This is a genomic window from Citrobacter sp. MGH110 (assembly GCF_001037515.1).
Classification (GTDB): Bacteria; Pseudomonadota; Gammaproteobacteria; order Enterobacterales; family Enterobacteriaceae; genus Citrobacter; species Citrobacter portucalensis.
The window spans coordinates 2,348,456-2,406,126 of record NZ_KQ089830.1 but is presented as its reverse complement, the minus strand read 5'-3'; the positions used below and the strand labels follow the sequence as shown (position 1 = coordinate 2,406,126).

The following is a 57,671-nucleotide window of genomic DNA, read 5'->3' as shown; positions in this document are numbered from 1 at the left end:
CCTGTCTATTAGCAATAGTGATACCAAAGAACGTTACCTGGTCAATTCATGGATCGAGAATAGCGCAGGCGTTAAAGAAAAATCGTTTGTGGTTACGCCTCCGTTGTTTGTCAGCGAACCCAAAAGCGAAAACACGCTGCGTATCATCTATGCAGGTGTTCCGCTGCCCAAAGATCGTGAGTCGCTGTTCTGGATGAACGTGAAAGCCATTCCGTCAGTCAATAAAAACAGCCTCGAGGGTAAAAACGTTCTGCAACTGGCGATTCTGTCCCGCATCAAGCTTTTTGTCCGTCCGAATAATCTGCCGCAAATTCCGGAAGATGCGCCTGGGATGCTGAAATTCTCCCGAACCGGCAACCACCTGAAAATCAATAATCCGTCAGCGTATTATGTCACCCTGGTCAATCTCAACGTGGGGAACTCGAAGATCGACAACGTGATGGTTGCGCCGAAAAGTGATGCGCAGGTCCTGTTACCAACGGGCGTTCAGGGCAATGTCACGTTCCAGACGGTCAATGATTATGGCGCCGTGACCCCGGCCAAAACGGTTAGCGTGCGTTGAGATAACGATGAATAAGACAACGTATTTTCCTGGCCTGTTACCGGGGGTTACGCCACCGTTGGCGGGGGTGGCGTTGTCCACGCTGGCGGCGCTCTTTCCCTCTTTAAGCCATGGGGAAAGCTATTTTAATCCGGCCTTTTTATCTGCGGATACGGCAACCGTGGCAGATTTGTCACGTTTTGAAAAAGGTAATCATCAGCCTGAAGGCGTTTATCGTGTGGATATCTGGCGCAACGATGAGTTTGTTGCCACTCAGGATATACGTTTTACGACCAGCGCGGGAAAAGCCGGGGAGAAGTCCGGTGGGCTGATGCCGTGTTTTGGACTCGATTGGGTGAAGCGCCTTGGCGTTAATATTGCCGCGTTTCCGGCCCTCAGTAAGGAGCCGAACGATACCTGTATCAATCTACCTGAGGCGATTCCAGGCAGCGAGATTGCATTTGATTTTTCTACCCTGCGCTTAAACGTCAACCTGCCGCAGGCGTCAATGTTAAACAGCGCGCGTGGCTATATTCCGCCAGAGGAGTGGGATGAAGGGATCCCGGCTGCTCTGGTCAACTACAGCTTTACCGGCAGCCGCGGCAGTGACACTGACAGCTATTTCTTAAGTATGCTCAGTGGCCTGAACTATGGCCCCTGGCGCTTGAGAAATAACGGCGCATGGAGCTATTCCAAAGGTGACGGATACCACTCGCAAAGCTGGAAAAACATCGGTACATGGCTTCAGCGCGCGATTATCCCGCTGAAGGGTGAACTGGTGATGGGCGACAGCAACACCGGTAACGACGTTTTTGACAGCGTCGGATTTCGCGGGGCGCGGCTCTATTCCTCAGACAGTATGTATCCCGACAGCTTACAGGGCTACGCGCCTACCGTTCGCGGTATTGCGCGCACCGCAGCGAAACTCACCATCCGTCAGAATGGCTATGTGATTTATCAAAGTTATGTTTCACCGGGTGCTTTCTCGATAACCGATCTCAACCCGACGTCATCCAGCGGTGACCTTGAGGTGACGGTGGACGAAAAGGACGGCAGCCAACAGCGCTATACGGTGCCGTACTCCACGGTTCCCCTGTTACAACGAGAAGGGCGTTTCAAATACGACGTGGTTGCCGGGGATTTTCGCAGCGGCAATAGCCAGCAATCTTCACCGTTCTTTTTCCAGGGAACATTAATTGCCGGGTTACCTGAGGGCTACACCGCATACGGTGGTACACAGTTGGCCTCACGTTACACGGCGGTAGTTTTAGGTACAGGCCGAAACCTGGGAGACTGGGGGGCGGTTTCTGTGGATTTAACCCATGCGCGCAGCCAACTGGCGGATGACAGTACGCATCAGGGGCAGTCTCTGCGTTTTCTGTATGCAAAATCGCTGAACAACTTTGGCACTAACTTCCAACTGTTGGGATATCGCTACTCAACGCGTGGCTTCTATACCCTCGACGATGTCGCGTATCGCAGCATGGAAGGCTATGAGTATGAATACGACAGCGAAGGCAATCGCCACGACGTGCCCGATGTGAAGAGTTATCACAATCTGAGTTACAGCAAAAAGGGCCGCTTCCAGATTAACATTTCGCAGAACCTGGGAGACTACGGATCGCTGTATGTCTCGGGCAGTCAGCAAACGTACTGGAACACCTCAGACACCAATACCTGGTATCAGGTGGGCTATGCCAGCGGCTGGCAGGGGATTAGCTATTCACTCTCCTGGTCGTGGAATGAATCGGTAGGCATCTCCGACACCGACCGTATTCTGGCATTCAATATGTCAGTGCCGTTCAGCCTGCTGAGCGGACGGCGCTACTCGCGTGATAACGCGCTCGATCGCACCTATGCCACCTTTAATGCCAACCGCAACAGCAACGGACAAAACAGCTGGCAGAGCGGGATCGGCGGCACGTTACTGGATGGACGTAACCTGAGCTACAGCGTGAATCAGGGCCACAGCAGCACCAACGGCTACAGCGGAAACGCCAGCGCCAACTGGCAGGCGGCTTATGGCACGCTGGGCGTGGGATACAACTACGATCGCGATCAGCATGACTACAACTGGCAGCTCTCCGGCGGCGTGGTGGGGCATGCGGACGGTATTACGCTCAGTCAGCCGCTGGGGGATACTAACGTGCTGGTTAAAGCGCCTGGCGCGCAGGGTGTACGAATAGAAAACCAGACCGGCGTGCAAACCGACTGGCGTGGATACGCGGTGATGCCGTATGCCACCGTTTATCGCTATAACCGCGTCGCGTTAGATACCAATTCAATGAACAACAATACCGATGTGGAAAATAACGTTAGCAGCGTCGTGCCAACGCAAGGGGCATTGGTGCGAGCGGCGTTTGATACGCGTATCGGTGTGCGGGCGCTGATAACCGCGAAATATGCAGGTAAACCTGTGCCATTTGGCTCCGTTGTGCGTGAAAACAACAGCGGCGTGACCAGTATGGTGGGCGAAGACGGGCAAATCTACCTGAGCGGCTTGCCGCTAAAAGGCGAATTACTGATCCAATGGGGGGAAAGCGCTAACGCTCGCTGCGTGGCGCACTATGCCTTGCCTGAGGAGAGTCTGAAACAGGCGGTGACGCTCACGAATGTGACGTGCGAATCTCCAACGGCACGACAGGAATAATACGATGAAACGACAAACGGGTTTGTTACTGGGATGCGCTTTACTGCTGATGGCCCATTCGTCCTGGGCGACGGTCTGCCAAAACTCGAATGGTACACCAACGGATGTTTTTTACGATCTGTCTAACGTCTTTAACAGCAGCAACAACCAGCCAGGACAGGTGGTGACATTACCGGAAAAATCAGGATGGATTGGCGTTAATGCTACCTGTCCGGCCGGGACGACGGTGAATTACACCTATCGAAGCTACGTTACGGAACTCCCTGTGCAAAGTACAGAAAATGGTTTTCAGTACCTGAAACTCAATGACTACCTGCTGGGAGCCATGAGCATCACCGACAGCTACGCCGGGTTGTTTTATCCTCCGCGCAATTATATCCGTATGGGCGTTGACTCGAACGTTTCGCAGCAGAAGCCTTTTGGCGTACAGGATTCAAACCTGGTGTTTAAACTCAAAGTGATCCGCTCGTTTATTAACATGGTGCCGATCCCTCGGCAGACGATGTTCAGAGTCTACGTTACCACCAGTACCGGAGATGCGTTAAGCACACCGGTTTACACCATCAGTTACAGCGGCAAGGTGGAGGTTCCACAAAACTGCGAGGTGAATGCCGGGCAGATTGTCGAGTTTGATTTTGGTGATATTGGTGCATCGTTGTTTAGCAAGGCGGGGGCAGGAAACCGGCCCGAAGGCATTAATCCGCAGACCAAAACGGTGGCGATAAAATGCACCAACGTCGCTGCACAGGCATACTTAACCATGCGTGTAGAGGCCGAGAAAGCCAGCGGGCAAATGATGGTATCGGACAATCCTGACTTAGGATTTATTGTCGCCGACAAAACCGGTAGACCGCTGACGCCCAATAATCTGTCCAGCACTATCCCGTTTCAATTGGATGATAACGCCGCTGCAAGCGTGGGTATTCGGTCATGGCCGGTCAGCGTGACGGGGAATAAACCTACCGAAGGGCCTTTTACTGCCCGTGGCTATCTGCGAGTAGATTATGACTAACAAGCAAACGCCAACTGTATGGGCACTTCTGGTGATGCTGCCCATACTGACATTCAGCTCGTTGTGCCATGCGTCCTCGTCGCTGGGTGAAATCAATATTGAACTGCGCGGAAACGTGGTGGACTTTACCTGTGCGGTGATTGCCAGTGACAGCAATAAGTCGGTTGAATTGGGCACCTGGCCGACAAAACAGTTACAGACCAGCGGGGATACTACCCAACCAGTCGCGTTTACGCTGAAGCTGGAAGGCTGCCCGCCGGGCTCCGCATCGATAACGTTTTCTGGTACTCCGGCCCCCGGCACGACGTTGCTGGCGCTCGACGATGTGGTGATGGCGCAAAAGGTGGCGATCGAACTGCATGACAGCGACCGTACGCGATTACCGCTCGAGCAGGCCAGCCAAACCGTAGGGATTGATGAAAGCGGCAATGCCACGCTGACCTTTTTCGCCAACTATATCGCGTTAGCAGGTGGGGTTCAGCCTGGCCTCGCCAGGGCCGATGCCACATTTATGATTAACTATAACTAATCAATGCGCGGATAAAACGCTCCCGAACGAAGTCTCGCCGGGAGTGCAATTACATTAATTCATGCATTTTTGCGTAATCGATCAGCTCAACGATAGTATGTAAGCCGAGTTTGGCGTAGATGTTAGCTTTGTGAGCACTAATCGTTTTATTGCTGAGTAACAGCTGCTCAGCAATTTCCTTATTAGAGAGCCCATTTGCCAGATAACGCAAAACCGTAACTTCGCGATTAGAGAGCGGCATGTCATTCAATACACCTTTTTTCATATTTATATTGTTAATGAAGTTAAGGGTGTCTGAAGGGAAAAAAGAATATCCCGATAAAATCATTTTTACCGCATTGTAGATATCATTTAAATCCTTTCGTTTACTGACGAAACCATTTGCGCCGGCCCGGATAGCACGCCCGGCATAAAAAGACTCCGATTTGGAGGAGAGAAACAGCACCCGAGTATTCTCCTGCAGAGACTTTATTCTCTTGAGTAATGTAAATCCATCTGAACCAGGTAGTTCAATATCCAGAATGACAAGATCGACAGGGTAAGTGCGCAGGTGCTCTATTGCCGTACGGCTGTCATCGGTCTTCAACACAACCTGGATATTACTGTTTTTTTCAAGTAGTACTTCTATCGACATTCTGACAATAGGGTGTTCGTCCATAATGATAACGGATGCTGGTTTCATTGTTGTATGCCTCAAACTGTATGCGTATCTTGATAATTTTATAAAACATCAGGCGTTATAATATTGTCAAATAGCCAAGGGTTGTTCTGAGGGAGAGTCGAATAAATATTATTTCATCCTTGTTTATTCGGTTGCTCTTCTACAGAACAATGAATTTGTGGAAAATCCATTTCACACTGGGAAAACTAACAATTAATCAGAAAACTATGGGGATTATACCTGCTCTGTTCTTTCGGAAAAGGCTTACAACATTCAGGTTGTTAATGTCAGTTAGGATGTTCTAAAAGATCCAGATGTGTTAATGACTATTGGCATTATTTTACTGCTGTTTGAATTATGGCAGACTGAAAAAAATTTTTAAATGGTAAAAACAATACAATAAACTAATTGTTTAGGATTTGTTAAGGTGGTAATGACGCTATTTGTGCTGATATGCACAGAACCAGTATGGTTTACTGGGGGGGTGGAAGTTAGCATAATACCAGGAATAGTTGTAAATATTAAATAGTTGTGAAATTTAGATCTTTTATCTCATATAAAAATAAGTAATTTCCTAAAAAATCTTATGGCACATAGGGTTAGGGTGTTAAATTAAATGAGCAGAGGTAACGCTGAGGCGATGTATCAGGTGCAAAAAACGCTGCCGGTTTGCTAAGCCCAGACGCGCAATCAGCTGGTTCAAGCGATAGATGATACGGTGGTAGGGGCGAGCTTGTAACAAAGCAATCTCTTTTAAGGAGTTACCTTGTAAGAGTAATTCCACCATCTCCCAATCGAGCTGGTTTATGTGCCTGGAGTGAATATAGTTAAGGACTGGCGACAATAAAGCGCGGCGCATCTCCGGGAGGCGCAGGCTACGTGACAAGATATAAAATGGACCGGACAGAGAAATAAAAGGGATTAGGTCTTCATCGTGGCGGGAAAGCAATATGAAGATTTGGATGTTATTCCGCGGTTTAATTAGCTGGCGCAGATACTCCAGAACATCAAAATAAGAGATTGTTAAACCTTCCATATCAACCACTAACTGACTAATTACCGACGATCGCAGGCTGACTTTGGCCGATTCAATGGTCTGGAAGATTGCGGTACGTGCTCCTGAAAATAAATGTCGACCCAGCGCATAGGCCAGATAGTAATCTGTCGTAATAATCGCCTGAGATATAGTGTCACTCGGTAATGTGTATTCGAGTTTTTGCGTCAGATACTCAAGTTGGTCAAATACCTGTGATGTGTAGTGAGGATATTGCCAGGTACAGTTAGTGTTTCGTATACGGCGATGTCGATCCCGGCGTTTTGCGCTGTGCATCCTTTTCCATTCCATTTCTGTTGCGGCAGGTCTGGATAAATTGCCGACTATAAACATCCCTGACCCAAATTTTCTCCAGCGTAAAGGCGAGTTTCCTTGTGCTGTTGGGTTTCAATGCTTCAGCAATCATCAGACTGGCAATTGCGTATCCCATCAGAATAATCTGCCGGAAGTTTTCTGATGTCTTACTCAATGCCCAAAAAGTCGTTTTATCCAGTTCAACCTCTCTATGGGATTAGATAAAATATTACCGGGTGTGTCTTTCTGTTACCCCGGAAATAGTAAGCCAGGATTATTCTGGCAGCATGGAGATAGGTACAGTAGGTGCCGATACTTAATTGGTGATGAGATTTTTCTCAATAAAAAATCAGGCAGAGAGATGCCACCTAATTTTGTAGAAAGTTCAGATGCGCCCGGATGTATCTTAAGAATTGCTGATCGTTTTTCACATGCAGCTTTTTCATAATGCTGCGACGGGTGGCTTTGGCCTGAATTTCGCTTACCGAGAGCAAGTGAGCTGTTTCGGCTAAGGTATAGCCGCTGGCGAGAAACATTAAGAACTGACGTTCTTCGATAGAAAAGTTACGAGTGGTGCAGTAATGACAGATAGTTGCGGGCACGTTGTTGCGCAGCGCACGTTTTTGCAGGATGAGGACTAATTTTTTAGTCATTTCCTCAACGTCATCTTCCCGATAGATCAGTGGCAACATGTACAGGCAGGGCCGGAACATCAGCTTATCTTTATCGTTTCTGTTACAGATGACAACCCGGTGTTGGCGGCGGGTATGGACCGGAATCTGATAGCAATCGGCGCTGAGCCAATCTTCATCCAGGGAAATAAACGCGATGTCAGCGCGATCGATATCCTCGACAGGCAAAAAGCAAATCTCCTGATGCCACTGGTTTGCCAAATGGGAGATGATAATTTTTAGTCCATGTTCGAAGTGACTGTTTTCTTCCTTGATGGCGATACTTAACATTAAAGAGTTCCTGAACCGCTGGAGGGGTAAGGGAATGTTAAGCAAAATCATAAATATTCTAAATACATGTATCCCTAAATCTGGCGTTTCGTGGGCTGAGTTGTTACCAGGCGATTTCCTGGATACCCTTGAACCAGCAGAAAAAATCAACATTCGTTCACTTCGCCAGCAACTGAAACAAAAGGCATTGACTCAGCAGGCGCTGACCGTATAATTCACGCGTTTCATCTGCATGAAGTAATCACTTCGCAATGCGCCCTTAGCTCAGTTGGATAGAGCAACGGCCTTCTAAGCCGTAGGTCGTAGGTTCGAATCCTACAGGGCGTACCATTCAAAATCAGTCCCTATGCTCAGCTTCAACGTACCGTTACGCGCGGGACGGTTTTTCTTTTTCCAGCCAACGTTCTACCTCATAAAGACTTTGTTGGATCTCCTCTCTGAGTGAAAAATCACCCAACGGCTGCTGTTCAAGTGCTGCACACATCGTGCTGGCTGAGCGCATTCCCATGCTGGCGCAGCTGCTTTTTAGCTGATGCGTCAGACGTTTTATTCGCTCGTCGTCATGTGCTGCGCGGGCAGCGTCAATCTCATCTAATACAGGAAGAGTGTGTTGCTTAAAGAGCGCTAACCATTCGCGCACCTTTTGCCATCCCATAACCTGGATATCTCCAGACAACTGATGAAAATCTAACCGTTTGTTGTCATTTTCTGATGCAAGCGGGAGAGTCGCACTACCGTGCAGATAATGCGTAATAAGTCGACTGAGTTCATCCCGGGGGACTGGTTTTTGAATAATGCCGAGGAACAGGGTGCTGGTTCTTTGGCTTAGCGTTTCGTCGATGACGTGCGCGCTAAAGCCGATCAGGTTAAGTGCCGGATAGTCGTGGGCTAACTGCTGTGCCAGCGTGATCCCGTCGATATCAGGAAGATCGAAATCAACCAGAGCAGCATTGTAGTGTGTATCTTCCTGCAATATTTTTAGCGCCTCAGCGGCGCTGCTGGCAGCAGTAACCTGTGCGCCATTGAGGATGAGCATTTCAGTACTGATACGTTGTGTAAGAGGATTATCCTCGATAAGCAATAAGCGTAAGCCCTGTAACGATATGGAGCGTTGTGCGGGTTTCATGATGGGCATCGTGGTTGCCCGCAATGGCAGACGCAGCTGGAAACAACTCCCGACGCCGGGTGTGCTGGTGACGCTCAGCTCTCCCTGCATTGCCTGAGCGAGACTGGCGCTGATGGTTAGTCCGAGTCCGGTTCCACCTCGTTTACTGCTTACCTGAACAAACGGCTGAAAAATATCGTGCTGGCGGGCAGGGTCAATACCACATCCCGTATCTTCAACCTCGATGTACCAGTTTTTGCCCTCACATCGGCTACGCAGGATGATGTGTCCCCGATCGGTAAAGCGTAGTGCGTTGTTTAATAAATTAGTAATGATTTGCCGGATGCGGCGCGGATCGCCACGCAGGGAAGCGGGAACGTCATCGGCAAAATCCGCAACCAGCACGACAGGGCGACCAGCAACACGGCTGTTCATGAGTTGAAGCGTACTTTCCAGCAAGGGTTTGGGTTCAAAAGGCTCATCGCCTATCGCCACATTTTTTCCACCGGCTTCGATGGCGGAATAGTCCAGGATATCGTTGAGGATGGTCAGCAAAGACTCGCCCGAGTCGGTGATTGCGCGTAGATTTTCCCGATGCTGTGCCAGGGCGGGATTATCTGAGAGCAACTGCGCAGTGCCGAGGATACCATACAGCGGGGTGCGTATTTCATGGCTCATGGCGGCAAGAAACGCCGATTTTGCCTGGTTAGCTTTTTCAGCTTCTGCACGGGCCTGTCGGTGTTCAGATACCATAGAACGCAGCTCGGCGGTGCGAGCTTTGACCTGTGCAGCCAGATGTTCGCGATGGCTATTGAGGGCGTGAACACTGCCGCGAAAGGCATCCATCAACCGCCCGATGGTATCCAGTTCACGAACGCCTGCGGTTTCCGGGAATGGGGAGTCAATATCCCCCTCAAGCAGACGCTGTAACGCCTGGGTTTGCTGTGCCAGTGGTCGAGTGACTGAGCGATAAACCACACGCCAAAGTATAAGAATCAGCAAACATAATGACACGCCACCTAACAGCAGCAGCAAGTGTTGCCCGCGCTGGCTGGTCTGTTTGAGATGCGCCAGTCCACTTTGATTACGCTGGCCGATGGTTTCCACCAACTGGCTGACTTCGCTACTGAAACGGGTAAATTGCTCGATATTATTCTGCGATAAGATCTGTAATTGGGTCGTGATGTCATTATCCTGGCGATACAGGGACAGCAGCTCAACATAACGGCTAATCGTATTGACGGTGTTGGCCACCTGAGTGCGTACCACGGGATCTTCAATACGTATTTGTCGGCGCTGAAGTACTCTGACGGCGGCATTCAACTGGTTTTCCAGCGCAGCGAGGTTATTCTGCGCCTGGTTATTCCCCAGGTTCATGACCATTTGCTGCACGCGTAGCGCACTCAGGCGCAGTTCATTCATCTGGTTATAATATTCCAGATCGATATCGATGAGCCTGTCCAGCGCGTGTTCAGCGGCCTGCCCCTGATGGCTCTCAATCAAATCGTAAATGCTGGCCTGTGTCGCACCCGCCGACGTGGCGGCATTACTGGCCTGACCGCGTGCCATTTCGGCAACGTCAGCAGTGGCCTCAATAATTTGCTGGCTGAGTTGTTGCTGTTGAGCGCGTAATTTCAGGCGTTCGCCAACCATCTCCCCCTGATGGCTTAACGACCGGGCGATTTCTTTCTCCTGCTGTTCAATGGCAGAAGTATCAAAGCCCTGCTCACGAAGGGTTTTGAGTAATGTGGTTATTTTCAGACTCTGGGCGGTTAACATTCTCCCCTGAGCCAGCCACATATTTTCATTGTCTGCGGTGGTCAGATTTTGTGCGGAAAACAGTTCCCAGGCGCTGGCTTCGCTGAGCTGGCGCGCCATATCCATGGTTGGAATTAGCGCCTGGGTATTGGCCTGCTCAACCTGGCTGACAAAACGCAGGTTATACCAGCCTGTCAGCGTACTGATGAGAGTCAGTGCCGCCATCAGCGCAAAGCCTATCCACAGTCGTTTGGTCAGAGATAAATTCACTGTCTGGTCGCCACAGATTAAAAAGGTTGAGTCCAAAAGAGGAAAGCAACTAGGATAAAGCCTTATCAATGTTGAGGCTATCATGCGCGTATTGGTTTTCCTGTTAATCACGCTTTTTCCCGGTTTGAGTCATGCGGCTGGGGCCGCATTGCTGCGATGGCAGGATACGCAGCAGGCAGTCCCGGAGGTGCAATCGGACGTTACTGCAAACAAAGTCTGGAAACTGTGCGCGCTGTATCCCAGCCTGAAAGACTCCTATTGGCTTTCCGTGAATTACGGCATGCTTGAGGCGGCGAGAAAATACGGAGTAAGTCTGAAGGTGTTAGAGGCGGGAGGGTATCGTCAGTTCTCCACGCAAAAAACACAAATCGCCCAGTGCCAGCAATGGGGAGCAGATGCCATATTGCTGGGTAGCAGCACGACGACCTTCCCGGATCTTTCCGCGCAGGTAGGCGCGTTGCCGGTCATTGAGGTAGTGAATGCGATAGACGATCCGACGGTGAAAGCACGGGTCGGTGTTCCGTGGTTCCAGATGGGGTATCAGCCGGGCCGCTATCTGGTCAAGTGGAGCGGCGGCAAACCGTTAAAGGTTCTGCTATTGCCAGGACCTGATGACGCCGGAGGCAGCCGCGAAATGGTGGCAGGATTCCGTCAGGCGATTGCCGGTAGTCAGGTGCACATCGTGGATGTGGCGTTGGGGGATAATGATATTGAAGTTCAGCGCAACCTGTTGCAGGAGATGCTTGAGCGTCACCCGGATGTCGATGTGGTTGCCGGTACGGCAATTGCTGCGGAAGCGGCGATGGGAGAGAAGCGGAATCCGGGGACGCCGCTAACCGTGGTCTCTTTTTACCTGTCGCATCAGGTGTATCGCGGACTTAAACGCGAAAGAATCATTATGGCTGCCAGCGATCAGATGGTCTGGCAAGGTGAACTGGCGATTCAACAGGCGATCAGGGTGCTACAAGGGCAACCGGTACCGGAAAATATCAGTCCGCCGATCCTGGTGCTCACCCCGAAAAATGCCGACAGCCAGCATGTTCAACGCTCGCTGTCTCCTGGCGGGTTCCGTCCGGTTTATCTGTATCAGTACACGTCGGCCGCTAAAAAATAACCTTCGCCGTGCTGTGTCACCAGTAAATCAGCCCGTAGCTTGTGGCGCAAACGGCGGATCAGTACATCTACGGTGCGTAAGTCTGGATTGTCTACCCGTCGTGCCGAAAGCATACGCAGTAAACGTTCGCGGCTGAGAATTTCCCCCGGATTGGTGACAAAGGCGACCAGCATTTCATACTCGGCGCGGGTGAGTTTGATCGTCTCATCGCCCAGCTCCAGGGTATGCCGGGAGACATTCAGGCAGTATCCGGCAAACTGATAGCAGTTATCTTTAGTCTCCGGCTGTGCCTGGCGGGCAAGATCGATACGCCAGAGCAAATTTTTAACCCGAACCACCAGTTCACGTAGCTCCAGTGGCTTGGTGACATAATCATCAGCGCCCATTTCCAGGCCAACGATCCGGTCAATTTGATCGCTACGACCTGTCACCAGAATGATCCCCACCGTTGAGCGTTCGCGCAGGGCGCGGGTCAGCATTAAGCCATTTTCGTCCGGGAGGTTGATATCCAACAGAATGAGATCGACAGGATATTGTGACATTATTTCACGCAGACCAGCTCCGCTGGCAGTGACAGAGACATGATAACCTTCCTGTTCAAAATATGCCTGTAACCTCGCCTGGGTAACGGGTTCATCTTCAACAATGACAATGTGATGCGGCATCCTGATGGTGTTCTCTTTCTGTTCATATCTGTTCACATTGTGCCGTAAGCCATTCATCCTGACCAGTGTTGCTGTTCACATTTGAGAAATAAGATCCTCTGTAACTAAACCATAAGATTACAGGGGCTATTATGCGGAAACTATGGAGGGCGCTGCTCAGACCGAGCGCACGTTGGTCAGTGTTGGCGCTGGTCGTTATCGGGATTGTGGTCGGTATTGCGCTGATCGTCTTGCCGCACGTTGGTATTAAATTAACGAGTTCTACCGAGTTTTGCGTGAGCTGCCACAGTATGCAGCCGGTTTACGAAGAATATAAACAGTCTGCGCATTTTCAGAATGCCTCCGGGGTGCGCGCAGAATGTCATGACTGCCACATTCCATCCGATATTCCAGGCATGGTGAAACGTAAGCTGGAGGCCAGCAACGATATTTACCAAACCTTTGTTGCCCACTCTATTGATACTCCAGAGAAATTCGAAGCCAAACGCGCAGAGCTGGCGGAGCGCGAATGGGCGCGAATGAAGGAGAACAACTCCGCGACCTGTCGTTCTTGTCATGACTATGATGCGATGGACCACGCGAAACAACATCCCGAAGCTGCGCGCCAGATGAAGATTGCGGCCAAGGACAACCAATCCTGTATCGACTGCCATAAAGGTATTGCGCACCAGCTTCCCGATATGAGCAGTGGTTTCCGCAAGCAGTTTGATGAGTTACGCGCCAGGGCGAACGACGATGGCGAGACGCTCTACTCTCTGGACATCAAACCTATTTATGCCGCCAAAGGTGATAAAGAACCTGCAGGTTCACTGCTGCCCGCTTCTGAAGTGAAAGTGTTAAAGCGTGACGGTGACTGGCTGCAAATTGAAATTGTGGGCTGGACCGAGAGTAATGGGCGTCAGCGCGTGTTGGCGCAACTGCCGGGCAAGCGCATTTTTGTGGCTTCCATTCGTGGCGACATCCAGCAGCACGTGAAGACGCTGGAGCAAACCACCGTTGCGGAAACGAATACGCCATGGAGTAAATTGCAGGCCACTGCCTGGATGCAGAAGGGCGATATGGTCAACGATATCAAACCTATCTGGGCTTATGCCGACTCGCTCTATAACGGAACCTGTAACCAATGCCACGGTGCACCAGAGAAAGAACACTTTGATGCTAACGGTTGGATTGGCACGTTGAACGGCATGATTGGATTTACCAGTCTGGATAAACGCGAAGAACGTACCTTGCTGAAATATTTGCAGATGAATGCCTCTGACACTACGGATAAGCCGCATGGCGATAAGGGAGAAAGCAATGAAAAATAACGATCTCTTTCAGGCATCGCGCCGACGTTTTTTGCTGCAACTGGGCGGCTTGACCGTAGCTGGTATGTTAGGGCCTTCGCTGCTCACGCCGCGTAGCGCTAATGCCGCAGAGGTGCAGGGGGCAGGCGTCAAAGAGGGGATTCTGACCGGTTCTCACTGGGGGGCGATTCGTGCCACCGTGGTTGACGGTCGTTTCATTGAGGCCAGGCCGTTCGAGCGCGATAAATACCCGTCAAAAATGATTGCCGGACTCCCGGATCACGTACATGGTGGAGCGCGTATTCGCTACCCGATGGTCCGCGTGGACTGGTTGCGTAAACGCCATCAGAGCGATACCTCGCAACGTGGAGATAACCGCTTTGTGCGCGTTTCGTGGGATGAAGCGCTGGATTTCTTCTATCAGGAGCTGGAGCGCATTCAGAAGACTTATGGTCCGAGCGCGCTGCTAACGGCCAGCGGCTGGCAATCGACCGGGATGTTCCACAATGCTTCCGGGATGCTGGCGCGTGCCATTGCGCTGCATGGCAACAGCGTGAGTACGGGGGGCGACTATTCCACCGGTGCCGCTCAGGTCATTCTGCCGCGCGTGGTGGGTTCAATGGAGGTATATGAACAGCAGACCTCCTGGCCACTGGTACTCGAAAACAGCAAAACCATTGTGCTGTGGGGTTCTGACCTCATCAAAAACCAGCAGGCGAACTGGTGGTGCCCGGATCATGATGTCTACGAATACTACGAGCAACTGAAGGATAAAGTGGCGCGGGGCGAGATTTCGGTCATCAGCGTTGACCCGGTCGTCACCTCGACTCATGACTACCTTGGCCGCGACAAGGTTAAGCACATCGCCGTAAACCCGCAGGCTGATGTGCCACTACAGCTGGCGCTGGCACACACGCTGTATACCGAGAAGCTCTACGATAAGCATTTCCTCGAGAACTACTGCGTTGGGTTTGAGCAATTTCTGCCTTATCTGCTGGGAGAAAGTGACGGACAGCCTAAAGATGCTCAGTGGGCGGAAAAAATCTGCGGGATTGATGCTGAGACAATCCGTGAACTGGCGCGGCAGATGGCGGGGGGCAGAACGCAAATTATTGCTGGCTGGTGCGTGCAGCGTATGCAGCACGGGGAACAGTGGGCGTGGATGATCGTGGTGCTGGCCTCAATGCTCGGGCAAATTGGCTTACCCGGCGGGGGATTTGGCTTTGGCTGGCACTACAACGGCGCGGGCACCCCAGGGCGTAAAGGCGTTATCCTGAGCGGATTTTCTGGTTCCACCACCGTTCCACCGGTACATGACAGCACCGATTATAAGGGCTACAGCAGTACCATCCCGATCGCGCGTTTTATCGATGCGATTCTGGAGCCGGGCAAGAGCATCAACTGGAACGGTAAAACCGTCAAGCTGCCACCGTTGAAGATGTGCGTTTTTGCCGGGACCAACCCTTTCCATCGTCACCAGCAGATCAACCGTATTATTGAGGGCTGGCGCAAGCTGGAAACCGTTATCGCCATCGACAATCAGTGGACTTCGACCTGTCGATTCGCCGATATCGTATTACCGGCGACGACCCAGTTTGAACGTAACGATCTCGACCAATATGGCAACCACTCCAACCGCGGCATTATCGCTATGAAGCAGCTGGTGCAGCCACAGTTTGAAGCGCGTAATGATTTCGATATTTTCCGCGATCTTTGCCGCCGCTTTAACCGTGAAGAAGCGTTCACAGAAGGGTTGGATGAGATGGGCTGGTTGAAGCGCATCTGGCAGGAAGGAAGCCAGCAAGGGAAGGGACGCGGTGTTCATCTTCCGGCTTTCGACGTTTTCTGGAATCAGCAAGAGTACGTTGAATTCGAACATCCGCAGATGTTTGTCCGTCATCAGGCCTTCCGCGAAGATCCCGACCTTGAGCCTCTGGGGACGCCGAGCGGTTTGATCGAGATCTATTCGAAAACTATTGCCGATATGCAATATGACGATTGTCAGGGGCATCCAATGTGGTTTGAGAAAATCGAACGTTCACACGGTGGGCCCGGATCGCAGCGTTGGCCGCTGCATCTGCAATCCGTCCACCCGGATTTCCGTCTGCATTCACAGCTCTGCGAGTCCGAAGCGCTGCGTAAGCATTACGCGGTAGGTGGCAAAGAGCCGGTGTTTATTAACCCGCAGGATGCCAGCGCCAGGGGGATCCGCAACGGCGATATAGTTCGTGTATTTAATGCGCGTGGACAAGTGCTGGCCGGCGCGGTTGTCTCCGATCTCTACTCGCCGGGCGTGGCGCGCATCCATGAAGGTGCCTGGTACGATCCTGATAACGGTGGAGAAAGCGGAGCGCTGTGTAAATACGGTAATCCGAACGTGTTAACCCTAGATATCGGCACGTCTCAGCTGGCGCAGGCGACCAGTGCGCATACTACGCTGGTGGAAATTGAGAAATATACCGGTAAGGTGGATAACGTGACGGCGTTCAGCGGCCCGATAAAAATGGTGGCGCAGTGCGAATATGTCCCGGCACAGAAGGTGACGTCATGATGAAACACACCTCCCTGACGACAGAACAGATGGCCTGTGTTTATGCATGGTTGGCGCAAATGTTTTCCCGGGAGCGTGACGGTGAGGGATTAGCGCAATTGCAGTCCAGCGAAATGACGGAGTGGTTCACCGTACTCAAAGGTGAACCGTCGCTTGAGGCGGATGTTCTTTTGCTGGAAGCGAAAATTGCCGCGCTCAAGGTACGTGAAGACGCTACCCTGGAACTGGCGGCTGATTTTTGCAGCCTGTTCCTGATGTCGGATAAACACGCCGCGTTACCCTATGCGTCGGCTCATCTTGAAGAAGGTCCAAACTACGGGGTCATTAAACAACTGTTATCTGATGCGGGCATGCAGGTAAGCGATACGTTTAGCGAATCAGCCGATCATCTGGCGATTTTTATCGAACTGCTGAGCCATCTGCATTTTTCTCTTGGTGAGCCAGGGGTTAGCCGTCAGCGTATTGATGCGTTGCGCAGAGAAACGCTGGCGGGGCTGTTACGCTGGTTACCTGAGTTCACCGCTAAATGCCGCCGATATGATGACTTTGGTTTCTACGCTGCGCTGAGCCAGCTGCTACTGGCATTTGTCTGGCTGGATCATCAGAACTGAGTGATAGCCTGAGCCACAGAAAAACGGGAGCATATTCGCTCCCGTTTTAACCCTATCACCGCACAACCAGCACCGGGCATTTCGCGTGGCGGACTACGGCTGCCGCCGTTGAACCCAGTAAATAAGTGCTAAACCCCGGTTTGTGTGAGGCGATGACGATAAGCTCGGCGTCAACCGCCTCCGCCAGCTTGAGGATCTGATCCTTCGGCGGGCCGTAAACGACGTGGGTCTGAGTCCTGCCGGCAGGAATATTGAACTGCTTAATAATTTCTTCGAGTTTTTCGCTGGCCTTGGCCTGCAGACCACTTCTGTCCGGAAATTCGGTAGAGTAGGCCAGTCCCAGCGAGGCATAGAACGGAACGGTAGGAATAACGGCTAAAAAGTGGACCTTCGCGGTTTTAGCATGCGCCTGGACCTGCGGCACAACATGACGAGTGAGATCGGCTTCAGAGATATCAATGGGCACCAGAATTGAGCGATACATATTCACTACCTCCTGTTTGTTTTACCTCTACCCTGAGTGTAGCGAAAGTTGTTTCTGTATAATAAGTGACCAAATCAAGGATGTGTGCATCAGTGCGTGTCATTAAGCAGTATGTACTGTAAACCTATCTTGAATGTATTTCTGAGCAAAACCAAAAGAGATGTCCCCTCGTTAATGCTTGCCATCTCGAAATAGAAAAGGGTGCTTTTTTATATTTTTCATTGTATATTTAATTATATAACGATGGCCGTTAAGGGGGTAATTTCAACAGCGTTATGAATTCCGTAATTTTTTATTCTGACATCATCTTACTTTACAGATGTATAAACTTGGTAAGTGGTTTAAAAATCTGTTTTTAAAGAAAAAACAATAATTACATTTCGTTCTCACTAATTATGCGAGCCTCTTCAAACTTACCCATTTGCTGATTCTCATTTCTCTCCGCGCTTGATGAATATCAATAAATAGCTGCTTTAGGATATTTATTGTCTACCTCTAAAAGGGTATTCGTCTGATGGAATTAAAAGATGAGAAAAATAAATAAAACTATCCTATGGACGATGCTGCTGTGCATTGTTCTTGGTGCAGTTATTGTTTTGGCGGGGCAATGGACATTACATAAAACCTCGAGTACAGAATTCTGTTTGTCTTGCCATACGATGCAGGCGCCCTACGAAGAATATACAGGCTCGGTTCACTTCCAGAATCAGAAAGGCATTCGCGCAGAGTGCGCGGACTGTCATATCCCGGAGGGCGGTTTGGATTTTCTGGTGGCTAAGCTGCGGGCCTCAAAAGATGTTTATCATCAGTTCATAACCAAAAAAATCGATACCCCGGAAAAATTTGAAGAACACCGTCTGGAGATGGCGCAAACCGTTTGGGCACAGCTCAAGGCTAATGATTCTGCGACCTGCCGTAGCTGCCACAGTATGGACGCCATGGATCTTGCCGCACAAAGCGCGGATGCTCAGAAGATGCACAAAATGGGCATCGCGGAAAAGCAAACCTGTATTGATTGCCATAAAGGCGTCGCCCATTTCCCACCTGAAATAAAAATGGATGACAGCGCGCTTAAAGGGCTTGAAGCGCAGTCAGCCTCCACCCCAGCTTCAGCAACTGAACTTTATGCTGTAAGCAACACCGCGTTGGGCGATCTGGGAACCGTTTACCCGGCAACTAAAATGCAGGTCCTGAAAACAACGGACAACGCGCGACTGGTCGAGATTCGCGGTAGCCAGATGCAAGGAAGTGAACAGGTTATTTACTACGCAGCAGGGCAGCGTTTGATTCTTGCCAGCCTGAGTGAAAAAGGTCAACAGTCGCTGAAGATCCTCTCCGACTGGAAAAAAGATGACTACGGCAATGCGTGGCGAGATGTCGTGCTACAGGGGGAATGGAGCGGTTCCGCTCTCGCCAGCCGCGAACCAATGTGGGATTACGCGCGCAAACTCGACAATGTGTACTGCGCAGGCTGTCATGCGCCAATTCCGGCGAATCATTTCACGCTCAACGCCTGGCCTTCAGTAGCCAAAGGGATGGGCGCTCGCACCAATATCAGTGAAACCGAACTGGATATCCTGAGCCGTTACTTCCAGTACAACGCTAAAGACATGAATAAATAAGCGATCAATCAGGAGAAATCATGAAACTCACAAGACGTGACTTTATTAAGACGGCTGGCGCGGCAACCGGGACAATGGCGATTTCTTCGGTGATCCCAATGCCAGCCTGGGCCGAAGGCCAGAATGGCGGAGCAATCCTGACGGCAGCACGTTGGGGTGCGGTATACGTGGAAGTAAAAGACGGAAAAGTGGTTTCCTCAAAAGGTGCGTTGCCGAAAACGGTGCCGAACTCATTACAGCAAACCGCGCCAGATCAGGTTCATACCAATATCCGCGTTAAGTATCCGATGGTGCGCAAAAGCTATCTGGAAAATCCGGGTAAAGCGGATGGCAAACGCGGTAACGATCCCTTCGTGCGGGTCAGTTGGGAGCAAGCGCTGAAGCTCATTCATGAACAGCACAGCCGGATCCGCAGCAGCTATGGTCCCGCTTCGATATTTGCCGGTTCTTATGGCTGGCGATCCAGCGGCGTTCTGCATAAGGCGCAAACCTTACTGCAACGTTATATGAGCATGGCCGGTGGCTACGCTGGGCATACCGGAGATTATTCAACCGGTGCCGCGCAGGTGATCATGCCTTATGTTGTGGGATCGGTTGAGGTTTATGAGCAGCAAACCACCTGGCCGATGGTGCTTGAGCACAGTCAGGTCGTGGTGCTGTGGGGGATGAATCCGCTCAACACCCTTAAGATTGCCTGGAGCAGCACGGATGAACAAGGGATCGAATACTTTAATCTGCTGAAGAAATCAGGGAAAAGCGTCATCGCCATCGATCCGATGCGTTCTGAAACCATCGAGTTCTTTGGTGATAATGCGACCTGGATTGCGCCACATATGGGGACCGATGTGGCAATGATGTTAGGGATCGCCCATACGCTGGTGAAGAAAAACCTTCACGACAAAGCCTTCCTGGAAAAATACACCACCGGATATCCGCAGTTTGAAGAGTACCTGCTCGGCAAGAGCGATAAAGTAGAGAAAACCGCCGAATGGGCATCTGGCGTGTGTGGCGTGCCTGCTGAGCAACTGGAAAAGCTGGCGGAAATTTTCTCCAGCAACAAAACCATGCTCATGGCAGGTTGGGGGATTCAGCGCCAGCAATACGGTGAGCAAAAACACTGGATGCTGGTGACTCTGGCGGCGATGCTGGGGCAAATTGGTACCGAAGGCGGCGGCTTCGGGTTCTCTTATCACTATTCCAACGGCGGTAACCCAACGCGCATCGGTGGGGTTTTACCGGCGATCTCCGCCAAAATTGAGGGTGGGTCATCGGCAGGTAATGACTGGGCGGTTTCCGATGCGGTGACCAGCCTGCCGGTAGCGCGAATTGTCGAAGCGCTGGAAAACCCAGGCGGCAAATATCAACATAACGGTAAAGAGCAAACCTTCCCGGATATCAAAATGATCTGGTGGGCGGGCGGCGCTAACTTTACCCATCATCAGGATACCAACCGCTTAATCAAAGCCTGGCAGAAGCCTGAACTGGTTGTCATCTCTGAATGCTACTGGACCGCTGCGGCCAAACACGCCGATATCGTTCTGCCAATCACCACCTCGTTTGAGCGTAACGATCTGACCATGACCGGTGATTACAGTAACCAGCATCTGGTACCGATGAAGCAGGTCATTGAGCCGCAGTTTGAAGCGCGTAGTGATTTTGACGTATTTGCCGATCTGGCTGAGATGCTCAAGCCGGGGGGGAAAGCTGTCTACACCGAAGGTAAAGACGAAATGGCGTGGCTGAAGCAGTTCTATGACGTCGCGCAAAAAGCCGCCCGCGCCCAGCGTGTTGCCATGCCTCAGTTCAACGCGTTCTGGCAGCAGAATAAGCTGATCGAAATGCGTGAGAATGAAAAGAATAACAAATATGTGCGCTACGCGGATTTCCGCAGCGATCCGGTGATGAACGCACTCGGAACGCCGAGCGGCAAGATAGAAATCTACTCGAAAACTATTGAAGGCTATCAGTATAAAGACTGTCCGCCGCATGCGTCCTGGATTGAACCGGATGAATGGAAAGGAACTGCGGATAAAGATCAGCTGCAGCTACTGACGGCGCACCCGGCACATCGTCTGCATAGCCAGCTGAACTACGCGTCGCTACGTAAAGAGTACGCGATTGCCAATCGTGAACCGGTGACGATTCATCCGGATGACGCAAAAGCCAGAGGGATTGCCGAGGGCGATCTGGTCCGCGTATGGAATGCTCGTGGACAGGTTCTGGTTGGGGCGCACGTCAGCGACGGCATTAAACCGGGTATCATCTGTATTCATGAAGGCGCATGGCCGGATATTGAAAACGGTATCTGTAAAAATGGCGGCGCGAACGTGCTGACGGCGGATATCCCGACTTCAAGACTGGCGAATGGTTGTGCCGGGAATACCAGCCTGGTATACGCAGAAAAATACACCGGTGAAGCGCCAAAACTCACCGTCTTTGATGAGCCAGCAATTGTCACCATGTAATGATGACTGATAAACGGGGGCCGTAAGGCTCCCGTTTTTTATTGCTGTTTGGGCAACGTTTTACTGTTGTTACTCAGCCAGCACTATCACATCTCCCGTTGCCGGGGCGTCAGTTCCCGGTAGCCACAATCGCCCCCACGAACCGGTGCAATGACAGCCGAGCAGTTTTTCGGGTTGCTGTTGCTGAATAAATTGTCGGGTCCGCCATAGCTTAGCGGGGGAGGCGGAGCGTAAATGAAAGCCACCGACCAGGGCGTGAATTTTGGTAACCCCGGTGATTTTCTGGCAATGGCGTACGATGTTTTCTATTCCCCGATGCCCGCAACCGGTAATGATGACTAACCCGCGTGCAGATTTATAGATTAATACGCCTTCGTCACTGATGTAATCTGGCTGGAGTGTTTTCTCGCTAATCACGCCATAGGACTGTGGCGTGGGGACACTTATTTCCCCGGACCACAAAAAGCGATCGCTGATAGCCAGCGGCTCGCGGGTGTATTCCATTATGAATCGAGAGTAGTTGTTATCACGCGAGAGTTTTTTTATTTTTCGTGGTGTTCCCGCAACCGTAACTGAGGCGTACCGTTCGCAGGCTATTTGGGGATGGCAAATGATACGGCTGTTATCCGCAAGCCATGGCACGCCGCCGCAGTGATCATAATGACCGTGCGACAGCACTACGGCGGTTAATTGGGTCAGGTCCACGCCCATTTGTGCAGCGTTATGCATGAAGCTGCCATCCGGCCCGGTATCAAACAATATTGTGGTTGTTTCATCCTGAACTAACAGACTTAATCCAGGCTTGGCCAGTATTGATTTTTCTGCGCCAGCAGCGCGTCGGTTTTCAAGCAGCACTGTGAGGGTTAAAGCCATGCCTGACTCCCGTATTAAAACGGCATACTGTAATGCATCGCTTTTGAGAGCGCTGTGATCTCAGCGCTCTTTAGCGTTATCCGTTATTCACGCACAATTTTGCCTGCGTTTCCTGCATCGCTGTCATTCCAGCTACCGTGACCATTTGTTTTAATCGTATAGGTGGCATAGCCGACACGGAAGGTCATCGTATCCTTATAGGTATTTACGTCACGCACTTCATTACCATTGACGTAAACGCCGGAATCTTCGACGTGAATATCAACGCTGCGTTGACCACTGGCAAATTTGGCTACGTAATTTCCGCTGAATTTGCCATCAATACCGGCATTATCGTGGTTATCCGTGTTAGTGGTATTTTGCTGTTTTTCACCATGATGATGACGATTCTGCTGGCCGTTACTGTTCTCAATAAAGCCATGATCGCGGTTCCACTGATAGGATTTATTCACATCGCAGCCATTGAGTTCACTCATCTGCGTACAACCTGAACGTTCATACTTTTTCTGCATTGCCGGGGTAATTGCACATGCTGTTGTGGCAGTTGTCAGGCCAAGGACCAGGAGGGTTAGCAGACGTTTATTCATTTTTTACTCACTATCATCATTAAATTTATTTATAGGAATGCGAACTTTTTGACTGTCATGTTTACGACGACGGCAGTCTCCCATTAAATATTAATGAAGCATACCAGGGGGAATCCTAATTTATAATTAGGGTGGGGTGGTGAATGCTGTAATACGCAACATAATAAGCTGTTTATTTACTTATTTTATACAATCCGGGTAGAGAGCTAAGATGTATTTACTTTTAGAAGAAGGATTTAATGAATTATTAATATTGACATTAACGATGAAGTGGGACGCGGGCTTGTATATAAACAGGCCCGCGTGGGGAGAGTAGTCCACAATATTCAAACTTCGCGTATTTATGGATGTCGTTGTCAATATAGTTCGTCTTTACCCCTGAGTGGAGATCTGCGCACGGTGCTGCTCGACCTGTACCTCATGAGCAAATGAATGGCCGTTGTTTACCGATTGGTGAACAACCATTGCTTTTTCATGTTCATTCATTTGTGAAAATGATTGCGCATTGGTTGATGTTGACGATGAATTATTTGCCTGCGCGGCGTGTGCTTGTGCCATTTGTTGATGTGCAGGGGCATCGCTGTTATTCATCATTTCATGAGCCATTGCGGCCTGCTGATGCATTTTGGGTGTTTCTGCCGCATTAACGCCAGCTGAAATAAAAAACGCGATAGCTAAAAAAGAGGACATCTTATTCATCATATTTCTCCTGTTTGGGTTTACGGAAGAAAGTATAATTAATAGGGGCTGTCAGTGGCGTGACAGGATTATGACGGTTGTGTCAGACAACAGGTGATGACGGGTATAAGCGTCATCACCATAAATTAAATCGCGTGCTTGGGCAGCGTCAGAATAAAGCGAGTGGCATGAGGGTCGGAAGTCACCGAGACTTTTCCTTGATGGGCAGTCACAATTGATTTCACAATCGCCAGACCAATGCCGCTGCCTTCGCCCTTACGCTGTCGTGAAGGGTCCACTCGATAAAAGCGGTCAAAGAGTCGCGGAAGATGTTGCGGGGGAATGGGGTTTCCGGGATTCTCAACGACTATCTGCACCTGGCCATCCGCCTCTTTCACCCGCACGGTTACCGACTCGCCTTTTGGCGTATAGCGCATGGCATTTGACAGCAGATTACTCATTGCCCGGCGTAACATTAATGGGTCGCCTGAAACCCAGCATGCGCGTCCTTCAAACCGTAAACCAACCTCACGCTCTTCAGCCCAGGCTTCGAAAAAGTCGAACACTTTACCGACCTCATCAGCCAGATTGAGCGCTTTTTTTTCTGGGATCAGCTGATTGTTATCCGCCTGCGCCAGAAACAGCATATCACTCACCATCTTCGACATACGGCCAAACTCTTCGAGATTGGAATACAGCACATCTTCCAGCTCTTTTTGGCTGCGGGTCTGGCTGAGCGCAATCTCCGTTTGGGTGACGAGGTTAGTTATTGGCGTGCGGATCTCATGGGCAATATCCGCTGAGAAGTTCGACTGGCGTTTAAATACGTCTTCGATGCGTTCGATCATATGATTAAACGAACTCACCAGTTGTTCCAGTTCAATAGGAACAGCTTGCGGATCGAGGCGTACATCGAGATCTTTCGAGGTGATATTTTGGATGCGACGACTGACGTTACGAATCGGTTCATGACCTTTGTATACGGCGAACAACACGATAAAAACAATCATGATGCTAATCAGCGATGCTGTCATAATCAGCTTGTTTTTCAGATCGTTAATATAGTGCAGATGAAAGTCGATCGATAATGCCAGATACAGCGTATACGCTGGTTTTCCATCGGCAAGTTGTCCTACCGGCAGGCGAATCATTCGCCAGTTAGACGATGTTTTCTGTCCGTGGATATGTTTGGAGGTTTGCAGTGTGGGGCCTGAGATAATAAAAACATCGCTGGCATGAGCATTTTTATCCGGCCTTGCACTGGCGATAAACTGCCTGAGATCCGGCGCATTGGGCGAATGGAAAATGGCCTTCTGGTTGCTATCTTCCAGAGAAATAATGACGTTCGAATAACCCGCCACCACATTTTTTAGCGTTTCCAGGCGGCGTGATTCTGGCTCGTTGGGTTGGTTAATAATCCTCTCCAGCGTGGCGCTAATCTCTTGTAAATCGTTGATGTCCTGCTCGGCGAAGTGGACTTTCACGGAGTGGATCATTATCCATGCAAAGGCGAAAAATGAAGCAATTGTCGCCAGGCTGATAAAAAAGGTCAGTCGTGTCGCCAGTGAAAAAGGGCGCCGCCATCGTTTACTGGTCATCAGGAACCTCAAGCATATATCCCACACCGCGCACGGTCTGAATCAGTTTCGGGTCAAAATCGTTATCAATTTTGGCGCGCAGACGCTTAACGGCGACGTCGATGGCATTAGTATCGCTGTCAAAATTCATATCCCAGACCTGGGAGGCGATCAGTGAGCGGGGTAAAACTTCCCCCTGATGGCGCAGGAAAAACTCAAGCAGCGTAAACTCTTTGCTGGTCAGGGTGATGCGCGTACCGCTGCGGGTGATTTTCCTGCTGACCAGATCGACCATTAAATCCGCGACCTGAAACTGGCTTTCAACAATCACCGCAGCGCCCCGGCGCAGCAGCGTTCTGACCCGTGCCAGCAGTTCGGCGAAGGCAAACGGTTTAACCAGGTAATCATCAGCACCCAATTCCAGACCTTTAACCCGATGTTCAATGGTACCCAGTGCGGTGAGGAGAAGAATGGGCATTCCTTTGTTGGCGGAACGCAGCATCCGCACGATATCCCAGCCGTTTACATCCGGCAGCATGATGTCGAGTATGAGCAGGTCGTAATCGCCGGTCATCGCCAGGTGATACCCGTTCAGGCCGTTATCCGCCAAATCCACAACAAAACCCGCTTCCGTCAGGCCTTTCGTCAGGTATTCACCGGTTTTTTTCTCATCTTCGACTATCAAAACCTTCATCGCATTCTCCTTCTCGCACTGGTTGTGCGGACTTTCAATTCTAGGGAAGCGGGATCGGATAGCAATCGGTTATTGGGAAAATGACAGTTTTGTCATTTTCCTGTCACCGGTTAAACAGAGTCACTTCGTTAAAGTACAAGACTATAAATTCCTACTTATTTTAGGGACATCAGTCCGGTCAGGACGAGAAGAACTATGAGCAAATTTAAGCTTCTTACTCTCAGCGCTATATTCGTGCTCGCTGGTTGTTCATTGGCGCCGGACTATCAGCGCCCGGCCTTGCCGGTGCCACAGCAATTTTCTTTAAGCCAGAATTCCCTGGTGTCGGCTCCTGGTGAATACCAGGACACGGGGTGGCGAACCTTTTTTGTTGACGACCAGGTGAAGGCGTTGATTGGTGAGGCGCTGATCAATAACCGCGATTTACGCATGGCGACGCTGAAGGTTCAGGAAGCGCGAGCGCAGTATGGCGTCACGGACGCTGACCGTTATCCGCAAATCACGGCAGGCTCCAGCGGTACCTACAGCGGTAAATTAAAAGGTGATAGCAGCACCGATCGTGAATTCGAAGCTGGACTCAATCTCAGTTTCGACCTGGATTTCTTTGGGCGGCTTAAAAATATGAGTGAAGCCGAACGGCAGAACTTCTTCGCCAGCGAAGAGGCGCGTCGGGCGGTGCATATCTTATTAATTTCCAACGTGTCGCAAAGCTATTTCAACCAGCGTCTGGCTTACGCGCAGTTGCAAGTTGCCGAAGAAACGCTGCAAAACTATCAGCGCTCTTATGCTTTTGTAGAGAAGCAACTGATAACCGGTAGCACCAACGTACTGGCGTTGGAACAAGCGCGCGGTGTGATTGAAAGTACGCGTAGCGAAATTGCCAAGCGTAAAGGTGAGTTGGCACAGGCCAATAACGCGCTGCAACTGTTGCTGGGTACATACGGGAAATTACCCGATGACCAGGCGCGCAGTCGTGGGGATATTAAACCGGTAACGCTGCCGCCATCGTTGTCGTCGCAAATACTGTTGCAGCGCCCGGATATTATGGAAGCTGAGCACGGATTATTGGCGGCAAATGCCAATATCGGTGCTGCGCGGGCGGCATTTTTTCCGTCGATAACGTTGACCAGTTCCGTGTCCAGTAGCAGTAGCGATCTTTCCAATTTATTTAATGCCTCCAGCGGCATGTGGAATTTTGTCCCCAAAATAGATATTCCAATCTTCAACGCCGGACGTAATCAGTCCAATCTCGACCTGGCAGAAATTCGCCAGCAACAGTCAGTAGTGAATTACGAACAAAAAATTCAGAACGCGTTTAAAGAAGTGGCGGATGCACTGGTGTTACGCCAAAGCATTGCCGATCAAATTAGTGGGCAGCAGCGTTATCTGGATTCATTGCAAATCACACTACAGCGCGCCAGAGCGCTTTATCAGAATGGCGCAGTTAGCTATATCGAAGTATTAGACGCAGAACGTTCTTTATTCGCTACGCGGCAATCGCTGCTCGATCTTAATTACGCCCAACAGGTTAATGAAATTAAACTGTTTGCTGCCTTAGGCGGCGGTTGGGTGGAGTAATCCTTAATATTAACTTTTCAGGAGCATGATGTATGAATACTACCGCCAAAGCCGTACTGTTTAGCCTTTTCTCTGTGGTTATGTTTAACGCCCAGGCCAATGAAAATCAGCATGGCGAGATGATGAATATGCAGCCAGCGGCTCAACAGGAACAACCCATTAGCGCTACCGGGGTGATTGAAGCTGTTGATATGGAGAGTAAAAAAATCACGATTAAGCATGACCCTATTCCAGCGGTGAACTGGCCGGCCATGACGATGCGCTTTACGCTGGTTGCTGATACGAAGGCTGATGATATTAAGCCAGGCGATAAGGTCGCGTTTACGTTTGTTCAGCAGGGAAATCTCTCTGTGTTACGCGATATTCACATCAGTAAATAACGTTCTCGCTGGTCTCTTTTATTCTTGCCCGGGTTTTGCGAACGCGGGCGAGACTATCGCGCAATGGAAATCACTATGGCGTCTTTAAATATTAAAAATACCGCGCTTATTCTCGGTAGCATGATTGCCGGCGGGATTATTTCTGTCGGTGTTTATACTTATTATTCATCGGCAAAAATATCGTCTGTAGCCGGGCCAGTTCAGCAAAAAGAAGCCAGAAAAGTGTTGTTCTGGTATGACCCCATGTATCCGAACACGCGCTTTGATAAACCGGGTAAATCGCCGTTTATGGATATGGATCTGATCCCGAAATATGCCGATGAAGAGACCGCGAACGCGTCATCGCCTGGCGTGCGCATCGATCCTACACAGACCCAGAACCTGGGTCTGAAAACAGAGCCAGTGCGTCGTGGACCACTGCACTACGCGCAAACTTTCCCGGCCAACGTTAGCTATAACGAATACCAGTTTGTTATTGTCCAGGCACGCTCTGCGGGCTTTATCGAGAAGGTTTACCCGCTGACCGTGGGGGACAAAATTAAGAAGGGTTCGCCGCTGATCGACCTGACTATTCCTGATTGGGTTGAGGCGCAGAGCGAATATTTATTGCTGCGGGAAACGGGTGGTAGCGCGACGCAGGTGGAAGGGATTCTGGAGAGATTACGTCTGGCTGGAATGCCTGAAGCAGATATCCAGCGCTTAAAATCGACGCGTAAAATTCAGACTCGCTTTACCCTGAAAGCGCCTATCGATGGGGTGATCACCGCATTTGATTTGCGTACCGGTATGAATATTTCCAAAGACAATGTGGTCGCGAAAATTCAGGGCATGGACCCGGTATGGGTTAGCGCGTCGGTCCCGGAATCTATCGCCTGGCTGATTAAAGATGCCTCGCAGTTTACCATCACCGTGCCCGCCTGGCCGGATAAGCCTTTCACCATCAGCAAGTGGAGTATCTTACCAAGCGTTGATGCTACCACGCGTACGCTCCAGCTCCGTTTACAGGTCGATAACCCCGACGAGGCGCTCAAGCCCGGGATGAATGCTTACCTGCAACTGAAAACACAAAGCGAGCCAATGCTGCTGATCCCGTCTAAAGCACTGATTGATACGGGTACCGAGCAGCGGGTCATCACCGTTGATAACGAAGGCCGATTTGTGCCGAAACAGGTTGCGGTATTCCATGAATCCCAGGGGCTGACGGCTATCCGCTCCGGCCTGACCGAAGGCGAAAAAGTGGTGTCCAGTGGCCTGTTCCTGATTGATTCTGAAGCGAATATCTCTGGCGCACTGGACCGTATGCGCGCCCAGAACAGTAAGGCGCAAGACGCAGCCGCCATGCCAGCCCAGGCGACCCATTCACACTGAGGACATGATAAATGATTGAATGGATTATCCGTCGTTCGGTGGCAAACCGTTTTCTGGTGATGATGGGGGCGCTGTTTCTTAGCGTCTGGGGAACCTGGACCATCATCAATACGCCGGTTGATGCGCTGCCCGATCTCTCTGATGTTCAGGTGATCGTCAAAACCAGTTATCCGGGGCAGGCGCCGCAAATTGTTGAAAATCAGGTGACCTACCCGCTGACCACCACCATGCTGTCGGTACCGGGTGCGAAAACCGTGCGCGGTTTCTCGCAGTTTGGTGATTCCTACGTGTACGTCATTTTCGAAGATGGTACCGATCCTTACTGGGCGCGCTCGCGCGTACTGGAGTATCTCAACCAGGTTCAGGGAAAATTACCGGCTGGCGTTAGCGCGGAAATGGGACCGGACGCCACGGGCGTCGGCTGGATATTTGAGTACGCGCTGGTGGATCGCAGTGGGAAACATGATCTGGCGGAATTACGCTCTCTTCAGGACTGGTTTTTAAAGTATGAGTTAAAAACGATTCCTAACGTGGCGGAGGTCGCTTCGGTAGGCGGCGTGGTTAAACAGTATCAGGTCGTTATCGATCCGATGAAGCTGACGCAATATGGCATCAGCCTGGCGGACGTGAAATCGGCGCTGGATGCGTCGAATCAGGAAGCGGGCGGCTCATCTGTTGAGATGGCTGAAGCGGAATATATGGTCCGCGCCAGTGGATATCTGCAAACGCTCGATGATTTCAATAACATCGTCCTGAAAACAGGGGCCGACGGTGTACCTGTTTACCTGCGCGATGTGGCGCGCGTACAGATTGGGCCGGAAATGCGCCGTGGGATCGCCGAACTGAATGGCGAAGGCGAAGTCGCGGGCGGGGTGGTTATCCTGCGTTCCGGTAAAAATGCGCGTGAGGTGATCTCTGCCGTTAAAGCCAAACTCGACACGCTGAAAAGCAGCCTGCCGGAAGGCGTAGAGGTAGTTACAACATACGACCGCAGTCAGCTCATCGATCGCGCTATTGATAACCTCAGCTACAAGCTGTTGGAAGAGTTTATCGTCGTGGCGCTGGTGTGCGCACTGTTCCTGTGGCATCTGCGTTCGGCGCTGGTGGCGATTATTTCCCTGCCGCTGGGGCTGTGTATCGCGTTTATCGTGATGCATTTCCAGGGTTTGAACGCCAACATCATGTCGCTAGGGGGAATTGCCATTGCCGTCGGGGCGATGGTTGATGCCGCAATCGTGATGATTGAAAACGCCCATAAGCGGCTGGAAGAGTGGGGGCATCAACATCCGAATGAAAAGCTCGATAACGCAACGCGCTGGAAGGTTATTACTGACGCCTCGGTAGAAGTCGGCCCGGCATTGTTCATCAGCCTGTTGATCATCACGTTGTCGTTTATCCCCATTTTCACGCTTGAGGGGCAAGAGGGGCGACTATTCGGCCCGCTGGCGTTCACCAAAACGTATGCCATGGCAGGGGCGGCATTTCTGGCGATTGTGGTTATTCCTATCCTGATGGGATTCTGGATCCGTGGAAAAATACCGGCCGAAAGCAGCAACCCGCTTAACCGTTTTCTGATCCGTATTTACCATCCGTTGTTGCTGAAGGTGTTGCACTGGCCCAAGACCACCATTCTGTTGGCGGTGCTTTCAATACTGACGGTTGTCTACCCGCTGAATAAAGTCGGTGGTGAATTCCTGCCGCAGATTAACGAAGGCGATCTGCTGTATATGCCTTCGACATTGCCGGGGATCTCAGCGGCGCAGGCAGCGGACATGCTGCAAAAAACCGACAAGCTGATCATGACCGTTCCGGAGGTGGCGCGCGTGTTTGGTAAAACCGGTAAGGCAGAAACCGCAACAGACTCCGCGCCGCTGGAAATGGTTGAAACGACGATCCAACTGAAGCCGCAGGACCAGTGGCGTCCGGGGATGACGATGGACAAAATCATCGCCGAGCTGGACAAAACAGTACGCTTGCCGGGCCTGGCGAATCTGTGGGTTCCGCCGATTCGTAACCGTATCGACATGCTCTCTACGGGGATCAAAAGCCCAATTGGCATTAAGGTGTCGGGTAATGTTCTGGCAGATATCGACGCCACGGCGGAGCAAATTGAAGAGGTGGCCAGAACCGTGCCGGGTGTCTCTTCGGCGCTGGCCGAGCGTCTGGTGGGCGGACGCTATCTCAACGTAGATATTAATCGTGAAAGAGCGGCCCGGTACGGCATGACTGTAGGTGCTGTGCAGCTGTTTGTCACTTCAGCGGTAGGAGGGGCAATGGTGGGCGAAACGGTGGAAGGGATTGCACGCTATCCTATCAACCTGCGCTATGCGCAGAGCTATCGTGATAGCCCGGAAGCATTGCGTAATCTGCCGATTCTGACGCCCATGAAACAGCAAATTACGCTGGCGGATGTCGCCGATGTGACGGTGGTTTCGGGGCCTTCGATGCTGAAAACCGAAGATGCGCGACCAACCAGTTGGATTTACATCGACGCCCGAGATCGTGACATGGTCTCAGTGGTAAACGATCTGAAAAAGGCTATTGCTGAAAAGGTCCAGTTAAAGCCTGGGACCAGCGTGGCGTTTTCAGGGCAATTCGAGCTGCTTGAGCGCGCCAGCCATAAGCTCAAGTTGATGGTGCCAATGACGCTGATGATTATCTTCGTCTTGCTTTATCTGGCCTTCCGTCGCTTTGGCGAAGCGCTGCTGATTATCACCAGTGTGCCTTTTGCGCTGGTGGGCGGCATCTGGTTCCTTTACTGGATGGGTTTTCATATGTCGGTCGCAACCGGAACCGGATTTATCGCCCTGGCAGGTGTTGCTGCGGAGTTTGGCGTGGTGATGCTGATGTACTTGCGCCACGCTATTGAAGCCGAACCCGCGCTGGAAAATCCGCAAACCTTTACGGCGGACAAGCTGGATGAAGCGTTATATCACGGTGCCGTGCTGCGCGTGCGGCCAAAAGCGATGACCGTGGCGGTGATTATCGCGGGTCTGTTACCTATCTTGTGGGGGACGGGAGCAGGCTCAGAAGTCATGAGCCGCATCGCCGCGCCGATGATTGGCGGCATGATCACCGCGCCATTGCTGTCGCTATTCATTATTCCGGCTGCGTATAAGCTGATGTGGCTGCACAGACACCGCGGTCAAAAATAATGCTCTAAAGCGCGCGCCTGCATTCGGATTTGTTGCCGAAGCAGGCGCCGCGTTATACCTCCAGTGCCTTCACGCGTTTGCGGTACTCACCCGGCGTGCAGCCAAATTCCCTTAAAAAGACTTTATGGAATGACGATTCGCTGGCGTAGCCCACCGACTCGGCCACCACAACCAATGGCTGCGACCCGCGAGACAGCATCTGGGCAGCGAATTGCAGGCGTAATGTGGTTAATACTGCGAGCGGCGTGGAGTTTGAGACTTCACGAAATAGCTGCGCGAAGCTGGCCCGCGACATATGCGCACGTTTCGCCAGTTCTTCGACGGTCCAGGCAAACGCCGGTGACTCCAGCATCATGAAGACGACAGCCCCTAGTTTGGGATGAAGCAGTAGATTTAACACGTTTTGAACGGGGGTCGCCTTGGTTAACCATTCGCGAACGGCTAAGGCGAACAGTGTGGCGCATTGTTGACTGCAGACTACACTGGAACCTGGCAGAGTACTCATGGATTCCTGTTGCATCAACGCAATCATGGCCTTGAGCCAATGGCTGACAGGGCTATTTTCATCAGGTGCCAGAACCAATACTTCCGGTAACGCAGTTAAAAAATAGCGTGAGGAAGCGTGCAATCGAAGGCTGCCACAAACAATGTGTGTTTGTTCATCGCCAGACTGGCAGAGCCGATGTGCGGAGTTTTGCGGCAGGATCACGATAGTACCGGGCGGCAGAGTAAAAGATGTCCCATCGGGCATGTCCAGTTGGGCTGCCCCTTGTGTGACCGTATGCCAGCGGATAATGGACAATTCACCTGCTGCGTGAGGCAGTTGCCAGTCCCTGCTCAGTAGGCAGTTTTGGTCAATTGAGCCTTGTGGGTCGTTAAGCATCAGTAATCGGCTAAGGGCATCCATGGAGACTCCTGAACATTTTTTGTTGTCGTTTATTGAAACGATATTATCTCTTTATTTCATTATTATATTAATACCTTCAAAGTGTTAGTGTAATAATTCATTCTCGAAATGTTAGTCATCTTTAAGGCTAATTTAGACGATCTGACAGTTATCTGCGAGTTGTGGATACATTGTTTCGGCAGAGTTAGAGCTATATTTCAGTTCATCAAACGAACAGTGACTTGGCGGAGAGACAGCATGAATCAGTATCAGGCGATTATTATTGGATTTGGCAAAGCGGGTAAAACGCTGGCGGCAACACTGGCCAAAACGGGTTGGCGGGTAGCGATTATTGAACAGTCAAACACCATGTATGGCGGGACATGCATCAACATCGGCTGTATCCCAACCAAAACCCTGGTACATGATGCTGAGCTTCAGCATGACTTTGCCGAAGCAATGCAACGCAAGGCCTCTGTTGTCAGTTTTCTGCGCGATAAAAATTTCCATAATCTTGCCGATCTGGAAAACGTGGATGTGATTGAAGGTCGTGCTGAATTCGTTGATAACCATACTGTGCGAGTCGTGCAGTCAACAGGCGAGATTGAGCTGAGCGGCGAGAAAATCTTTATTAATACTGGCGCCCAGTCAACGATTCCAAACGTTGAGGGATTAACCACGACACCTGGCGTATTTGACAGCACCGGGCTGTTGAATTTGACGCAACGTCCAGAGCGTCTGGGCATTTTGGGCGGTGGATATATCGGCGTTGAATTCGCATCGATGTTTGCCAACTTTGGTAGCAAAGTCACTATTTATGAAGCAGCTCCGCAGTTTTTGCCTCGTGAGGACCGGGATATTGCTGACGCTATCGCCAACATTTTACGCGACAAAGGCGTCGAGCTGATCCTCAATGCCAACGTGCAGTCGGTCTCCTCTCATGATGGTGCAGTACAGCTGCACATGCCGGAGGGTGCCCAGACGGTGGATGCGCTGTTGGTAGCATCAGGTCGCAAACCGGCGACAGAAAACCTGCAATTGCAGAAAGCGGGTGTGGATGTAAACGATCGTGGTGCCATTGTTGTGAATAAATATTTGCGTACATCGGCAGATAACATTTGGGCAATGGGCGATGTCACTGGTGGATTACAATTTACCTATATCTCACTGGATGACTTCCGTATTGTGCGTGACAACCTGCTAGGCGAGGGGTTACGTAACACGGGCGATCGCCAAAACGTACCGTATTCCGTCTTTATGACGCCGCCGCTTTCCCGCGTCGGAATGACTGAAGAACAGGCTCGCGCCAGCGGTGCGGCGGTGCAAGTCGTGACGTTGCCGGTAGCGGCTATCCCGCGTGCACGTGTGATGAATGATACGCGTGGTGTTCTTAAAGCGGTGGTGGATAGCGAAACGAAAAAAATATTAGGCGTGTCGCTGCTGTGCGTGGATTCTCATGAAATGATTAATATCATCAAGACGGTTATGGATGCGGGGTTACCTTATACCACATTGCGTGACCAGATATTTACCCATCCAAGTATGAGCGAATCATTAAACGATCTCTTTTCTCTCATAAAATAATAATAGCGTAGTCTGCATATTTGCCCCACCCGTGTGGGGCTTTTTTTTATTTGTTTTTTATATTCCTGATACTAATTGACAGTTATTCTGGCGTTACGGATGAAATAAAATAAGGTGGCATGTTTTATTATATTTCCACTGAGATAACTCGTTAATGGAAATGGAAATGGAAATAGAAATAGAAATGAACATGCTTAAAACTACGTTACTAATGACTGCGTTACTGACTGCTCCGGTGACATTTTCCGCGTTAGCGCAAACCGAGGTTGCCCACGTTAGCGTATCAGCTGTGTCTGGCTCTCCTTCCGTGGTGGAAGATGCCATTGCGAAACTGGCGCAGGAAAAGAATGCGACTTCCTGGAAAATTACCTCAATGCGCATTGATAGCAGCACTCACGCAACGGCAATTTTGTACAAGTGAGGAGAGCCGGGATGGAAAAGTATCTTCGTATATTGGGCAAAGGCGATAGAGTTGGATTAACCTTGATTCGCCTGAGTATCGCGATTGTTTTTATCTGGATTGGTTTATTAAAATTTGTACCTTACGAAGCCGACAGCATTACGCCGTTTGTCGCCAATAGTCCGGTAATGTCATTTTTTTATGAGCATCCAGAAGAATACAAACAACATTTAACCCACGAAGGTGAATTCAAACCACAGGCTCGTGAATGGCAGACAGCGAATAACACGTATACGTTCTCAAATGGCCTGGGCGTAGTCGAAGTTCTTATCGCTTTGCTGGTGCTGGCTAATCCTGTTAGCCGTTGGTTGGGATTAATTGGCGGTGTTCTGGCATTTGCCACACCAATTGTTACCTTATCATTTTTAATAACCACTCCAGAAGCATGGGTAATGCCGCTGGGTGATTTACACCACGGATTTCCGTACTTGTCAGGCGCCGGGCGGTTGGTGTTAAAAGATACGTTAATGTTGGCGGGAGCAGTGATGATTATCGCAGATTCATCCCGATCAATAATTAAGCAGCGGTATTGAATTTTTAACGTTGTGCCCTCTGTAAGATAGCAAGCCACTATAGTTCGATTCGGTACTTACCGGGCCAGCAGGATGCTGGCTTTTTTTCTGACTTAAGGTAAATTTATTAAGCATATATAAATTGCAATTATTCAATTTAGAAGCATAACGAGTCAGGGCTATATTTTAGTTAATGATAGAGTGCAGTAAACATCTTCTCTTATCCCCCGCGATAGCACGCCAACCCGCATGTTGCGTAGCCCCTCCATCATGATTGCTTTATTTTTTTTCTGTACAATTCTTGCTATTTGTTATCTCAAAACCTCATTTTAAAAATTTTGTTATTCGCTTTTGTTATAGGCAGTACGCAAGTTCGCGTGGTTTTAGGCCTGGCTTGAGCTAGAATTAATCCTGATTAAATGTTTTTACGTATCAATAACTGACTAAAGATAGTTAAAAACTTAATTTTTAACCAACTGTTTGACATGGAATCCACTATGGTAATTAAGCACCAGGGGTGGATGCTGATCTCGCGTTTTGTGAGTAACCAAAGGCGGGACATATCTTAAATATGGAAATAAGGGTTTTAGAATGAGCTTTGGCTTAGCAAAGGAAGACAAGTTTGAAATCATCGCTATCCTTCGTGAAGAGCTTCATAAGAAAACGAAACTGGAAATCCTGTGTGGAGACAGTAGCGTTATCACGCAGTTAGAGAAGATTGATTTCGAACGGTTTGTCATCTCCAGACACGGAGACATTGTTCCTGAAAAGGTCCAATACTTTATCCTGCACAGTGAAAGCGGGATTGTAAAATTTAGTGCCAGGTTCGAACAAACCTCGTCAGCAGGTGCGGAAGCAGGATTATCCTACTTCATCCCGGATATGATTTTCTTTGCCCAGCAGAGACAAAATCAGCGTTTTTCATTCCTGAAGGGTTATGACTTTTTCTGTTTTGGTCGTTACAAAAATGGAGAAAACTACTCTCTCAAGATTAAAAATATCTCGCAGGGTGGTTGTGCGTTAATCGTTAAAGATGTAAACGCCCGTTTTCTTTATAAAGATGCGGTGATTAAAAATGCATCTCTGGATTTCGATACCTTTGGCAGTTTACAACTGGACTTAAAAGTGATCGATGTCGTCCCGATCAATGAATTTGATGAGGATAACCAGTTGTATTCCTGTCATCAGATCTCATGTGAGTTCGACTTTAAAAATCGTCGTGAAGAGACTGAAGTCGAGAAAATCATTATTAAATTTTTAATGAGTAACAAGATTAGAAGCTTATAAGGAACGGTGAACAGGATGTTGATGTGTGGCAGTGATAATTTTGTGGGCAATGGTATGTTTGCCTACCTGACCAGCAAACATGTACCGATACAAACATTCCAGTTTGAGGATATGTTGCATCAGTCATCATTATGCCAGCATCAAACCATGGTTTTTAATATCATTGATAATGAACAAGCGTGTTCAGACATTGTTCAGTTTTTGAATAAAAACCGATTCAAATTTTATAATAACGTCGTGGTGATTGTTGCTGATAGTTCGGTGGCGAAATTATGCGTAGAGTTATTATATGTCGAAAAAACAATAGTTTTGACTGAAAAATCTTCACTGCGCGATTTTGGTCAATTGGCGAAATTATCAGTCGGGAAATGGAACCCCCGACTGTATCGTTCGCAGAAGAGATTAACCGAAAGAGAACAGCAGATCCTGAACTTACTGGTAAGTGGTTATACAGCCAAAGAAATTTCTGAGTTAGTTAGCCTGAACTATAAAACGATTCAGGCACATAAGATGAGAGTCGTCGCCAAACTTGGCCTGACCAATACCTCTGATTTAAATAAGTTAATTGTCAGATTTACCCATCGTATGTCTTTTTTACCCTAACCTGACCATTCTTTTCTGATGTAATACACCTAATAGTAGATACAATTTGGGAGTGATTTTGACTGGTTTTTAATTTTATGATTTGTAGAGGGAGAGGGGAATGTTTAATTCCAATGAGGTGCTAACTGCGCTTGAAAAGGCTTTGAATACCAGTCAACTTTATATGGTTTATCAGCCTATTTTCAATTTGCATGCCCAGCGTATAAGCGGATTTGAAGCATTAATGCGTTGGAATAGTCCTCAGATGGGTATGATCTCTCCCGATGTTTTTATTACCTTACTGGAAGATAGCGGCAATATTATTTCCATTGAAGATATGGTTACTCACTCTCCGTGGGATGTTGCAACTTCCTGGCCTGACCCCATTGTATTATCCGTCAATATTTCCGCGCTTGAATTCTGCGATCCTCTGCTACCCCAACGCGTCAGACAAAATCTTGCCACTTCCGGACTGCCGGTCCATCGATGCCAAATAGAGGTCACGGAAACGTCACCGCTGTGCGACAGTCAGATTGCGGCTAAAAATATGACGGAATTAAAGGCGATAGGGGTCAAGCTTGCACTTGATGATTTTGGAACTGGCCATGCTAATCTTAATTACCTGTTGAAATATCCTTTTGACACCTTAAAAATTGATAAGGAATTTGTCACCGGTATTGAGCCCGACACCCGATCAACAAAGATTGTTGAGGGTATTATTTCACTGGCGCATAATTTTGGCATTGAAGTTCTTGCCGAAGGGGTGGAAACCCAGTCCCAGCTGGAGCGGTTGATGCAGATTGGTTGTGACAAAATTCAAGGCTTTTTCATTTCTCCCCCAGTGCTGGCAGAAGAGATCCCTTCACTCTTAGCACAATATAATCGTTAATCCCTCCTTTTCACGTTTCCCAACCCCTTGGTTGTTCCGCGTTGCTGTTAAGTCTGTAGGCCTGATAAGCGTAGCGCATCAGGCGACTTTGAACGGCAAAAAAAAGCCCCCTGCAGAACAGGGGGCTGGTGAGTTTATGTCAGCTTAGAACGATTTCTTAAAGCCGATAGAGGCATTGACCGGCGCTTCTACCTGCGATTTACTGCCGCCGTTGCTGAATTGCGTACCCAGCTCACCGTAGACCTGCAGGTTTCTGTCGATGGACCATGACAGGCCGGCTGCAACTTCAGTGCTGGAGTACTGCTGTGAAGATTCCAGCGTGGTGGTGGCTACCGCATTGCTAAAGTGCGTTTTGTCTTTTGAACCCAGACCCTGCCAGACGTTTACCCTGCCATACGGCTGGAATTTGCCATGGTTGGTGTCATAGTCAGCGACCAGACGCACGCCCAGACGCGCGGTAAAGGAATCCGCAGTATCCATTTTCACTTTCGTTGGGGTCACACCATCCAGCGTGCTGTTATCAAAGTCGCTGTACTGGTAGATCAACTGAGCCTGAGGTTCCAGACTCCATGCGCTGGCACCTAAACGGAACGATTTACCTACCTCTGTCGACGCCGTCAGCGTGTTGCCTCTGACCGTATACGAGCCGTTGTTCCCGGTCGCCTCCAGGCGGGATTTATGGTTACCGTACTGCAGGACGTTATCAACATACATACCGTCACCCGAGAACCAGGTAGCATAGCCGCCGACGTAAAATGCATTGTCGTCGATGTTACCGCCTTTACCATCGCTGCCTGTCTTCGTGCCTTTCACGTTGCTGTCGATATCAAGGATGCTGGTATACATCCCGGCTTTCCAGCTTTCGTTAGCATACATATCAACGCCGACCTGAATGCCCATGGTATGGGAGCTGGTTTGTGTACCGGCCGCGTCATCCAGTTTGGTTTTACCGGAGTAGCCAATCATTCTTGCCCACGCGCGATTGTCTTCATTAATGCCCGGTTTAACCTCGTCACCCATACGTTGGTGCATGTTACCCAACAGGCTAAGATCACCCTGACGTACGACGCTGGCGAGGCCAGAATACAGCATGGTTTCTGGACGGTATTCACTTCTCAGATACCAGTTTTCACCCTGGCCCTGAGCATTACCCGCATGCAGTTGGTACTCAAACGCACCTGCAGCCATACGATCGGCGGCAAGATGGAAGGCATCCCGCGACGTTTGTGCGGTGGTGGTTGCGCCATTGAGCGCTGTCACCACTTCGATACCATCCCCAATGGTCGGCGCGCCGAGACCAGAACCATCGACATCCAGCAGCGTGCTACCGCTGGCTTTACCGCCATCGATAATCAGACGGTCGGCAATGCCTGAGCCGCTACCATTCTGGATAGCCGCCATGTTGATAGTCCCTTTTTCGCCGGTGTAATCCCCTTTGACGGTTAAGGTTGTGCCAGTCTGCTGACCGATGAGCGAGACATCGCCACCGTTGCTCAGGCCCGCTACCGTTTGGTTGTAACCCTGAGTGTTCAACGTGGTGTCTGCGACCACATAGTGGTGCGATGCGCTACTCAGGGTGTTGGCATTACCCGCTTGCAACACGCCGTTGGCGATCAACGTCGCGCCGCTGTAGCTGTTTTCGCCTTGCAGCTCGGTAATGCCGCTACCGGTCTGATGCAACTGGCCTTTACCACTGATATTGCCGGTCAGCGCCAGGGTATCGCCACGATTGACGTTGAGTACGCCGTTATCAACGACATCCCCCTGAATGCTGCCGATATCACCGCCGTTACCCAGCTGTAAAACGCCTTGTTCGATGGTGGTGCCACCGGTGTAGGTATTATCCAGCGTCAGGGTGAGGGAGCCTTTACCGGTTTTGGTCAGTTGACCGTTACCTTCGACTTCAGTCAGCAGAGAAACGTCATGTCCGTTGGTGTCGAATGTCCCGCCGCCGGATTCCAGCGTCACCTGACGGGCAGTATCAAACGCTTCGCCATACTTCAGCGTACCGCCATTAAAGGTAATTCCCGTATCTGCCGCACCCAGGTTGGTATCGCCCGCTACCTGCAGCGTCCCGGAGGTGATGGTCGTTCCGCCGCTGAAGGTGTTGTCGCCCGTGAGGATGAGGGTACCGAGATCGCCTTTATTCAGGCCGCCGGTACCGCGGATAACGCTGTCGATAGTCGCGGTGTAGTTGGCGCCGTCTACTGTGCCATCGCCAACGCGAATCAGGGTGTTGGCCGTATCGGTGGTAATGGCTTCGCCACCCACGCGATAACCATCGGTGGCGAACTGCGCGCCGCTGATGATGACGTCGCCTTTGCTGTTATCGACGGTCACGTTGCCTGCTTCACCCTGGAAGACGGCAAACGCGGCATCGGTAAACGGTGCGTTCAGCGCGCCTTCCGGCGTTGATTCATCGGTAGTCCAGTTGTCGTTACCCTGGCTGGATTGCCAGATACCGTCGCCGCCGTTGATGACGCCGTTGTTTTTCAGCTCGCCATTCTCACCGCCGGTGCCGTCCCAGAAGCGCAGCGTTAGTCCTGCGTGGTTGACCAGGTTGACCTGATTTTTCACCGATGTCTGCACGTACAGGCTGTCAGCCGCTTCCGGCGCGTTAGCAATATCCATCACATTGTTGGTCAATGTGCCGGTGTAGTTGATGACGCGATAGACGCCGACATCAAAGCTGCCGCCCGGTGAGGTTTCAATGTTGAGCTTACCGTCGAGCGTCAGATCGCCATTTACATCAATCAAGTCGTTGAAAGCACCGCCCGGGGTGTAAGCCTGACCAAACTGATAATCCAGCTGTGCGTTATCACTGAGCGTCAGCGAACCGGTAGTCAGTTTACCCACGCTGTTGATGGCCGCACCTGCGGTAATATGAGCGTCGTCCAGCACATCAACCGCGCCGCCAATAATTCCGTTTCCGCCAAGCGTTGCCCCGGACTTCACCGTCACCTGGCCGGTAGCCGCAGACTGATTACCGTTGACCAGCAGCACGCCTTCATTGACGTCCGTGGTGCCGGTGTAAGTATTGTCGCCGGTCAGCGTTAACGTACCGTCACCGATTTTCACCAGGCTACCGTCGTTGCCGCTGATAATGCCGCTGATGGTGTCATCAAGATGCAGATTACCCAGTGACAGCTCTTTATTGCCCAATTCGACATTACCTGCGCCGGACAACGAGCCGATCGATGTTGCGCTGTCGACTGCGCTGATATCGACCTTACCGCCCGCCAGGTTTTTAACGACGGTATTTTCTGCCATCGCCTGGTCAGCAAAGGTCATCAGTCCGCTGTTGTTCACGGTGGCATTACCGCCGCTGGCGTCTTCTTCCAGCGCCAGAGTACTGTCTTTTGACACGTTAACCGTCGCGTTGCCCGCGGTGGCGTTGTTGGTTAACACCGCTTTCGCCGTGCCCGTCAGGTTCAGCATTGCGCTCGCTGCGGTGACGTTATCTGCCAGCGTTAACAGGCTGTCGGCGATGTTCATGGTCAGGGATTTCAGGCTGGTATCTGTCCCGCTGACATTGAGCGTCGCGCCCTTATTGACGTTCACTGTGCTGCTTTCGTTACTGCCAAAGGCTCCGGTTTTGCTGACGTTGACCGTCACATTGTTGGCGTTTCCGGTACCGGCAATTTCTGTGTCGCCTTTGTAGCTGTTTGCGCGGTCGAGCGACAAGGTGCTGCCCGCATCGCTAGAGCTGCTGGTGACTTTCAGTTTACCGTCGCCGGTAATCTCACCAGTTGGCGTGAAGTGATGCGAATTGAGATCGAACACCGCTGCGTTCTCATTCGCTCCCAGCTCGATGGTGCGATTGTTGGTCAGGTCCGCGCCCAGTTGCAGCGTTGAACCGTTATTGATTGCCAGGTCAGTTCCGCTCTGGCCGAGATTGCTGTCGGAGGAGATCTGCAACGTGCCGCCATCAATGCGCGTGCCGCCGCGATACTCGTTGTCACCGCTGAGAATCAGACGGCCAAGGTCGGTTTTCACCAGCGTCAGCTTATCAGCAGTACTGGCTTCGCGGATAACAGACTCAATGGTCGCGGTATAGTTTTGCCCCGCGCCACCGGCGCCAACGCGCAGCAGCAGTTCGCCAGTTCCCGGCGTCTGGCCTGCGTGGGTCGCGTTTTCCGTGGTGGCATACGCGTTAAGCGCATCGCCTTTAACGACATAGCCATCGGCATCAAACTGTGCTCCGGAGAAGTTAACTTCTCCCGCGGCATTGTCCACGGTAACTGTACCGCCTTTGGTGGTGAAGACGGCGAAGGACTTCTGTGCCCAAGGGGCGTTACCTTCACCGGTTGCGGTGGTCCAGTTGTTATCACCCTGGCTGCCGATTGCCATCCATTTGCCATCGCCACCGTCAATTTTGCTGTCGCCTTCAATGCCCGACGCGCCGTGGCTCTGATTGACGGTTGCGCCGTCCCAGAACTGCAGGGTAACGCCGTTGGCGTTCACCAGGTTGACCTGTTTGTCGATGGAGGTCTGGACAAAAATATTGCTCTTATCCTGACTGTCCGGTATTGCGCCTAATTCCAGCGTCTGGTTATCCAGCGTGCCGCCGTAGTTATAGATACGGTACACGCCCGGTCCGAAGTTACCGCCCTGTGAAGTGGTGACATCCAGAGTCCCGTCCAGTTGCAGATCGCCCGCGACGTTAATCAGATCGTTTAGCGCGCCGCCTGGCGTATAGGCCTGACCCAGTTCGAAAGCGGAAGTCGTTTTGCTACCAAGCTGCAGATTACCGTTAATGGATAACGTACCCGCACCACCGTCACCGGCACTGAGGGTCGTGGCATCGTTCATCAGCACGTTGCCGCCGATAGTGCCATTACCGCCAAGTGTGGACGTGCCGCTAACGGTGGTGGCACCGCGCGCCGCGCTTTGATCGCCATTCACCAGCAGCGTGCCGTTGGTAACGGTGGTGTCGCCGGTATAGGTGTTATTGCCGTTCAGACGGGTAATGCCGCCGCCGATTTGCTGCAGTGCGCCAATACCGGAGATCACGCCGTTGAGCAGCACGGTGTTGGCGCGATTAATCGCCAATATGCCGTTGTCGATAATGTCTGACACGGCGCTGACTTCGCCTGTATTTCCGCCGTCACCCAACTGCAGCGTACCGGTTTGAGCGATAGTGGTAGAGCCGGTGTAGGTATTGTTAGCTGTGAAGATCGTGGTACCGCCCGCCGCACGTTCGAACTTCCCGTCACCGCTGATGATACCGCGATAAATTTGCGCCGCTGAAGCATCACCCTGGGTATCGAAGATAACCCGGCTGCCTGTGCCCTGGGTCGTAACATTGTAATCGCCAATGCTTGCGGCAGTACTGGTCGGCTCGACGTGGTCGCCGGTGCTCAGGGTTGCGCCATTGTTTACGGCAATGGTTTTGCTTGCCAGCGTCAGGTTTTCTACGACGCGGACATCCGCGTTTGAGCCGCTGATGGTCAGCGAATCCCAGCCGGTGCCGATGTTGGTGCCAGTGGTCAGATTGTCGCTCGCCAGCGTACCAATCTTCGCACCTTTTGTATCGGTGAAGGTGAGGGCGTTGCCGCTACCAGCTTCAGTAGTGATGTGGCGTGTTTTATCCAGCGTCACATTGCCGATGTTGGCTTTATTGTTACCGCCAGTACCGGCGAAATTCACTTCACCCGCATAGGAGCCACTACGCCAGTTAAAGATGTCCGCACCTTCGCCGGTATTGATTACGCCGCTGGTTACACCGCCGCTGATATCAATGGTGTCATTGCCTTTGCCGGACTGAATGGCCACGGCCGTGTCGTTGATGGCCTGCAGGGTTCCCGTGTTGGTAATGGTTTTACTGCTGTCGCCGCTGGCGTCAATTACCGGTGAGGTGGTGCTGGCAGAGATAATCTTGCCGCTGTTGGTCAAGGCGCTGACGTTTTTCGCGATGATAGCCGAACCGCCTGCGTCGTTATGCACGTTAATGTCGGCATTGGTGGTGACATTACCGTTGGTATTAGCGCGGATACCGCTGCCTTCGCTGTTCAGCACCTCAATGGTGTAGCCTTTGCCGATGGTCAGATCGCCCGTCACCGAGCCGCCATCGCGTTGTTCAAAAAGCGAAGCCGGTACCTTTCCCGTTGACGTTGAGGATATTTCCAGCGCTGTCTTTATCGGTCATGGTCAACGCCACGCTGGTGCGGATGCCTGCGCCATCGTTGGAGTTTATGGTGACGTTTCGTAACAGGATATTGTTATTGTTAGCATCGTTTTGAATGCCAGCACCGTCACCCTTTGCACTGATCTCCACATTTTGCGCGGACAGAGCGCCAGCGCCTTCGGCCAGACGAATACCGTCAGCGGTGCCATCGGTAGTAATACTGTCGCCAGAAATACCGTTAATCAGCAGGCTGGCTCCTTGGGTGAGCAGAACCCCAGCAGTACCATCATCAACCTGAACTTTGCCCAGCTTATTAATCTGCGCGCTGGTACCTGAAGCCCTAACACCGATGCCGTTGCTGACATGCAGGGCGCTGGAGGAGTTATTGGTTAAGCTCCCGTCTTTTTGAACATCAACGCCGATGCTGTCGACGCTGGCCAGATCAATAATCGAGTTGGTATCCAGGATCAGGTTGCCCTGATTCCTCGCCACATAGGCGATAACCTCATTGCCGCTAGCTTCAGAGGTAATCTTCGCGTTGGAGGTGAGGGTGGTGCTAGTCGGATTACCCTGCGTGTCACCATTCAACTGGTGAGCCTGACCATCCACAACCCCGGCAACGGTTCTTTCGCCGGTTAAATTGATGGTCGTTTTATCGCTGATAGTTCCTTTCGCGCCGCCTTCGATAACCAGCGCCGCTGAGTCGCTACCCTTAACGGTAAACGTAGCTTCACCGGTATCTACGCTACTGCCAGCGCCGGTGGCGAGAACGCCCATGGAATTCTTACCGCTGAGGGTAAGATCAAGGTTGGAGCCAGCCTGACCATTCGGTGGCGTGGTATTCCCGGCCAGCAATGCGCCATTGGCGATACGGAAAATGGTGGTGCGATCCTGACCATTGTCATTCATCACCGCCTGACCAATGTTGGCGGTAGCGCCTTTACCAAACAGGTAATAACCAATCTGATCGGTGCTGTTAAATGTCGGGCTACTCAGACTGTCAACGTTAGCGATGGCGTTATCACGTACGTGCACTCCGATGTTACCGGCTTTATCCAGCGTAATGTTGGAGTAGACGTTGACCACAGCCTGGCCGTTAGCGCCGCCTTCTGCCCAGATAGCGTAGTTACGGTTACCGACACCGCCTTCACCGTCCACCACGATAGAACCTGAAGCGCTGGTGGTGACTTCGGCATTTTTGTTATTGGCGCTAACGTGGATCCCCACGTTGTTGGTGCCATTTACGTTAATCTTGCCGTCGTTGCGGATTTCCTGATTATTTTCCGCGCCGCTGTCGCGTACGGAGATGCCGTAGTTCTTACTGCTGCCCCCGCCAGAACCTCCATTGATCACGATATTGCCGGTATTGAGGACGTTGCCCGTGGCATTTCCGACCAGAATCCCCGCGGCGTTGCGTATCCCGGTTCCCAGCGTGATCAGACCGTTGTTAATCACCTCTTTGGCACTCTTGGTCATGATCCCGGCGCTCAGACTAGAGCCGCCAGCCATCGTGACATCTTTAGACGGATCGCTTGCGTCGCGACCAAGATAAATTGAGGCATCCTGAGCGTTAGTGAAAGTGGCATTCCCGGCAACTTCTACGCCATAAGCGGTGCCTTTGGCAAAGGATGCACCGTTTTTGCGCCCGTCCACGACGTTGATATCGCCGTTGTTGACGCCTTGCGATTCGTCAGACAGTTGCATGCCAATAGCCAGCGTCAGCGAAGAATCTGGCTCATCCTTACTCCAGGGATCTGCTGCCGACGCGGTACCAAAGTTATCGGTGGTGATCGCCTGGTTAATGGTGCCGTTGTTTGCTATCTGGCTGGCGCCTTGCCCCTGCATGCCAAATGCGCCATAGCTGTTGACGTTTTGATTGCCGTCTTTGTCGATAAACAGCCCGGAGTTGATGATCCCGTTGTTGGTTGCCGTTGCGTCTTTTGCCAGCATGCCAATCGCCAGACTCTGCCCGGTAGACGTGCGTAATGCGTTCAGCTCGCCAAGGTTAGTGATAACCCCGTCATTAAGGGATTTCATGACACCGTTAATACTGCCGTCAACGGCAATAATCGCATCTTTGTTTAGGGTGCCGGAGGTGCCTGCACCGTTGGCGTAAATAGCATGCAGCTCACCGCGGCCAGCGGTCGCGTTATTGCTATGCGACAAGCCGTCGGTCCAGACGTCGTAATCCCAGGTAAGCACGTCTGAAGACTTGCTGGAGTTGATCAAGCCATCAATCAGCTCCGCGTATTTTGTCTGCGCGGCGGTGACGGTTGTGATATCACCGTTTTCAACATCCAGCCACAACTGCAGTTGGCTGACCTTTTGCCCTTCAGGGTTTTCTGCTGCGTCGCTGCTTTTACCCAACAGCCAGTCGTTAAAATCGGCCAGCTCCTGCGTGCTGGTAATGTTAAATGTGCGCGTACCCGTTTCGACTACTTTACCGTCTGCATCATAGCCGTAGGACATGAGTGTTACATCATCGCCAAACACGGAGGTTTGCGCTGAACCGGCGAACGTTTTTTCAGGGATAACTGGGGCGGCGTTAAATTTTATATAGTTATCGGATTGCCAGTTAACCTGGCTACCTGCGTCCTGAGCCTCCAGCAAGGAGGAGTCTTTAGCCAGCAACTCGATAGTATTGGCTTTGTCACGGACATTGAGCGTGTCGTTGCCAATATCCAGATTGGCTATGGAGCCATTTGTCGCCAGCGCGATGCCAAATTGTTTATAGATTTTAGACAACGTTGGATCGTAGGTGTTTAATACCGAATCGCCGATCTGTGATTCGGTAAGAAAACTACTTAACTCTTGGGTATCAAAGACTTTAATTGATGCCGGCTCACCAGGAAATGCCGGGTCGTTAATAGAGAATTCTGTGCTCTGTGAAGGCGTCGACGACCGGTTGTACGTCAGGTATTCCGCCAGCTCTTCAGCATTAGTAATCGTTTTTACGCTCTGGTCAGGGCTGGTGGCCTTAAGAGTGATTTTGCCGGTTTGCAGCAGCTCTCTGATGGTCGTTGATTCAACAACGCCACTTTGACCCGGACTGATCGTTGGGATCGCACCGCTGATATTGAGCGCCTGACCAGCAGTGATATCTTTATATAAGAATCCGTAGTCGTGGATACCCGCATAATCCCCAACGGAAATACCTGCCTGGTAGTCGGTGAAAATATTGTGATCACCGATATCGATAATCGGATCAGCGGAAACCTGCATTGAAGTAGCGCTTAATGCACCCGCTGCTAATACCGCAACCGTTTTGCGCGAGCTGCTTTTTTTCTTTCCTTTGGTTAATTCAGAAACGACCACCCAGATACCGAGCGCCGCGTTCCAAATAATGCTGTAAACTTTGTTCATATATAACCCTCGTCTACATTCCTGTTATGCATGTGTTAATACATTGAGTTGTTGGCTATGGTTGGCACGCGGATGTGCTACCCGGTAATAGATTTTTGGGAATAGGGTTTCCTTCCGTGCGATGCGGAATTAAAAAGCGAGTCGAAAGAAAACTTTTTTTAAATAATAACCGTGATAATTGTCCTTAAATAAGTCAGTTACGGCTGGCTATAGTGAGAAATGGTGTACTTGAGCCGGGTGTTATTTTTGCCGAGTTTTCTGGCAATATTGCTTTTGTACGCCCCGATGGTTTTTTCACTTTTTTGTGATGCCCCGGCGATTTGTGTCAGTGACCATCCTCGGGCAAGCATCATCATTACGTTGAATTCGTTTGCTGTGATCTTGTTGTGTAATGCTTTGATATTTTGTTGGTTATTGTTTTTTGTGATACGTGTAACGGCATGGTGTAGCCGATCAAGACTGGCATCTTGATCAAGAAACAGCATGTTCTTCCCACAAACGGTTTGAAAAAGAGTAAAAGTAGCTTCATCTGCCAAAACAATAATTTTGGTGACAGGTCGTAAAGCCATGTTGCGGATAATCCTGGCATATTTTAAAAAATCTGATTTGTCAGGATTAATGATGATGCAATCCGTTTCATAGGGAAGCATTTTGACAGCAGAGAGCGTCTGGGAGGAGTAATACGCGATATCAATATATAATGATGAGCCACGTAGGATTTCTCGCATGCCTAGCCAAGGGTAAATTGAGTCACCCAAAAAAATAGCCTTTGACATAACGATCTCCTTGAAATTTTGGTGCAAGCAGCCGCCTCTTTTTGTAGGTTAAAAAAGAGTTTCTTGCGACGCGTGAAATGTTAATTAAATCTCGTATTACGTTCTGTGCTGTGAACGTATCCTTATTAATTCCAGATTAAACAGATATTCTCTGTATTTATTAGAATCATTAACTATTCTTAAAGTAGATATTACACTTTGTTAAAATTTAAGATAAATCGTTTATTTCAGCTCTGCGTAAATGATTGATAGATTTCGCTTATGAATCGCATGAATAATGATTGAGTGGTTTCTATAAAGACAGGGTATTCCTATCTGTTTTGGAGGGGATTTATATGAAAAACATTATATTTCAGATGGATACCCGTTTTTCTTAATGGGCTTACTGGTTGGTAGGAGAATTCTTAATCAAGACCAGGACAAAGAGAAGGCGCGTCGAGGGGAAGAGAGAAATATCGCTAAATTTGCAGTTATCGACCTGAAACTCGAGTATTCAGGTTGATAATTCTTAGTGTTGTGAATTTTTTAGGGAATTATCCTATTTTTGGCTTTTTGTGCTTAATTTTAAAAACTCACTTGAAGAGGTTATTTTTTCTGATTGCTATTGCTGATAGGGCTTAGCCCGCCAACAGTTCCTGTTCAACCTGATGCACCTGCTGTTCCAGCGTATTGCGGATTTCCGTAAGCGCCCGTTGTTGATCGGAGAAGTAGGCTTCTTTATCAGTCACGGAGGTGGCAAGCCGCCAGGCGTTCTCGGCTTCCAGTTCGGTAATCTCTTTGAGCAGCGCGTTAATTTGTTCTCTGAGCTGCTGTATTTTGCTGCGTAAATGCTGCAAATCGTTCAATCGGTCACTGGCCATCATCGGTTCGAGGCCGCTTTGCAATTGAGTCAGTAGCGCCCGGACGGTGGCAAGATCGGCATTTTGGCGCGCCTGGTTAAGCTGCACCATCATCTGATGCGCTTTCTCTTTCAGATCATCGGCTACCACGTCCGGGTGGCAAAGACGGCTTGCCTGACGCCACAGGCGTTTTAACTCATTACGTTCATCAGAGGAAAGCCGCTGGTCACGGCTAAAACGATGCTGCGCATCCTGCTGCTGCTCCTGATATTCATCATATTCATGGCTGGCCTCTTCCTGTGCCTGACGGGTTGCGCTGTCGTCCTGGCGAGAAAAGTCGTTTTCCAGCTCACGAATCTCCGCCAGCAGGGCGGTAATCAGTTCAGTTTGCTGCTGAATACGTTGGCGTGTTTCCACCGATTCGCGCGAATCTGAATTCTGGTTCATCCAGTGCTGCTTGAGCCTGGCCAGTTGATCAACAGCCTGGGAAATATAGTGCTGACAGGATTGATAGTCTTTTTCCCGGCGTTTTCGCTCCGCTTCCTGTTTGCGCTGGGCACTGGCGGCGAGCTGTTTACGCAGTTCGAGAATGCGGCTCATCAGCGGTCCAAGACGAAGGTGATACAGATCGTTGAAATCATCGAGGATTTGAATGCGCGTGTTGCGCTTATCTATCAGGTCACGCAGCTGTGTTTCGAGTGCTTTGAGTTCCAGCTTACTGGCGGCAATGGCGGGATCCTGCCACGTAGAGACTGCCCGTTGAGATTGCAGCCAGGCCGAGATTTCACGCAGGGCATCACCAAAGCGTCGTTCTTCGATCGCCTGCACAATGGTGCCTGGTACGACTGACAAAGGCTCATTTTTAAGATGCGCCACCTGCTGGAAAATAATCTCCTCATCTTCCAGTTCAATAGCGCTTTTGACGATTTCCAGTCGTTTGATGATCTTATTCATGACAGTCGTTGCCTGGCCTGGCTAAAAAACGAGTGGCTGAAGTACAACAGGTTCACCCGTTTGAAAATGTTAGAAAAACAGTAAAGCGCATTCTGTGGCCTGCGATGCCTTTTCGTCCAGAATAATTCACTGTAATTATGAAAAACCGGAAGTCGCGCGCACCTGTCTGCATCTTCAAACCTCTGTTTCATGTTTTTTACTCTCGGGTAATTATTCTTGATTCAGTAAAGATAATGCGTATAGTTCTCATTCCCTTTTGTTATTAACTCCCTGTATTACTTCTGGTAAGGATCCCGACAATGAAAAAAACAACATCCGCGCTGGCATTGCTGATTGCTGCGGCGTTAAGCGGTTGTGCGGCGCATACCACGCCAGCCAGCAACGCCAGCGTTACGGAAAAAACAGCGCAACCTGCCGTCAGTGATGTGCAACAACGCGCGCTGGCGGATGGGTTATATGAAATGGCGCTTAGCCCGGCAGGGGATGCGTTGTACGTTGCCAGCGCCGAAGGATTTAAAGATGTGCAGGGCGGCGTGGTTTACAAGCTGGATCCAAAAACGCTTAAAACGCTCGGCTTGAGTCATACCGATATGAAAAACTTTGGTATGGCTATCTCGCCGGACGGTAAAACAGTGTATGTCACCAACTCACTGGATGGTGGCCTGAGCGCGCTGAATACCGCTGACGGCAAAGTGAAAAATCGCGTACTGTTCCCGGAACGTAACCCAGAAGGTTTCCCGTATGGTGCGCGCCAGGTGCTGCTGCATAACGGTTTGCTCTATATTGGTGCCGTGGCGGATCCGGCGGTGATTTGGGTGGTTGACGCTGAAACCCTGAAGCTAAAAACCCGCATTAAAAATACGGGTAAATGGATGACCGGACTGCATTATTCAGAAGTGACGCAGCGAATTTATGCAGCTAACGGCGGCGGTGAAATTCTTGTTATCAACCCGCGTAATCAGCGCGTAGAAAAACGCTGGCAACCGCTGGGGGAACAACCTGCGCTGTTGCTGAATATGGCGGAGGACGCACAAACGGGTCGCCTGTTTGTCACCGACAACTCGAAAGCGAAGACTACCCTGGTGCTGGATATCCATACTGGTAAGCTGCTGAAAAAATTGGATGTGGGTGATTCGCTGGCGGTGAAATTTAACGCAAAACGCAACGAAATCTATATTACCCAGCGTGATTCAGGGAAATTGCTCAGCCTGAATGCGACCGATTACAGCGTGAAGAAAAGCTGGGATTTACCACCAAACCCTAACAGCTTGCTGCTCTCGGCGGATGGGCAAACCCTGTTTGTCACCGTGAAACAGAAATTTAATAAAGACCACTCTACATCTGCGCCAGATAACGTGGTACGTATTGACCTGAATAAACAATAACAACTCGCCTTCTTTCTATTGTTTTTCTCCCGAGCCTCGGTGCGTTGGGCAAGGAAGCCCGGCGTATCCAATCGATTGCGCCTTGCGACAACCAGGTTGAAATGTTAAAAGAAGCCCCTTCAATAAAAACCACACAGGGGAAGGGCGTGAAAAACGCGTCAACTGCATCTGACACCAGCGTGTCTGATGCCGCGTCGACGAACGAGCCGACGCTTCAACGAGGGTTGCAAAACCGCCATATTCAGTTAATTGCGCTGGGCGGCGCAATTGGTACCGGCCTGTTTTTGGGCATTGGCCCGGCTATTCAGATGGCGGGACCTGCGGTGTTACTGGGTTACGGCGTTGCCGGGATCATCGCTTTTTTGATTATGCGTCAACTGGGCGAAATGGTGGTCGAAGAACCCGTTTCCGGATCGTTTGCCCATTTTGCCTATAAATACTGGGGACCGTTCGCGGGTTTTCTGTCCGGCTGGAACTACTGGGTGATGTTTGTGCTGGTCGGCATGGCTGAACTGACAGCGGCAGGGATCTACATGCAGTACTGGTTGCCCGATGTTCCAACCTGGATTTGGGCCGCGGCATTCTTCGTGATCATCAACGCCGTCAATCTGGTCAACGTACGTCTGTATGGCGAAACGGAATTCTGGTTTGCGCTGATTAAAGTACTGGCCATTATCGGCATGATTGGTTTTGGCGTGTGGATGCTGTTTTCCGGTAACGGCGGGGAACATGCAAGCATCGATAACTTGTGGCGTTACAACGGCTTTTTTGCTACCGGCTGGAACGGATTAATTCTGTCGCTGGCAGTGATTATGTTCTCCTTTGGCGGGCTGGAGCTTATCGGGATTACTGCCGCGGAAGCGCAGGATCCACAGAAAAGCATTCCAAAGGCGGTAAACCAGGTGGTGTACCGTATTCTGCTGTTTTATATCGGTTCTCTGGTGGTGCTGTTGGCGCTGTACCCGTGGGTGGAAGTGAAATCCAATAGCAGCCCGTTTGTGATGATTTTCCATAATCTCGACAGCAACGTAGTGGCTTCTGCACTGAACTTTGTCATCCTGGTGGCTTCACTGTCGGTGTATAACAGTGGCGTCTACTCTAACAGCCGCATGCTGTTTGGTCTTTCGGTTCAGGGTAACGCGCCGAAGTTCTTAACCCGCGTCAGCCGTCGCGGCGTACCGGTGAACTCACTGATTCTTTCCGGTGCTATTACGTCGCTGGTGGTACTCATCAACTATGTGCTGCCGCAAAAGGCCTTTAGCCTGCTGATGGCGCTGGTGGTGGCGACGCTGCTGCTGAACTGGATTATGATCTGCTTGGCACATCTGCGATTCCGGGCGGCGATGCGTCGTAAGGGACGTGACACGCAGTTTAAAGCGCTGCTGTATCCGGCAGGGAACTACCTGTGTATTGCTTTCCTTGGCATGATTCTGGTGCTGATGTGTACGATGGATGAGATGCGCCTGTCAGCTATCCTGCTACCGGTGTGGATCCTGTTCCTGTTTGTTGCCTTCAAACTGCTGCGTCGTAAGTCCCGCTAAGTTTCTACCGTTCTTGTTATTACCGATCCCATCGTCAGGATGGGATCGGATCCTCACTCAACGTTTATCGTGACCGTTCTCGCAATTTTGCTGCTGCTGACAGGATCTTTATTTTGTAATCGATTACTTTTCTATTGAATCTAATTTGTAATCGATTACTTTTTAAGGGTGGGGCAAAAAATGGTGTCAACAACCGAAAGTAGTGGAAAACAGAGCGTACAGTACCGGCTGCTGGTGCCCCGGCTGTCGCTAATGATGTTCTTACAGTTCTTTATCTGGGGAAGTTGGTCCGTCACGCTGGGGCTGGTGATGAGCCAGCACAACATGTCGCTGTTGATTGGCGATGCGTTTTCAGCCGGGCCCATTGCCTCTATTCTGTCGCCATTCGTCTTAGGGATGCTGGTAGACCGCTTTTTTGCCTCGCAAAAGGTGATGGCGGTGATGCACCTTGCTGGCGCGGCAATCCTGTGGTTTGTTCCGCAGGCATTGGTGGTGCAAAACGGTGCACTGTTGATTGGTCTGCTGTTTGGCTACACGTTGTGCTACATGCCAACGCTGGCGCTTACCAACAATATTGCTTTTCATAGCCTGTCGGATAAGGACAAAACCTTCCCGGTGGTGCGGGTGTTTGGCACCATTGGCTGGATTGTCGCGGGGATCTTTATCGGTGTAACCGGAATTTCGGACACCACCGGCATCTTTACGCTGGCGGCGATTATCTCTGTGGTTCTGGCGCTCTACAGCCTGACGCTGCCCAACACGCCTGCACCGGCGAAAGGACTGCCGGTGAAAGTTCGCGATCTGTTTTGTGCGGATGCTTTTGCCTTACTCAAGGTCCGTCACTTTTTTGTCTTCTCGCTCTGCGCGACGCTTATCTCTGTACCGTTGGGAACCTATTACGCGTATACCGCGTCGTTTCTTGCTGATGCGGGCGTCGGCGACGTTAGTACGGCGATGTCGTTTGGTCAGATGTCTGAAATATTCTTCATGCTGGTGATCCCGTTCCTGTTCAGACGTTTGGGCGTGAAATACATGCTGTTAATCGGGATGTGCGCCTGGTTCGTGCGTTATGCCTTCTTTGCCCTCGGCATCAGCGAAGAGGGCCGATTCCTGCTGTATCTCGGCATTCTGCTGCACGGCGTTTGCTACGACTTCTTCTTCGTGGTCGGCTTTATTTACACCGATCGTATCGCCGGGGAAAAAGTAAAAGGTCAGGCGCAAAGCATGATCGTCATGTTTACCTATGGGATCGGTATGCTGCTGGGCTCGCAAATTTCAGGCGCACTTTACAACCGGCTGGTGGCGGGGCAAACCGTGCCTCAGGCGTGGACCACATTCTGGTGGATCCCGGCAGTCGCTGCCGCAGTGATTGCCGTGATTTTCCTTTTCTCTTTCAAGTATGACGACAAAGAGCAGGCGTAATTTTCAGGAGGGGTTATGAAAACCATCAAGGGGCCTGGCATTTTTCTGGCGCAATTTATCGGGGATCGCCCGCCATTTAACACCCTGGAAGGCGTGGCAAAATGGGCGGCGGAGCTGGGCTATAAGGCATTACAAATCCCGTGTAATCACAAGTCGCTGTTTGATGTCGAACAAGCTGCTGTAAGTCAGGCCTATTGTGATGATATTCGCGGGATGCTGGCCGGATATGGGTTAGTGATTAGCGAATTATCTACCCATCTTGAAGGTCAACTGGTTGCCGTCCATCCGGCTTACGATGACGCTTTTGACGGATTTGCTCCGCCGTCTGTACGCGCTAATCCGCAGGCCAGACAGGCGTGGGCCATCGAAACCTTACACCAGGCCGCTGCGGCTTCGCAAAGACTGGGGCTGACGGCACATGCCACGTTTTCAGGTTCGCTCGCCTGGCCTTTCTTTTATCCGTGGCCACCGCATAATCGTCAGCGCTTTGAAGAGGCTTTTCTGGAGCTGGCGCGCCGCTGGAGACCGATACTCGATCGCTTTGATCACCATGGGGTGGATGTTTGCTTTGAGATCCATCCAGGCGAAGATCTGCACGATGGCGTGACGTTCGAGCGTTTTCTTGCGCTGGTTGATAATCATCCTCGCTGCAACATTCTCTATGACCCGAGCCATCTGTTATTGCAGCAGATGGATTATCTTGGGTTTATCGATGTCTATCACTCGCGTATTAAAGCGTTCCACGTCAAGGACGCTGAGTACCACGCCAGTAGCCGCAGCGGTGTCTATGGCGGTTATCAGCCGTGGCTCGATCGCGCCGGGCGCTTCCGTTCTTTGGGGGACGGGCAGGTCGATTTCAAAACGATCTTCAGCAAGCTCACACAATATGATTTCCCTGGCTGGGCGGTGCTGGAATGGGAGTGTTGCCTGAAAGACGCACAAACCGGGGCGCGTGAGGGGAGTGATTTTATACGCCGCCATATTATTCCGGTTTCTGCACGTGCATTTGATGATTTCGCCGCTGGCGATGAGGTACGCAAATGATACAGGTTGGCATTATTGGTAGCGGATTTATTGGGCCTGCACATATTGAGGCGTTGCGTCGACTCGGCGGTGTGAACGTGGTGGCGCTCTGTGATAGCTCGCTGGCGGTTGCCAAGGAACGCGCAGATGCTCTTCATATTCCTCATGCGTACGGCAGCGTTGAAGCGCTGCTGGCGCATCCCGGACTGCAGGTAGTGCATAACTGTACACCGAATCATCTGCATGCCGACATCAATCGGCAGATTTTACGCGCGGGTATGCACGTGTTTTCAGAAAAGCCGCTGTGTATGACGCCGGAAGAGGCTCGTGAACTGGAAACGCTGGCGCAGCAGGCTGGAGTGGTGCACGGCGTGAGCTTTGTCTATCGCCAGTTTGCAATGGTGCAGCAGGCGGCCAGTATGGTCAGAAGCGGCAGCGTGGGCAGTCTGTTTGCCGTACAGGGGAGCTACCTGCAGGACTGGATGCTGCTGGAGACTGACTACAACTGGCGGGTCGATGCCGCACAGGGCGGCGATTCACGGGCGGTTGCGGATATCGGTTCGCACTGGTGTGATACGGTGCAATTCGTGACTGGAAAACGTATTGTCGAGGTGATGGCCGATTTGGCTATCGTCTGGCCGGTACGTAAAGCCAGCATTGCCAGTAACGCTACGTTTGGCCAGCAAACGGCTGATGTGCAATTTGAGGATAAAGCGGTTACGACAGAAGATCGTGGGTCGGTGCTGGTACGTTTTGATGATGGCAGCAAAGGCTGCTTTAGCGTTTCGCAAGTGAGTGCCGGGCGCAAGAATCACCTGAGCTTTGAAATTAACGGTAGCCACTGTTCACTGCACTGGGATCAGGAAACGCCGCAACAGCTTTGGGTCGGGCACCGTCAGCAGGCGAACCAGATCCTGACGGACGACCCAGGATTGATGAATGCTGATGTAGCTGCCAGTGCGCACTTTCCGGGCGGGCATATTGAGGGCTGGCCGGATGCGTTCAAGAATATGATGCAGCAGTTTTATCAGGCGGTGTTGGCAGGCAAAATGCCCGCGAGGGCGGAGCGTCGATTTGCGTCTTTTTCTGACGGTGCGGATGTGATGTATATTATTGATGCAATTATAAAAAGCCATCAGCAGCAGCGTTGGATATCAGTACAGCGCTAAACACGCATCCGGTTCGCCAGTCGGCGATTTTATGGTAGCCTCAACGCAAAGCGTAAACCGCAGGATGTGTCGTCGTTATGTCTATTCAAAAAATCGCCCAGCTTGCCGGTGTGTCGGTGGCGACGGTATCGCGTGTGCTGAATCACAGTGATACCGTCAAAGCCAAAAATCGTGAGCGCGTGCTACAGGCTATTAAAGAAAGCAATTATCAGCCCAACCTGCTGGCGCGTCAGCTGCGTACGGCACGTAGTTCGATGATTCTGGTGATGGTTTCCAACATTGCCAACCCTTTTTGTGCAGAGGTTGTTAAAGGCATTGAAGAGGAGGCGGAGAAGAATGGCTATC

General features: G+C 50.7%; 41 protein-coding genes, 1 tRNA gene and 1 pseudogene (2 of these 43 running past the window's edge). 28 read left to right on the top strand and 15 right to left on the bottom strand.

Annotated elements, in window-relative coordinates; genetic code table 11:
• The 4 genes in view from fimC to sfmF are tightly spaced (at most 34 nt apart) and all read left to right on the top strand, a layout consistent with a single transcriptional unit that may run on beyond the window.
• A protein-coding gene (gene fimC / locus SK38_RS11460) for a type 1 fimbria chaperone FimC (RefSeq protein WP_048235943.1) crosses the window boundary here: on the top strand, nt 1–562 show its 3' portion. The gene continues 131 nt to the left of window position 1, outside the view; 562 of the gene's 693 nt are visible here — the last part of the coding sequence; its start codon lies beyond the left edge, outside the window; its stop codon occupies nt 560–562.
• 7 nt (nt 563–569) lie between these two features.
• A complete protein-coding gene (locus SK38_RS11455) occupies nt 570–3,191 on the top strand; it encodes a fimbrial biogenesis usher protein (protein WP_048235942.1) in 2,622 nt (873 codons plus the stop codon).
• Between the two features lie 4 nt (nt 3,192–3,195).
• Entirely contained in the window at nt 3,196–4,203 is a 1,008-nt protein-coding gene (fimH, locus tag SK38_RS11450) for a type 1 fimbria D-mannose specific adhesin FimH (RefSeq protein ID WP_048235941.1), read from the top strand.
• A gap of 34 nt (nt 4,204–4,237) precedes the next feature.
• Nucleotides 4,238–4,732 carry a fimbria assembly protein gene (gene sfmF, locus SK38_RS11445; protein WP_153753994.1) on the top strand — a complete coding sequence of 165 codons (495 nt, stop codon included), beginning with the start codon at nt 4,238–4,240 and terminating at the stop codon, nt 4,730–4,732.
• Nucleotides 4,733–4,781: 49 nt separating this feature from the next.
• Here sfmF and fimZ read toward each other — a convergent pair whose 3' ends face one another.
• From fimZ to fimW, 3 genes are all read right to left on the bottom strand, one after another.
• The gene (fimZ, locus tag SK38_RS11440; protein WP_003831119.1) at nt 4,782–5,414 is read right to left on the bottom strand and encodes a fimbria biosynthesis transcriptional regulator FimZ; all 633 of its coding nucleotides are present in this window, start codon (nt 5,412–5,414) and stop codon (nt 4,782–4,784) included.
• Between the two features lie 586 nt (nt 5,415–6,000).
• On the bottom strand, nt 6,001–6,723 hold the full coding sequence (gene fimY, locus SK38_RS11435; RefSeq protein ID WP_048235939.1) for a fimbria biosynthesis regulator FimY: 723 nt from the start codon (nt 6,721–6,723) through the stop codon (nt 6,001–6,003).
• A gap of 386 nt (nt 6,724–7,109) precedes the next feature.
• Nucleotides 7,110–7,703, bottom strand: a complete 594-nt coding sequence (gene fimW / locus SK38_RS11430) for a fimbria biosynthesis transcriptional regulator FimW (protein WP_008784010.1) — start codon at nt 7,701–7,703, stop codon at nt 7,110–7,112.
• A 34-nt stretch (nt 7,704–7,737) separates the two neighbouring features.
• On the opposite strand from fimW, the gene SK38_RS11425 reads away from it, so the two are divergent.
• Both SK38_RS11425 and SK38_RS11420 read left to right on the top strand, forming a co-directional pair.
• The gene (locus SK38_RS11425; protein WP_048235938.1) at nt 7,738–7,917 is read left to right on the top strand and encodes a hypothetical protein; all 180 of its coding nucleotides are present in this window, start codon (nt 7,738–7,740) and stop codon (nt 7,915–7,917) included.
• 39 nt (nt 7,918–7,956) lie between these two features.
• Nucleotides 7,957–8,033, top strand: a tRNA-Arg gene (locus SK38_RS11420).
• A gap of 37 nt (nt 8,034–8,070) precedes the next feature.
• On the opposite strand, the gene torS is transcribed toward SK38_RS11420, so the two are convergent.
• On the bottom strand, nt 8,071–10,836 hold the full coding sequence (gene torS, locus SK38_RS11415; RefSeq protein WP_075553049.1) for a TMAO reductase system sensor histidine kinase/response regulator TorS: 2,766 nt from the start codon (nt 10,834–10,836) through the stop codon (nt 8,071–8,073).
• Between the two features lie 82 nt (nt 10,837–10,918).
• On the opposite strand from torS, the gene torT reads away from it, so the two are divergent.
• Nucleotides 10,919–11,950 carry a TMAO reductase system periplasmic protein TorT gene (gene torT, locus SK38_RS11410; protein ID WP_048235937.1) on the top strand — a complete coding sequence of 344 codons (1,032 nt, stop codon included), beginning with the start codon at nt 10,919–10,921 and terminating at the stop codon, nt 11,948–11,950.
• On the opposite strand, the gene torR is transcribed toward torT, so the two are convergent.
• Entirely contained in the window at nt 11,923–12,615 is a 693-nt protein-coding gene (gene torR, locus SK38_RS11405; RefSeq protein ID WP_003831125.1) for a two-component system response regulator TorR, read from the bottom strand. The genes torT and torR overlap by 28 nt on opposite strands.
• A gap of 131 nt (nt 12,616–12,746) precedes the next feature.
• Here torR and torC point away from each other — a divergent pair, with 131 nt between their 5' ends.
• The 3 genes from torC to torD are packed head-to-tail and all read left to right on the top strand — an operon-like array spanning nt 12,747 to nt 17,066.
• Nucleotides 12,747–13,925 carry a pentaheme c-type cytochrome TorC gene (gene torC, locus SK38_RS11400; protein ID WP_003831126.1) on the top strand — a complete coding sequence of 393 codons (1,179 nt, stop codon included), beginning with the start codon at nt 12,747–12,749 and terminating at the stop codon, nt 13,923–13,925.
• Complete coding sequence (gene torA / locus SK38_RS11395; protein ID WP_048235936.1) at nt 13,915–16,455, top strand: trimethylamine-N-oxide reductase TorA; 2,541 nt, start codon at nt 13,915–13,917, stop codon at nt 16,453–16,455. The genes torC and torA overlap by 11 nt, the downstream gene beginning before the upstream one ends.
• A complete protein-coding gene (gene torD / locus SK38_RS11390) occupies nt 16,452–17,066 on the top strand; it encodes a molecular chaperone TorD (RefSeq protein WP_048235935.1) in 615 nt (204 codons plus the stop codon). The genes torA and torD overlap by 4 nt, the downstream gene beginning before the upstream one ends.
• A gap of 55 nt (nt 17,067–17,121) precedes the next feature.
• Here torD and uspF read toward each other — a convergent pair whose 3' ends face one another.
• A complete protein-coding gene (gene uspF, locus SK38_RS11385) occupies nt 17,122–17,550 on the bottom strand; it encodes a universal stress protein UspF (RefSeq protein ID WP_003831130.1) in 429 nt (142 codons plus the stop codon).
• Between the two features lie 527 nt (nt 17,551–18,077).
• Between uspF and SK38_RS11380 the strand changes: the two genes are divergently transcribed.
• Nucleotides 18,078–19,172 (top strand): NapC/NirT family cytochrome c, encoded by a 1,095-nt coding sequence (locus tag SK38_RS11380; protein WP_048235934.1) that lies wholly within the window; start codon nt 18,078–18,080, stop codon nt 19,170–19,172.
• A gap of 20 nt (nt 19,173–19,192) precedes the next feature.
• A complete protein-coding gene (locus SK38_RS11375) occupies nt 19,193–21,637 on the top strand; it encodes a trimethylamine-N-oxide reductase 2 (RefSeq protein WP_032942601.1) in 2,445 nt (814 codons plus the stop codon).
• 69 nt (nt 21,638–21,706) lie between these two features.
• Here the strand turns inward: SK38_RS11375 and SK38_RS11370 are convergent, their stop codons facing one another.
• The 5 genes from SK38_RS11370 to cusR form a co-directional block, all read right to left on the bottom strand.
• Complete coding sequence (locus SK38_RS11370; RefSeq protein WP_048235933.1) at nt 21,707–22,510, bottom strand: MBL fold metallo-hydrolase; 804 nt, start codon at nt 22,508–22,510, stop codon at nt 21,707–21,709.
• A gap of 83 nt (nt 22,511–22,593) precedes the next feature.
• Complete coding sequence (locus tag SK38_RS11365) at nt 22,594–23,097, bottom strand: hypothetical protein (protein ID WP_048235932.1); 504 nt, start codon at nt 23,095–23,097, stop codon at nt 22,594–22,596.
• Nucleotides 23,098–23,469: 372 nt separating this feature from the next.
• The gene (locus tag SK38_RS11360; protein ID WP_048235931.1) at nt 23,470–23,796 is read right to left on the bottom strand and encodes a hypothetical protein; all 327 of its coding nucleotides are present in this window, start codon (nt 23,794–23,796) and stop codon (nt 23,470–23,472) included.
• A 125-nt stretch (nt 23,797–23,921) separates the two neighbouring features.
• Nucleotides 23,922–25,373, bottom strand: coding sequence for a Cu(+)/Ag(+) sensor histidine kinase (locus tag SK38_RS11355; protein ID WP_048235930.1), 1,452 nt, complete (start codon nt 25,371–25,373; stop codon nt 23,922–23,924).
• Nucleotides 25,363–26,046 (bottom strand): copper response regulator transcription factor CusR, encoded by a 684-nt coding sequence (gene cusR, locus SK38_RS11350; protein ID WP_048235929.1) that lies wholly within the window; start codon nt 26,044–26,046, stop codon nt 25,363–25,365. The genes SK38_RS11355 and cusR overlap by 11 nt, the downstream gene beginning before the upstream one ends.
• 195 nt (nt 26,047–26,241) lie before the next feature.
• Here cusR and SK38_RS11345 point away from each other — a divergent pair, with 195 nt between their 5' ends.
• From SK38_RS11345 to SK38_RS11330, 4 genes are all read left to right on the top strand, one after another.
• Nucleotides 26,242–27,624: an efflux transporter outer membrane subunit gene (locus SK38_RS11345; RefSeq protein WP_008784022.1), complete on the top strand. Its 1,383-nt coding sequence runs from the start codon at nt 26,242–26,244 to the stop codon at nt 27,622–27,624.
• A gap of 32 nt (nt 27,625–27,656) precedes the next feature.
• The gene (gene cusF, locus SK38_RS11340) at nt 27,657–28,004 is read left to right on the top strand and encodes a cation efflux system protein CusF (protein WP_048235928.1); all 348 of its coding nucleotides are present in this window, start codon (nt 27,657–27,659) and stop codon (nt 28,002–28,004) included.
• A 75-nt stretch (nt 28,005–28,079) separates the two neighbouring features.
• On the top strand, nt 28,080–29,372 hold the full coding sequence (locus SK38_RS11335; RefSeq protein ID WP_008784024.1) for an efflux RND transporter periplasmic adaptor subunit: 1,293 nt from the start codon (nt 28,080–28,082) through the stop codon (nt 29,370–29,372).
• Nucleotides 29,373–29,383: 11 nt separating this feature from the next.
• Nucleotides 29,384–32,527, top strand: coding sequence for a CusA/CzcA family heavy metal efflux RND transporter (locus SK38_RS11330; protein WP_048235927.1), 3,144 nt, complete (start codon nt 29,384–29,386; stop codon nt 32,525–32,527).
• Nucleotides 32,528–32,579: 52 nt separating this feature from the next.
• On the opposite strand, the gene rclR is transcribed toward SK38_RS11330, so the two are convergent.
• Nucleotides 32,580–33,434, bottom strand: coding sequence for a reactive chlorine-specific transcriptional regulator RclR (gene rclR, locus SK38_RS11325; protein ID WP_048235926.1), 855 nt, complete (start codon nt 33,432–33,434; stop codon nt 32,580–32,582).
• 237 nt (nt 33,435–33,671) lie between these two features.
• Between rclR and rclA the strand changes: the two genes are divergently transcribed.
• From rclA to SK38_RS11295, 6 genes are all read left to right on the top strand, one after another.
• The gene (rclA, locus tag SK38_RS11320; RefSeq protein WP_048235925.1) at nt 33,672–34,997 is read left to right on the top strand and encodes a reactive chlorine resistance oxidoreductase RclA; all 1,326 of its coding nucleotides are present in this window, start codon (nt 33,672–33,674) and stop codon (nt 34,995–34,997) included.
• A gap of 190 nt (nt 34,998–35,187) precedes the next feature.
• Nucleotides 35,188–35,418, top strand: coding sequence for a reactive chlorine resistance periplasmic protein RclB (gene rclB / locus SK38_RS11315; RefSeq protein WP_048216347.1), 231 nt, complete (start codon nt 35,188–35,190; stop codon nt 35,416–35,418).
• Between the two features lie 11 nt (nt 35,419–35,429).
• Nucleotides 35,430–35,990, top strand: a complete 561-nt coding sequence (rclC, locus tag SK38_RS11310; RefSeq protein ID WP_008784029.1) for a reactive chlorine resistance membrane protein RclC — start codon at nt 35,430–35,432, stop codon at nt 35,988–35,990.
• Nucleotides 35,991–36,560: 570 nt separating this feature from the next.
• Nucleotides 36,561–37,256 carry a flagellar brake protein gene (locus SK38_RS11305; RefSeq protein WP_048235924.1) on the top strand — a complete coding sequence of 232 codons (696 nt, stop codon included), beginning with the start codon at nt 36,561–36,563 and terminating at the stop codon, nt 37,254–37,256.
• Between the two features lie 21 nt (nt 37,257–37,277).
• Nucleotides 37,278–37,859, top strand: a complete 582-nt coding sequence (locus tag SK38_RS11300; protein ID WP_020996560.1) for a helix-turn-helix transcriptional regulator — start codon at nt 37,278–37,280, stop codon at nt 37,857–37,859.
• 100 nt (nt 37,860–37,959) lie between these two features.
• Complete coding sequence (locus tag SK38_RS11295; RefSeq protein WP_003831149.1) at nt 37,960–38,727, top strand: putative bifunctional diguanylate cyclase/phosphodiesterase; 768 nt, start codon at nt 37,960–37,962, stop codon at nt 38,725–38,727.
• A gap of 144 nt (nt 38,728–38,871) precedes the next feature.
• On the opposite strand, the pseudogene SK38_RS11290 reads toward SK38_RS11295, so the two are convergent.
• From SK38_RS11290 to SK38_RS11280, 3 genes and pseudogenes are all read right to left on the bottom strand, one after another.
• Nucleotides 38,872–48,217: pseudogene (locus SK38_RS11290) on the bottom strand (autotransporter outer membrane beta-barrel domain-containing protein).
• 197 nt (nt 48,218–48,414) lie between these two features.
• Entirely contained in the window at nt 48,415–48,993 is a 579-nt protein-coding gene (locus SK38_RS11285) for a helix-turn-helix transcriptional regulator (RefSeq protein WP_008784033.1), read from the bottom strand.
• Nucleotides 48,994–49,610: 617 nt separating this feature from the next.
• On the bottom strand, nt 49,611–50,786 hold the full coding sequence (locus SK38_RS11280; RefSeq protein WP_008784034.1) for a coiled-coil domain-containing protein: 1,176 nt from the start codon (nt 50,784–50,786) through the stop codon (nt 49,611–49,613).
• Nucleotides 50,787–51,085: 299 nt separating this feature from the next.
• Here SK38_RS11280 and SK38_RS11275 point away from each other — a divergent pair, with 299 nt between their 5' ends.
• The 6 genes from SK38_RS11275 to SK38_RS11250 all read left to right on the top strand — a co-directional run.
• Nucleotides 51,086–52,171: a YncE family protein gene (locus SK38_RS11275; RefSeq protein ID WP_020996557.1), complete on the top strand. Its 1,086-nt coding sequence runs from the start codon at nt 51,086–51,088 to the stop codon at nt 52,169–52,171.
• Between the two features lie 146 nt (nt 52,172–52,317).
• Nucleotides 52,318–53,712: a phenylalanine transporter gene (gene pheP, locus SK38_RS11270; protein ID WP_008784036.1), complete on the top strand. Its 1,395-nt coding sequence runs from the start codon at nt 52,318–52,320 to the stop codon at nt 53,710–53,712.
• Between the two features lie 180 nt (nt 53,713–53,892).
• On the top strand, nt 53,893–55,134 hold the full coding sequence (locus SK38_RS11265) for an MFS transporter (RefSeq protein ID WP_048235923.1): 1,242 nt from the start codon (nt 53,893–53,895) through the stop codon (nt 55,132–55,134).
• A 15-nt stretch (nt 55,135–55,149) separates the two neighbouring features.
• Complete coding sequence (locus SK38_RS11260) at nt 55,150–56,178, top strand: sugar phosphate isomerase/epimerase family protein (protein WP_048235922.1); 1,029 nt, start codon at nt 55,150–55,152, stop codon at nt 56,176–56,178.
• On the top strand, nt 56,175–57,326 hold the full coding sequence (locus tag SK38_RS11255) for a Gfo/Idh/MocA family protein (protein ID WP_048235921.1): 1,152 nt from the start codon (nt 56,175–56,177) through the stop codon (nt 57,324–57,326). Before SK38_RS11260 ends, SK38_RS11255 begins: the two co-directional genes overlap by 4 nt.
• Nucleotides 57,327–57,403: 77 nt before the next feature.
• A protein-coding gene (locus tag SK38_RS11250; protein ID WP_003831159.1) for a LacI family DNA-binding transcriptional regulator crosses the window boundary here: on the top strand, nt 57,404–57,671 show its beginning. The gene runs 713 nt beyond the window's last position; the window shows 268 of its 981 coding nt (coding positions 1–268); its start codon is at nt 57,404–57,406; its stop codon lies beyond the right edge, outside the window.

What these genes read in the sequence shown, in the direction of transcription:
- SK38_RS11285 (WP_008784033.1), bottom strand. Translation starts at nt 48,993, where the DNA reads ATGTCAAAGGCTATTTTTTTGGGTGACTCAATTTACCCTTGGCTAGGC.
- torD (WP_048235935.1), top strand. Translation starts at nt 16,452, where the DNA reads ATGATGAAACACACCTCCCTGACGACAGAACAGATGGCCTGTGTTTAT.
- rclR (WP_048235926.1), bottom strand. Translation starts at nt 33,434, where the DNA reads ATGGATGCCCTTAGCCGATTACTGATGCTTAACGACCCACAAGGCTCA.
- SK38_RS11275 (WP_020996557.1), top strand. Translation starts at nt 51,086, where the DNA reads ATGAAAAAAACAACATCCGCGCTGGCATTGCTGATTGCTGCGGCGTTA.
- rclB (WP_048216347.1), top strand. Translation starts at nt 35,188, where the DNA reads ATGCTTAAAACTACGTTACTAATGACTGCGTTACTGACTGCTCCGGTG.
- SK38_RS11360 (WP_048235931.1), bottom strand. Translation starts at nt 23,796, where the DNA reads ATGAATAAGATGTCCTCTTTTTTAGCTATCGCGTTTTTTATTTCAGCT.
- fimY (WP_048235939.1), bottom strand. Translation starts at nt 6,723, where the DNA reads ATGCACAGCGCAAAACGCCGGGATCGACATCGCCGTATACGAAACACT.
- rclC (WP_008784029.1), top strand. Translation starts at nt 35,430, where the DNA reads ATGGAAAAGTATCTTCGTATATTGGGCAAAGGCGATAGAGTTGGATTA.
- torR (WP_003831125.1), bottom strand. Translation starts at nt 12,615, where the DNA reads ATGCCGCATCACATTGTCATTGTTGAAGATGAACCCGTTACCCAGGCG.
- SK38_RS11265 (WP_048235923.1), top strand. Translation starts at nt 53,893, where the DNA reads ATGGTGTCAACAACCGAAAGTAGTGGAAAACAGAGCGTACAGTACCGG.
- SK38_RS11305 (WP_048235924.1), top strand. Translation starts at nt 36,561, where the DNA reads ATGAGCTTTGGCTTAGCAAAGGAAGACAAGTTTGAAATCATCGCTATC.
- sfmF (WP_153753994.1), top strand. Translation starts at nt 4,238, where the DNA reads ATGCTGCCCATACTGACATTCAGCTCGTTGTGCCATGCGTCCTCGTCG.
- SK38_RS11335 (WP_008784024.1), top strand. Translation starts at nt 28,080, where the DNA reads ATGGCGTCTTTAAATATTAAAAATACCGCGCTTATTCTCGGTAGCATG.
- SK38_RS11280 (WP_008784034.1), bottom strand. Translation starts at nt 50,786, where the DNA reads ATGAATAAGATCATCAAACGACTGGAAATCGTCAAAAGCGCTATTGAA.
- rclA (WP_048235925.1), top strand. Translation starts at nt 33,672, where the DNA reads ATGAATCAGTATCAGGCGATTATTATTGGATTTGGCAAAGCGGGTAAA.
- SK38_RS11345 (WP_008784022.1), top strand. Translation starts at nt 26,242, where the DNA reads ATGAGCAAATTTAAGCTTCTTACTCTCAGCGCTATATTCGTGCTCGCT.
- fimH (WP_048235941.1), top strand. Translation starts at nt 3,196, where the DNA reads ATGAAACGACAAACGGGTTTGTTACTGGGATGCGCTTTACTGCTGATG.
- SK38_RS11295 (WP_003831149.1), top strand. Translation starts at nt 37,960, where the DNA reads ATGTTTAATTCCAATGAGGTGCTAACTGCGCTTGAAAAGGCTTTGAAT.
- SK38_RS11425 (WP_048235938.1), top strand. Translation starts at nt 7,738, where the DNA reads ATGTTAAGCAAAATCATAAATATTCTAAATACATGTATCCCTAAATCT.
- cusF (WP_048235928.1), top strand. Translation starts at nt 27,657, where the DNA reads ATGAATACTACCGCCAAAGCCGTACTGTTTAGCCTTTTCTCTGTGGTT.
- SK38_RS11380 (WP_048235934.1), top strand. Translation starts at nt 18,078, where the DNA reads ATGAGAAAAATAAATAAAACTATCCTATGGACGATGCTGCTGTGCATT.
- SK38_RS11300 (WP_020996560.1), top strand. Translation starts at nt 37,278, where the DNA reads ATGTGTGGCAGTGATAATTTTGTGGGCAATGGTATGTTTGCCTACCTG.
- SK38_RS11355 (WP_048235930.1), bottom strand. Translation starts at nt 25,373, where the DNA reads ATGACCAGTAAACGATGGCGGCGCCCTTTTTCACTGGCGACACGACTG.
- SK38_RS11330 (WP_048235927.1), top strand. Translation starts at nt 29,384, where the DNA reads ATGATTGAATGGATTATCCGTCGTTCGGTGGCAAACCGTTTTCTGGTG.
- torC (WP_003831126.1), top strand. Translation starts at nt 12,747, where the DNA reads ATGCGGAAACTATGGAGGGCGCTGCTCAGACCGAGCGCACGTTGGTCA.
- SK38_RS11375 (WP_032942601.1), top strand. Translation starts at nt 19,193, where the DNA reads ATGAAACTCACAAGACGTGACTTTATTAAGACGGCTGGCGCGGCAACC.
- torT (WP_048235937.1), top strand. Translation starts at nt 10,919, where the DNA reads ATGCGCGTATTGGTTTTCCTGTTAATCACGCTTTTTCCCGGTTTGAGT.
- SK38_RS11455 (WP_048235942.1), top strand. Translation starts at nt 570, where the DNA reads ATGAATAAGACAACGTATTTTCCTGGCCTGTTACCGGGGGTTACGCCA.
- fimW (WP_008784010.1), bottom strand. Translation starts at nt 7,703, where the DNA reads ATGTTAAGTATCGCCATCAAGGAAGAAAACAGTCACTTCGAACATGGA.
- fimZ (WP_003831119.1), bottom strand. Translation starts at nt 5,414, where the DNA reads ATGAAACCAGCATCCGTTATCATTATGGACGAACACCCTATTGTCAGA.
- SK38_RS11255 (WP_048235921.1), top strand. Translation starts at nt 56,175, where the DNA reads ATGATACAGGTTGGCATTATTGGTAGCGGATTTATTGGGCCTGCACAT.
- SK38_RS11260 (WP_048235922.1), top strand. Translation starts at nt 55,150, where the DNA reads ATGAAAACCATCAAGGGGCCTGGCATTTTTCTGGCGCAATTTATCGGG.
- cusR (WP_048235929.1), bottom strand. Translation starts at nt 26,046, where the DNA reads ATGAAGGTTTTGATAGTCGAAGATGAGAAAAAAACCGGTGAATACCTG.
- uspF (WP_003831130.1), bottom strand. Translation starts at nt 17,550, where the DNA reads ATGTATCGCTCAATTCTGGTGCCCATTGATATCTCTGAAGCCGATCTC.
- SK38_RS11370 (WP_048235933.1), bottom strand. Translation starts at nt 22,510, where the DNA reads ATGGCTTTAACCCTCACAGTGCTGCTTGAAAACCGACGCGCTGCTGGC.
- SK38_RS11365 (WP_048235932.1), bottom strand. Translation starts at nt 23,097, where the DNA reads ATGAATAAACGTCTGCTAACCCTCCTGGTCCTTGGCCTGACAACTGCC.
- torA (WP_048235936.1), top strand. Translation starts at nt 13,915, where the DNA reads ATGAAAAATAACGATCTCTTTCAGGCATCGCGCCGACGTTTTTTGCTG.